Genomic DNA, 56,927 nt, shown 5'->3' on the forward strand with positions numbered 1-56,927 from the left:
CGGTCCCGCCCGGTGTGGTCCCGGGCGGGACCGCGGGCCCGGGGGCGGTGCCCGGCGGGTTCTCAGACGGGTTCTCCGGCGGGTACTCCGGCGGTCCGGCGGCCAGCGTGACGTCCGTCCCGGCGCGCGCGACCAGCAGCGGCGGCGGCACCGGCTCGCCGCCCGGGCCGACCGTGGTGATGCCGTCCGAGCCCGTCACCTCGGCCGCGCTGCGGTAGGTGCCGGGCGGCCGCCGGAGCACCGCCGCACACCGCACCGTCCGGCCGGGCCCGAGCGCCACCGGCGCCGCCGGGCCGTCGCCGCAGTCGATCCCGTCCGGCACCAGCACGTCCCGCAGCCGCAGGTCGTACAGCGGCCGGTCACCCAGGTCGGCCACCGTGTAGCGGAGGGCGGCGGTGCCGGATCCGGGCGCTCCGGGAGCGGCGTCGACCGCCAGGCCGAGCGCGCTGACCACGCCGGTGTAGCCGGACGGGGCGGTGGCCGCCACCTCCCTGTCGGGGTGTCCGGACCGGCCGCGCGCGGTGGCGGTGGTGTCGTGGACACCGGCCTCGGCGGTGAGCCGGAGCGTGCAGACGACGGTGGCGCCGACCGCCAGCGGTTCGGCTTCGGGGCAGGGCACCGGCCGGCCGGCGTCGGTCACCCGGATCCCCCGCAGGCCGGTCTCCCCGGCGTTGGTGAGCCGGTACTCCTTGACCACGGCCGTGCCGCCCCGGACGGCGGGGCCGGGCGGTCCGGTGACGGTCACGGTGTTCACCCGGACGGCGAGCGTCAGCCCGGCGCAGTCACCGTCCCCGGCAGGTGTCGCCGCCAGGTTCGGCAGTGCCAGCAGGAGGAGGAGCAGGAGCCGACCGCCGTGGCCACCCATCCGTGCCCCCTCGGTACCCGACGATCCGCCAACCCGTTCATCCTTGGGTCCGACCATCCTCGGAACCGGCCCGGAACACGCGGCCACCGTCCGACACGCCGCCCGATTCACCCACCCGGCGCTGCGGGGCACCCGGGACCGCTCCGCCCTCGGCCGGCCCGGCCACCGTCCGCCGCACGCCTGCACCGCCGCCCGCACGCCGCCGTGGACCGGAGGCGAGCGGGAGGGAGCGGACCCGGCCGGCGGCCGCGGGCCGTCCCGCCGGCTCTGCCCTCGGCGAATCTGCGGCGGGCAGAGAATCGCCCTGCGGGGATCCTCCGGGGGCAAGAGTGGGGTCGACGGCATCCCGCATCGACAAGGAGATTCCGATGACTCCCCTCACCACCGCCCCGCCCCGCGCGGACGAGGGCTCCCGGCCGCCCACCCGCTTCGACGACCACCTGGCGGCCCAACTGCTCGCCCAGCGGATCGTCCTCCTCGGCACGGAGGTCGACGACGTGTCGGCCAACCGGGTCTGCGCCCAGCTGCTGCTGCTGTCGGCGGAGGACCCGCGCACCGACATCTGCCTCTACATCAACAGCCCCGGCGGCTCGGTCACCGCGGGCCTCGCCATCTACGACACCATGCGGCTCATCCCGAACGACGTCTCCACCCTGGCGATGGGGTTCGCCGCCAGCATGGGCCAGTTCCTGCTCACCGTCGGGACGCCCGGCAAGCGGTTCGCGCTGCCGAACGCGCGGATCATGATGCACCAGCCCTCGGCGGGCATCGGCGGCACCGCCGCGGACATCGAGATCCAGGCGGAGAACCTCCAGTTCACCAAGAAGGCCATCGAACGGATCATCGCCGAGCACACCGGGCAGAGCGAGGAGACGATCACCCGGGACGGCGACCGGGACCGCTGGTTCACGGCCGAACAGGCCCGGGAGTACGGGATGGTGGACCGGGTCCTGGAGTCGCTCGCCGACGTCCGCCCGGCCTCCTCGCGGCCGCGGATGGGGCTCTGACATGGGGTCGTACACGGTTCCCTACGTCATCGAGCGCACCGCACAGGGCGAGCGGTCCTACGACGTCTTCAGCCGGCTGCTGAACGAGCGGATCATCTTCCTCGGCACCGAGATCGACGACGGCTTCGCCAACGTCGTCATCGCCCAACTCCTGCACCTGGAGTCGGAGAACCCGGAGCGCGAGATCTCGCTCTACCTCAACTCGCCGGGCGGGTCGTTCACTTCACTGATGGCGATCTACGACACGATGACCTTCGTGCAGGCGCCGATCTCCACGTTCTGCGTCGGGCAGGCCGCGTCGACGGCGGCGGTGCTGCTGGCCGGCGGAGACCCCGGACGGCGGTTCGTGCTCCAGCACGCACGGGTCCTGCTCGGCCAGCCTGCCAGCGGCGGCCGGCAGGGGACCGTCTCCGACCTCAGCCTCGCGGCCAAGGAGATGGTCCGCATCCGCTCCCAGGTCGAGGAGGTCCTCGCCCGGCACACGCGTCACGACGTGGCGACGCTGCGGGCGGACATGGACCGGGACAAGGTGCTCAGCGCCGAGGAGGCCGTCTCCTACGGGCTCGCCGACGAGGTGCTGAGCCGGCGGAACGCGCTCGTCTGACCCCGCCCGGGGCCGTGGGCGCGGGCCGGTCGGACGGCGAGCGCACGGCGGCCGGCCCGGCGGCGAGTGCCGCCGGGCCGGTCCGCGGGACGCGCGGTCGCGGTCAGGCCGCGAGGCAGAGGCCGTCGTGGCGCGCCGGGGGCGACACCCGCCCCCGCCCCAGCGAGCCGTGACTCACCGAGCCGTGCGCCACGGAGCCGTGCGCCACCCGGCCGCGCCCGCCCCGGGCCAGCTCGCCCCGGGCCAGCTCGTCCTGGGCGAGCGAGAGCAGGTCGGCGAGGCCGAGGCCCAGGGAGCGGGCGGCGGCCGCGAGCACCTCGGAGGAGGCCTCCTTCCGTCCGCGCTCCAGCTCCGACAGGTACGGCACCGAGATCCGGGCCGCCTCCGCGACGTCCTTCAACGTCCGCTCCTGGGCCAGCCGCTCGCGCCGCAGCGCGTCGCCGACGAGGTCGCGCCACAGGGGTTCCCGGGGCGCGGGGGTCGGGGGGACCCCCGCCGGCCGCTGCGGGGGGCGGGCGGCCGCACCGGGGCCGGGTGAGATCGGCGGGCGCAGCGGGATGACGCGGGCTTCGTTCGGCGTAGGAGTGCTCACACCTTCAGCCTAGGGATCCCGGGCGCCGTGGGAAGGGCGCGCCGTTCTGCCCTGGGTGAAGCCGCGGGGGAACGCGACCGGGCCGCGGCTCCCGCCCGTTGTCCGGGGCGTGTTCGATCGGCCGTCGACCGCTGAGGCGCCGCGCCGGCACGGCGGGCCGCCCCGGCGCCGGACCTGTCGGCGGGTCAGCTCCTCGGGGGTGCGTCCGGTCCGCCGTGGCGGCCGGCCCGGCTCCGGGTCGGGGCCGCGTCAGTCGACGACGACGACCATCTTCCCCAGGGCCTGCCCCGCCTCCATCACCCGATGGGCCTCGACGATCTCGCCGAAGCTGAAGACCCGGGTCGGGCGGGCCTTCAGGACGCCCGCCTCGACCTCGGCGCAGATCGCCTCCAGGGGCACGTCGGCGAGCGGGAACGCCGGTGTGCCCAGGACGAAGGCGCTGCCGAAGAAGCTGAGCCCGACCGCACCGGGCAGGTCGGCCATCGGGTCGAAGTCGGCCACCGGTGCGAAGCCGCCGAGGAAGCCGACCTGGCAGACCCGGCCCCGTGGGCGGACCGCGGCCAGCGAATCGCGCAGCACGCTGTTGCCGACGATGTCGAGCAGGGCGTCGACGACGAGGCCCCGGCGGCCGACCTCCGCGGCCAGGTGCCCGTCGTCGATGAGCACGTCGACGGCCCCGAGGTCCTTGAGCAGGGGCCCGTGATCCGGGTTGCGCGTGGTGGCCAGCACGTCGGCGCCGTGCCGGACGGCGAGGTTGACGGCGGCCTGCCCGAGCGAGGAGGTCGCGCCCCGGACCAGCAGCGTCTCCCCCGGCCGCAGGGCGAGGTTGCCGTGCAGGGCGCTGTGGGCCGTGGCGTACACCTCGGGCACGGCGGCCAGATCGGCCCAGGAGAGCCCGGACTCCACGGCCACCACATGGGTGGCCGGGACGGTCACCAGTTCGGCGTAGCTGCCGTTGCGGGTCCGCCCCATCCCGCCGAGGATCGCCACCACCCGGGTGCCGACGGGGAGTTCGCCCGAGGGGTCGGCCTCGACGAGGCCGGCGCACTCGATCCCGGGGACGGCCGCCACCGGGCCCCAGGCCCCGCTGCGCATGTACGCCTCGGCGTGGTTGAGACCGAACGCCTTGACCCGGACGAGGACCTCGCCGTCGGCGGGTACCGGGTCGGGCAGTTCGGTGACGGCGAGCACCTCGGGGCCGCCGTGGGCGGAGATGACGATGGCCTTCATGTCCGAACCTCATTCTTGAGTAGTCATTCAACTATGGGGCCGAAAAGAGGGCCACCGCGTACGGTGGCCCGGGAACGCCGCGCCCGTCAGGAGAGCGCGACGAAGGCGTTGTCGACGACGGCCCGCAGGACCGCCGCGTCGGGGTTGGCCTTGCCGACGACCATCAGCCCCTGGCAGGTCGCCACCAGCAGCTTGGCGCTGCCGGCCGCGTCGAGCGAGCTCCTGACCTCGCCCCGGCGGACGGCGTTCTCCAGGGCGTGGGTCATGCAGCGCTCCAGGCGCGCCAGGTGGCCGCGCACGACGGCCGCCGCCTCGTCGTCCTCCGCGGCCTTCTCGATGGCGGTGTTGACCAGGAGGCAGCCCTGCCGCCCCTCGGGGCTGAGCAGGTCGCGGACCAGCCCGTCGAAGTAGCCGCGCACCTGCGCCACCGAGGCGCCCGGCGCCTCCAGCTCCCCGAGCTTCTGCGGGACGACCAGCTTCGAGTAGCGCTCCAGCGACTTCACGAAGAGCGCGTGCTTGCCCCCGGGGAACGCGCTGTAGATGCTGCCGGGCTTGACCCCGGTCGCCTTCACCAGATCCTCGATGGAGGTCGCCCGGTAGCCGCGCTCCCAGAACCGCCGCATCGCCTGGTCGAGGACGGCGTCGGGGTCGAACTCACGTGGCCTGGGCATGGGGAGAACATACCTGAGCGTTCATTCAAGAACAAGCCCCGCCCCACCCGCCGCGCGCGCGGTGGCCCCGCGGCGCGGCAGGGCCGAACCCGGTAATTCCGTGGTTCCCGACAAACCGTCACCTATCGTGTCAGCGCAGGGCAGTGCCCGGGGCAGCAGCGGGCGAACCGTCGTCGGTCCGCCTCGCGAGGACGCCCGGCGCAGCCCTCGTCCACGTCGTCTCGGCCCGCGGCCACGGTGCCCGGTTCCGGCTCGACCGCAGACGCGGGGCCTCCCGCGAGACGTCGCTCCCGATCCGCAAGGAGGCAGTACACCGTGCAGAGAACCACGCGTCTCGCCCTGGCCGTCGCGACCGCGCTCGCGACGGCCGTCGTCGGTGCCCCGTCCGTCGCCGCCTCGACCCCCGAGGCCGACCCGCACACCCGCGGCGGCCACCACGCCGTCTTCGTCCAGACCGACGACCCGGCGGGCAACCGGATCATCGCCTACCGGCGCGCGGACGACGGCCGGCTGACCCCGGCGGGCAGCTACGACACCCAGGGCCTCGGCGGCGTGCTGGACGGGTCGGTCGCCGACCACCTCGCCTCGCAGGGGTCCCTCACCTACGACCCGGAGCACGCCCTGCTGTACGCCGTGAACGCGGGGAGCGACACCGTCTCGGTCTTCTCCGTGGACGGCGACCGCCTCGCGCTGCGGCAGGTGGTCAGCTCCGGCGGCCGCTTCCCGGTGAGCGTCGCCGTGCACGACGACGCGGTGTTCGTGCTGAACGCCCTGGACGGCGGCTCGGTCCAGGGCTACACCGTCCACGACGGCCGCCTGCACGAGCGGGCCGACTGGAACCGCTGCCTGGGGCTCGACCCCAACGCCGCGCCGCAGTTCACCAACACCCCCGGCCAGGTGGGCTTCACCGGCGAGGGCGACCAGCTGGTGGTCACCACCAAGGCCAACGGCAGCAACCTGCTGGTGTTCGGCCTCGACCGTTCCGGCACCCCGGCCGACTCCCCCGTGGTGACGCACCTGCCCGGCGCCGTGCCCTTCGCCTTCGTCCCCGACGGCCGGCACGGCCTCTACCTGGCCGAGGCGGGCACCAACGCCGTGGCGACCTTCGCCGTCCACCCGGACGGCACCGCCTCGCAGCAGGCCTTCGCGGCTACCGGCCAGTCGGCGACCTGCTGGATCGTCGCCGTCCGCGACCTGCTGTTCGCCTCGAACGCGGGCAGCTCGACCCTCAGCGGCTTCCGGACGGCCGACCACGGGCGGCAGCTGACCGCCCTGGGCGACACGCCCACCCACCCCGGCACCGTCGACGCGGCGGTGTCCTCGGACGGGCGCTACCTCTACGCCCAGACCGGGGTCGACGGCGTCGTGGACGAGTTCGCGGTCAACCCTGACGGCTCGCTCACCGCGCTGGGCTCGCAGACCGTGCCCCAGGGGGTCGGCGGCGAGGGCATCGTCGCCTTCTGACGGGGGCGCCCGCGGCTCCCGGAACGCCTGTGCTCCGTCGCCCGGTGGGCGGCGGAGCACAGGGCTGTCGGGCGGGACCGGACGCGGGATCAGAAGGTGAGGTTCCAGGCGTCGATCGTGCCGGTGTCGCCGGAGGCGCCGTCCTTGACCCGGAGCTTCCAGGTGCCGTTCGCCGCGCTCGCGGAGGCGTTCACGGTGTACGTCTTGGCGACGTCGTCGGCGCTGTCGCCGTTCGCGAAGTCCTCCAGCAGGTAGACCGTGCCGTTCGGGGCGACCAGGGAGATCACCAGGTCACCGCGGTAGGTGTGCTTGATGTCCACGCCGACCTTGAGGGTCGCGGGGGCGTTGCCGGTCACGCCGGTGACGGCGATCGGGCTGTCCACCGTGGCGTTGTCGGTGATCGCCGCGTCGGTCAGGTTCTCGAAGTACTTGCCGGTCGGTGGCGTGGTGGTGCCGCCGACCGCCTTCAGCGCGTCGACCTGGCCCTCGCCGAAGAAGGCGTTGTTCGCGGTGGTGCCGGTGCAGCGGCCGTCCGAGCCGGGGCAGGCCACGTCGTTGGCCTGGGTGGCGAGGCGGGCCCGGATGCCGGCCGGGGTGAGCGTCGGGTCGGCACTGGCGATCAGCGCGGCCACGCCGGTGACGTGCGGGGACGCCATCGAGGTGCCGCTCTTGGTCCCGTACTTGCCGCCGGGCAGGGTCGAGTAGACGCCGTTGGCGCCGTCGCCGCCGGGGGCCGCGACGTCGATGACGCCCTTGCCGAAGTTGGAGTAGGAGGCCTTGGCGCTGCCGCTGCCCATGGCGGCGACGGTGACCACGCCGGGGAGCTCGGTCGGGATGTCCAGGCAGGCGTTGCTGATGGTCCGGGTGACCGGCGTCGAGTCGTTCGGGCTCTCGCTGTCGGTCGTCTTGTCGGCCAGGTCGTAGTCGGAGTTGCCGGCCGCGGCGACCTGGAGCGAGCCCTTGCCCTCGGCGTACTCCTGGGCGCGCTTGACGCCCTCGATGATGGCCGCCTGGTCGACGTTGTCCGGGCAGTTGAACTGCCACGGGTCGGTGTAGTAGCTGTTGTTGGTCACCTTGAAGCCGTGGTCACCGGCCCAGACGAAGCCGCAGACGGTGTTCTCGGCGTAGAAGAGGGTGCTGGTCGGTTCGGCTATCCGGACCGAGGCTATCTTCACGCCCGGGGCGACGCCGACGACGCCCTTGCCGTTCTTGGCCGCCGCTATGGTGCCCGCGACGTGGGTGCCGTGGGTGTCGACGTCCCGCCAGGCGCCGGTGCGGGTGTCCGCCTTGCCGTAGGCGCAGGAGGCCGAGTCGGCGGCGTCGAAGTTCGGCGCGAGGTCCTGGTGCTGGTCGTCCACCCCGGTGTCGAGGACGCCGACCTTGACGGTGGAGGAGCCGGTGCTGACGGCCCACGCCTGGTCGGCCTTGATCTGGGTCATGTCCCAGCGGTTCGACTCGGTGAGGGTGGTGGCCGCCTGGGCCGGGTTGGCGGGCAGCGCGGGGTTGTACGCGTCGGCCGGCACGTCGGAGGTGCGGGTCGCGCCGACCTGCTGGACACCGGCCGCGCCGCGCACCGCGGTCGCGAAACCGGCCGAGGTGGAGTGGGCGACGATCACGCCGATCGCGTCGTAGCTCGCGAAGACCGTGCCGCCGTTGGCGGTGACGGCGCTCCTGGCGGCGGCGGTGTCGGCGGGTGCGCTGATCACCAGGTAGGCGCGCGTCCCGGCGGCCCAGCCTGCGGCGACCTGCGGGGCGGTGGCGGCGGCGGCGGACGCACCGGCGGCCGTGGGGGCGGCGGCCGCGAGGGGGGCGGCGGTGGCCGTCATGCCGGGGACGGCCAGCGCCAGGGCCGAGAGGACGGCGAGGGCGGCGGCCGGGCGACCGAGCCGCCGGGATATCAGGGGTGACACGTGTGTCCTCCGATCGGCCCGTGCGTGAGGGGTTCGCACGGAGTTTGAACGCAACATGCCAGATCAGTGAGCACTTGGGGAAGGCTTTACGCGTGACGGCTTGTCACAAGCGTGTCAACTTTTGATGTCGCCCCGGGGCCGCCGCCCGCGCCCGCGTCGCCCGGCGCCGCCGGCGCCGGGCTCGTTCGTGCACGAGCCCGACTCCCCCCGCCCCCACGGCCGTTCACCCCCGGAGCCGCGCGGTCACCACCCCCAGCACCGCGTCCCGCTGTTCGGCCAAGTAGAAGTGGCCGCCCGGGAACACCTCCAGCTCGAAGGCGCCGGTGGTGTGGCGGGCCCAGCCGCCGGCCTCGTCCAGCGAGACCCGCGGATCCGCGTCCCCGGTCAGCGCGGTCACCGGCTGCGACACCACGGCGTCCGGCGCGCACCGGTACGTCTCGATCGCGGTGTAGTCGCTGCGCAGCGCCGGCAGGATGACGGCCCGCAGCTCCGGGTCGGCGAGGACCCGTGCGTCGGTGCCGCCGAGCTCGGACACCTCGGCGAGCAGCTCGTCGTCCGGGAGCCGGTACACCGCCGACTCCCGGGGCCGGGAGGGCGCGCGACTGCCGGAGACGAACAGCCGGGCCGGACCGGCCCCGCCGTCCGCCTCGAAGCGGCGCGCCACCTCGAAGCAGACGGCCGCGCCCATGCTGTGCCCGAAGAAGGTCAGCGGCAGGTCGGTCCAGGGCAGCAGTGCCTCGTACACCCGGTCGGCGAGACCGGTGACGGAGTCGATCCCGGGCTCGCCGAAGCGGTCCTGCCGGCCGGGGTACTGGACGGCGAGCACGTCGGCGTACGGCGCGAGGGCGGTCGCGTAGTCGAGGAAGTAGCTCGCCGACCCGCCCGCGTGCGGGAAGCAGACGACCCGGGCGGGCGCCGTGTCGTGGGAGTGGAACCGGCGGAACCACGGGCTCTCGGTGGCGGTACTGCGGGCCATGGGGGACGACCTCCCTGAAGACGGGTCAGCTGCTGCGCTACCTCCCCAGTGTCCCCTGCCGCCCCACCGCGCACCACGGGCCACCCGGCACCGCGACCGGCCCGCCGCCGCGGCGGAGCCGCGCTACCGGGCCGGCTCGGGCGGGCCGAAGCGGACGGCCGCGGCGCGTTCCCGGGAGACCCGGTCCAGCAGCAGCACCGAGGCGGCCTCCGGGGTGGGCGTGCCGGCCGCGCCCGCGGCGTGCCGGGTGAACGCCGCCAGCAGCCGGTCGAGGCCCCGGCGGTGGCGGGCGAAGGCCCGGCGCGGGGCCCAGCGCCCGCGCTCCCGCTGACCGGCGAGCGCGGTGACGGCGCCGACGTCCAGCAGGACGAGGTGCAGTTCACGGCCCTGGCGGGCGGCGGCGCCGGACAGCCAGCGGCGCATCCAGGCCCGGCTGCCGCAGTCGTGCACCAGCAGCGGACCGCCCCGGCGGACGGAGGCCCGCAGCAGGCGGAAGTGCTCGATCCGGGCCCACGGCCGGTAGACCGCGTACGGCAGGGCGGCCGGCATCACCGCCGCGCAGGCCTCGTGCACGGCCCGGGGGTCGACGGTGGCGGCCGCCCGGCTCCGGGCCGACCAGCGGCGCAGCAGGGTGCTCTTGCCGCTGCCGGGGAGTCCGGAGACCACCACGACCGCGCCCGGCGGGTAGCGGACGGTGAAGGACTCACCGGCCGCGCCCCTGAGGTCGACCAGGCCCCGCGGTTCCATCGCTGTCTGCGCCCCCTGCCGTACTGCGGTCCGCCCGCCCGGCGTGGTCGGCCTGTCCATGGTGCTCACTCATCCCCGTCGGTGCCCGGCCTGGAACGATAACAACACCGACCGCCCTCCGGACCGCACGGTCCCCGGCCCGGCCCCCGGGACCGCTCCCCCGGCCCGCTCCCCCGGCCCGGCCGCCGGACGGCGGGGTGATGTGATGGACTGTCAGACCGGACGCGGGTATCGGGAGTCGGGAGACGGCGCGTGACGAGGACGCGGACGGCGGGGCCGGCGGGGCCGGCGGCGGTCACCGGGACGGCCACGCACACCGGGCTGGTCCTCGACGGGCTGGCCCGCGATCCGGCCCGGGTCGCGCTGCGGTACGGGGAGTCGTCGCTGACGGCGCAGGAGTGCCTGGACGACGTGCACCGGTTCGCCCACGCGCTGGCCGGCGCCGGTCTCGGGCGCGGCGACGGCGTCACCGTGCTGGCCGGGAACCGGCCGGAGGCGGTGCTGGTGCGCCTGGCGGCGAACCTGATCGGCTGCCGGGTCGCGATGCTGCCCACCGACAGGTCGGTGGCGGACCAGGTCGCGATGGCCGAGGAGGCGCGGACCGCCGCCTTCGTCTTCGCCCCGGAGCGGTTCACCGCGGCCGCGCGCCAGCTCGCCGGGGCGCTCCCCGCCGCGCTGCCGCTGGCCCTCGGCCCCACCCCGGTCGGGGCGGACCTCACCGCCCTGGCCGCGCCGCTCCCGCCCGTCCCGCCGGCACCCCGCTGGCGGCCGGACGACGTGATGGCGATCCGGTTCACCGGCGGCTCGACCGGGCGGCCGAAGGGGGTGCTGCGCCGCTTCGCCCGGCCGCCCCGGCCGGAGCTGGTGGCGGCGTCCACCTTCCTGCTCTGCACGGCCCTGTGCCACGGCGGCGGCACCACGGCCGACCTGGCCCTCGCGGCGGGCGGCACGGTGGTGCTCCAGGACGGCTTCGAGGCCGAGGCGGTCCTGGCGGCCGTCGAGCGGTACCGGGTGTCTCGGGTGTACCTGCCGCCGCACCTGCTCTACCGGGTGCTCGACCACCCCGCACTCGCCCGGACCGACACCGGCAGCCTGCGCCGGGTGACGTACACCGGGTCCCCGGCCGCCCCGGAACGGCTGGCGGAGGCGACCCGCCGGATCGGCCGGGTGCTGCACCAGACGTACAGCCTGACGGAGTGCGGACCGGTCACCCGACTCACCCCGGACGAGCACCTGGATCCGAGGCTGCTGACCACCGCCGGGCGGCCGCTCCCGGACACCGAGGTCCGGGTCGTGGACGAGGCGGGCGCGCCGCTGCCGGTCGGCCGGACCGGGGAGATCTGCGTGCGGACGCCGACGGTGATGTCCGGCTACTGGCGCGATCCGGCCCTGACGGCCCGGGTGCTGCGCGGCGGCTGGCTGCACACCGGGGACCTGGGCAGCCTGGACGCGGCCGGGTACCTGACGGTGGCCGGGCGGCGGGGGCCGATGGCGATCGTGGACGCGCACAACGTCTTCCCGCGCGATGTCGAGCGGCCGCTGCTGGCGCATCCGGCGGTGCGGGAGGCGGTGATGTTCGCGACCACCGGTCCGGACCGGCTGGAGCGGGTGCACGCCGCGGTCACCACCCGGCCCGGGGCCGGGGTGACGGCGCGGCAGCTGCACCGGTGGGTGCGCGAGCGCGGCGGCCCGCTCGGTGCTCCGTCGACGATCCTGGTGCTGCCGGAGCTTCCGCTGAGCGCGACCGGGAAGCCGGACTTCGACGCCCTGCGGACCCTGCTGGCGCAGGCGGGACCGGAGGAGGGACGGGAGGCCCCGGGGGCGGACGGCGGGGTCTCGGGCGGCGGGGCCACGGACGGCTGACGGGATCGCGGGGCGGGGGCACGGGCGGCGGGGGCGCGGGCGGCCGACGGGGGCGCGCAAAGGCTCCGGGGGCGCGTGCCGAGGAGCACCGCGCGCCACCGACGCTTCGAGTGCCCGCGCGTGCTCCCGGTGCTGCGGCGGATGTCCCACGGAACCGCCCGTGGACACTCGATCCTACGGCGCGTCCTGCCGATATCCCCGGCACAACTCCCGTCGCACCGCACACCGGAGGCATCTGCCGTGACCTGGCTCCGCGTCCTCACCGCGCTCGGCATCCTCACCGTGGCGGCCAGCGCCGTACTCGTCTTCGCGCTCTGCACCGCCGCCGCCCGGGGCGACCGCGGCAGGCGTGGCGAGCCGGAGCGGGACCTCCGCTCCGAGGCCGAGCGCAGCGGGCTGATCCGACGCATCGGCGATGACGGCTGAGCCTGCCCCGGAAGCCCCAACGCCTCTGATCAGCAGGGCTGTTGCCGGGAAGCGGGGGTAGTAGGTGGCGGGCGGCGGGTAGCGGCTTCGGGCCCACCCGTCGCGGCACGCTATCGACGCCATGACACAAGGTGTCCTAAGGTGAACGACGTGTCCTTGCCCGTCGCTCCCGGCGGGCGGCACCGCGGCCACGCCTGCCCAACGGCCCCGCCGCGCCCGGGCGTTCCCCTACGAAGGAGAAGCACAGCCGATGGCAGAGACCCTCACCGCCACCAAGGCGGAGCTGGTGGACCTCGCCCACCGCAGAATGCAGAGCGCCATCCCCGACAACGGCTGGACCACCCGGCAGAAGCTCGCGCTCACCTGCCGGATCCTGTTCGACGCCGGACACGACTCCGGCCTGGCCGGCCAGATCACCGCCCGCGCCGAGGAACCCGGCGCCTACTACACCCAGCGGCTCGGCCTGGGCTTCGACGAGATCACCGAGTCCAATCTGCTGCTGGTGGACGAGGACCTCAACGTCCTGGCGGGCGAGGGGATGGCCAACCCCGCCAACCGCTTCCACAGCTGGGTCTACCGGGCCCGCCCGGACGTCGAGTGCATCATCCACACCCACCCGCTGCACATCTCCGCGCTGTCGATGCTGGAGAAGCCGCTGATCGTCTCGCACATGGACCTCTGCCCGCTCTACGACGACTGCGCGTTCCTGGAGAAGTGGCCCGGCATCCCGGTCGGCAACGAGGAGGGCGAGATCATCACGGCCGCGCTCGGCGACAAGCGCGCCCTGCTGCTCGCCCACCACGGACAGCTGGTGGCCACCGGCACCGTCGAGGAGTCCTGCGTCCTCGCGGTGCTGTTCGAGCGGGCCGCCCGGCTCCAGCTGCTGGCCTCGGCCGCCGGACGGATCCAGGAGATCCCCGAGCTGCTGGCCCGCGAGGCGCACGACTGGATCTCCACCCCCAAGCGCGGCCAGGCGTCCTTCGCCTACTACGCCCGCCGCGCCCTGCGCGCCGGCCACGGCGACGCACTCGACTCCCTCGCCCCGGAAGGCGGTCGCTGACATGGCCGGTCCGACCCTGGAAGGGATCATCGCCTACCCGGTGACCCCGTTCTCCCCCACCGACGGCGGTCTCGACACCGTACGCCTGGGCACCCTGATCGACCGGCTGGTCGAGGCCGGCTGCCACGCCGTCGCTCCGCTCGGCTCGACCGGGGAGAGCGCCTACCTCGACGACCAGGAGTGGTTCACCGCCGCCGAGGCCTCGGTGGCGGCGGTGGCCGGGCGGGTGCCCACCGTGGTGGGCATCGCCGACCTCACCACCCGCAAGGCCGTCCGCCGGGCCCGGTTCGCCGAACAGGTCGGCGCCGACGCCGTGATGGTCCTGCCGCTGTCGTACTGGAAGCTGGACGAACGCGAGATCGTCCGCCACTTCACCGAGGTCGCGGGCGCCGTATCCGTCCCCGTGATGATCTACAACAACCCGGCCACCAGCGGCGTCGACCTCTCCCCCGAGCTGATGGTCTCGCTGGTCGAACGGGTCGAGAACATCACCATGGTGAAGGAGAGCAGCGGCGACGTGCAGCGGATGCACCGGCTCAGCCAGCTCACCGGCGGCGAGCTGCCGTTCTTCAACGGCAGCAACCCGCTGGCCCTGGAGGCGTTCGCCGCCGGGGCCGCCGGCTGGTGCACCGCCGCGCCCTGCCTGATACCCGAGGCGGTGCTGGAACTCCACCGGGCGGTGCGGGTCGGCGACCTGGACGCCGCCCGGCAGTCCTTCTACCGCCAGCTGCCGCTCCTGCAGTTCATCCTGCGGGGCGGTCTGCCCACCACCGTGAAGGCCGGCCTGGCCCTGCGCGGGCTGGACGTCGGCGAGCCGCGCCAACCGCTGCTGCCGCTGGACGACGAACGCACCCGCGGCCTGGCCGAGTTGCTCGCAGCACTGGACTGACGAAGCGTCAGGGCAGGCTGGGCACCCGCTCCGACGGGCCGGCCGGATCGTCGTGGATCACCACGAGGATCGCGGCCGGCTCCGGACCGGTGCTCCGGCAGCGGTGCGGCAGCGCCGAGTTGAAGTAGACGCTGTCCCCCGGGGCGAGCCGGACCGTCCGCTCGGGGAACTCCAGCTCGACCGTCCCGGCGTGAACGAAGAAGAACTCCTCACCCGCGTGCGACTTGAAGGGCGAGTCGCCCAGCTCCAGCGGCGGGTACATCATGAACGGCACCATCCGCTTGCCGCTGAGACCGGTCGCGATGCCCTCGTAGTGCGGGGCGCCGGGGCCCGTGCCGTCGGCCATCGGCGTCCGCTCGCCGGCCCGGACCACCGTGATCAGCTCGGGCTCCACGTCCTCCGCGAACAGGCGGCCGACGTCGACCTTCAGCGCGTGCGCCAGCTTGAGCGCGGTCGAGATGGAGGGGTCGCTGAGCCCCCGCTCCACCTTGGAGAGGTAGCTCTTGGTCACCCCGACCTGGGCCGCCAGCGCCTCCAGGCTCAGCCGGTTCTGCTTCCTCAGCACTCTCAGGCGGCTGCTCATGCGGTACCTCTCGCCCCGGAACGTCCGGTCCAGTATCCCATCGCGCCCGGCCCCGCCGCCCCGGGGCCGGGCGGCGGGTGCGGCCGGGCGGACGCGTCAGTGGCCCGCGATGTCGTCCGGGCGGACGGCGATGTGGTCGGCGCCCAGGTCCACCGCGACCCGGTGCTCCATCCCCAGCGCCTCCAGGAACTTGACCGGCAGCTGCACCCGGCCGGTCCGGTCCAGCATCACGTACTCGGTCTCGTTCACCGACTCCTCGCCGTACTCGTCGGTCACCGTCCGCCGCAGCACCTCACTGCTGGTACGGCCGTCCCGGATCGCGACCGTACGGCGCACCTCACCGGCGACCATCGGGTCGTGGGTGACGATGACGACGGTGGCACCCAGCTCGCGGTTGACCGTGCGGAAGGTCTCGAAGATCCCCGCCGCGGTCTCGGAGTCGAGCTCACCGGTCGGCTCGTCGGCGAGCAGGACGGGCGGGTTGTTGGCCATGCCGACGGCGATCGCCACCCGCTGCTGCTGGCCGCCGGAGAGCTCACCCGGGCGCCGGTGCGCGAGGTCGCCCAGGTCCATCGCCTCCAGGAGCTCGGCGACCCGGGCCGCCTGCTGGCGGGAGCGGGCCGCGCCGCCGCCGCGGCCCCGCAGCTGCATCGGCAGCGCGATGTTCTCCGCCGCGGTGAGGAACGGCAGCAGGTTGCGGGCGGTCTGCTGCCAGATGAACCCCACCACCTCGCGCCGGTACCGCAGCCGCACCCGCGCCGACATCTCCAGCAGGTCGCAGCCCGCCACGGTGGCCGTCCCCGCGGTCGGCACGTCCAGCCCCGCCAGGATCGTCAGCAGCGTCGACTTCCCGCTGCCCGACGCGCCCACCAAGGCCACCAGGTCGCCCTGACGGATCGTCAGCTCAAGCCCTTGGAGCGCCTGCACCTCCACGCCCTCGGCGCTGAAGATCCGCACCAGGCGCTCGCAGACGATCGCCGCGTCCCCCGCGACCGCCCGCGGCGCCGAGGCCGCCAGCGCCCGCTCCCGCAACTCGTCGAGCGTCGGGCCCTCGACGACCGCCCCGCCCTCGGACACACTGCTCACCACTGATCTCCTGTCGCCGCTGCGCCTGGGTGCGCTCCTGGTCGCGATTGCCACGCGTTGGTTCCCCTGCCGAACGCCCGGCCGGGGGCCCCGCCAGCGCCGGACGCCCCGCTGCCGAACGCCCCGCCGCCGGCCGGTGGCCGCGCGGGCCGGGTGCCGGTCATCGCTGGTCCCCCGCCCGCAGTTCGGTGCTGATCTGGCGCCGGCCGGAGATCAGCGCCTCGGCCAGCACACCCGCGGTGACCAGCGCCGCCAGACCGAGGACCTGGAACAGCACCGGCAGCAGCGCCGGCCGCAGCCCGGTCGGAACCGGGGCCCCGACCAACGCGGACAGGTCGATCGCCGGACCGAGCAGGGCGACCGCGATCCACGCCACCACGCCGCCGCCGACGGCCGCGGCCAGGGTCTGCGGCAGCGTCTCGGCCACGATCAACGCCAGCCCCTGCCGGGGCCGCAGCCCCATGGTGCGCAGCCGTGCCAGCACGGCCGCCCGCTCCGGAGCCGCCCGGAGCAGCGTCAGCAGGACGGCGAGCAGCGCGAACCCGGCAGCGCCGATCACCGCCGCCCAGAACAGCCGGGCCGCCGAGTGCTGCAACGGGTCGTTCGCCAGCTCGGCGGAGCGGGCGGCACTGGTGCGGACCAGGTACCCGGTCGGCACCGCGTCGGCGTCGGACTCGGCCGGTGCCTGGGCCGCCGGGGCGGTCCCGGACGGCGAAGGCGCCGCGGCCGGCCCGGGCGTCGACCCCGAGGCCGAGGCCGACACCGCGGCGCCCTCCGGGGAGCCGTCGCGCAGCTGCACCGGTGCCAGCTCGCGCATCAGCCCCTTCAGCTGCCGCTCGTCGATGTCGCCGGTGGCGAACCACAGGTTGGCACGCTTGAGTTCGGGAAAGCGCGCGGTCGAGGGGCCGGCCGGGAGCACCACGAAGCGTCGGGTGGAGCTCTCCAGTGCCGGGGTGCCGTCGAGGGTACCGGCCGACCTGGCGAGCAGCTCCCACCCGTTGGGCATCCGCAGCCGGTAGCCCCCGTCACCGATCCTCCGCGCGAGTTCGGTGCTGAACAGGGCCGGTACGGGGGTGTCGATCCCGCCGTCGTCACCCGCGAGGGCGGCCGGGTCGAAGGCGCCGCGACCGACGGCCCGGGACAGCTCGGCGTACGTCCGCGGGTCCACGACCAGGGTGCTGACCCGGATCGGCCCGGCGTCGCTGCCCAGCAGGAACACGTCGTTGTCCCACCACACGGCGGTGGCCGTCCGCACCCCGGGCAGCGCGCCGGCCGCCGTGAGGAAGCCGGGCGGGAGCACGGCGCCGGTCGGTGCCCCGACAACCGCGTCGCCACCGACCGCGCTCCGGACGGCCTGCGCCCGGCCGCGGTCGACGGCGTCCAGCACGGTGGCGCCGAAGCCGGCCGTCGTGACCGCCAGCATCAGCGCGAACACCGGCAGCACCGACGGGCGCGGCCGGCCGCCCGATCCCCGCGCGGCCCGCGCCAGGCCCAGGAAGCCGACCACCCCCGGACCCCGGCCCGCCGCCCGCGCCAACAGGCCCACCAGCACGGGCTGCACCCGGGCCAGCACCAGCCCACCCGTCAGCGCCAACAGCAACGGCGCCGCCACCAGCAACGGGTCCAGCCCGTCGCCGGGCGGCACCACACCCCGGCGCCGGACCTCCAGCACCGCCGCGACCGTCACCGCCCCGACCACCAGCTCACCCACCAGCCGGCGCCAGCCACCCGGCGCACGCCGCGCCGACCACAGCAGCGCCGCCCGGACCGGCAGACCCAGCGCCGCGAGCAGCAGCACCACCAGCGCCGCGACCATCGATCCCCACCACCGGGGGGTCGGCAGCCACCACCACACCAGTCCGGTCGCCACGACCGCGGCCGGCACCACGGTCACCGCGCCCTCGCCGAGCAACCGCCGTACCACCCCGCCCCGCGAACCGCCGCGGGCCTGCAGCAGCGCCAGCTCACCGTGCCGCCGGTCCCCGGCCAGCCCCGCCGCCAGGCAGAGCACCACCACGGCCACCCCGGCCAGCCCGGCCGGACCGACCGCCGCCAACGGCGCCGCCGCGTCCCGGCGGGCCACCGCCTGCCCGAACAGCTCGGGCAGCTCCGAGCCGACCCGCAGGTCCTCGCGGCCGGTCAGCGTGGTGAGGCGCAGCGCCGTGGAGCCGGCGAGGTAGGAGGAGATCTCCTCCTTGGTCCGGTCCAGCTGGTCGGCGCGCAGGGCGGCGGTGTCGACCGGCAGCCGCCAGAAGTCCGTCGCGCCGCCGCCCCACGGGGCGATCCGGTCCGTCGCGTCGGGGGAGACCACACCACCGGTGCGCCATTTGACCTTGGCGGTGGCCTCCCGACAGGCCCGCTCGGGGCACGGCAGGCCCACCCAGTACGGGTCGTCGGGGTCGTTGGCCACGTAGACGCCGACCACCTCGGCCCGGACCGGCTCGCCGGTGAGCGAGGATCCGGCGTCGACGAGGTCGCCGAGGTGCATGCCGATGGTGTCGGCGGCGGCCTTGCTGATCGCGATCGGCACCGGGCCGCCGCCACCGCCGGCGCCGGGCCACTGGCCGGCCACCAGGGCGACCCGGTCGGTGAGGCCGTGCAGCGAGACCAGGTCGAGCTGGGGCGGCACCTCGTCGGGGCGTGCGTACCCGGTGTTGAGCATCGGGCGCGACTTGTTGCTGCGCGTTCCGTAGACCGGGCCGCTCGCCACGAACCGGAAGGTCTCGTTCGGGTAGGAGGCGAGCTTCGCCGCCACCCTGTCCAGGTCGGCGGCGTCGTACTGGTGGCGCCCGGTGGCCAGCAGGCTGGTCCAGGACGGGCCTCGGTCGTGCAGGAACTCGCGCAGCGCGTCGTCGGTGCCCCGGTCGACGGCGCGCGGGAAGGCGGCGGCCAGCAGGACGGTGACGAAGGCCAGCGCGGCCATCAGCGCGGCGGCCAGCGGCGCCGTCCGCAGCCTGGTCCGGACCCAGGGCGCGGGGCGGTGCTCCGGCCTCGGCGCGGGGCGGGGGGTACCGGTGTCGGCCGGGGTGGTCACATCTCCTCCACGTACCGCAGCCGGGCGGCCACGTCTCGACGGCGGCGGCGCCCGCTCAGGGAGGCCGACAGCAGGGCAACGGCCGTGATCGCGGCCGCGAGCAGCAGGGCCTGGCCCAACGGCAGGTCGACCAGCACCTCGGGCACCGGCCGGTGGGCGGACGGGGTGAGCACCACCAGCGGCACCACCAGGTGGACGGTCAGGGCGCCCAGGGCCAGCCCGACCAGGCTGCCCAGCGTGACCAGCACGCCCTGCTCGGCGGCGACCGTCCGGCTCAGCCGGCGCCGCGGGGTGCCGAGCGCGAGCAGCACGGTGAACTCCCCCGCGCGTTCGCGGGCCGAGGCCGCCGCCGCGGCGGCGAAGCCGATCGCCGCCAGCACGGCGCTGACCAGGGCGATCGCGGCGAGCGCGTTCTGCGGCGCGGCACCGATCGGGTCCGCGAGCAGCTCAGCCGCCACCTCGTCGCGGACCACCAGCTGCTGGCCCCCCGGTTCGGCGCGCAGCTTCGCGGCGGCCGCGGCCGGCACCCCGTCCCCCGGCCCGGTGGCGGGCAGCCACCACTCGGAGACGGCCGGCAGCTGCCGGCCGCCCGCGCCGATCTGCCGCGCGACGGTGGCCAGGTCGACGACGACCGCCCGGTCCCCGACCACCGGCAGCGACTCGACCACGCCCGTCACCTCGACCTGCAGCGTGACGCTCGCGAACGGCACCTGGACGAGGTCGCCGACCGCCGCTCCCACCGCGGTCAGATAGGCGCGGGTGGCGACCCCGGAGATCCCCTTCGGAGCCGGGGCGCCGGCGGGGGCGACGATCGCCTCCGCGCTGTTCCTGCCGCCGTGCCCCTTCTCGTAGTGGAGCTTGAGCAGCTGCCGCTCGCCCTCGCCCTCCGCCACCGGTAGGACCGCGGAGGAGGACAGCTCGTCGTCCGACGCGGCGACGGTGGTCCAGGCGAGGCCGGCCGGGGCGGCGACGGGGGTGGCCGGTCCGGTGGCGCTGTCGGCGAGGCCGATCCGCCCGACGGTCAGCGTGCCGCTGAGCGGGACGACGCGGTCCGAGCCGAACACCACGACCAGCCCGGCCATCGTGAGCGGCGCGGCGGCGGAGCCGACCGGCGCGCCGGTCAGCGCCGAGAGGTCGGCGGTGGCCACCGCGCCGCCCTGCTCGGGGACCCCGGCCAGCGGGGCCCGGAAGGTGGCGCCGAACCGGTCGCGCAGCATCAACCAGACCTCGGGGCGCGCGTCGGCCGGCGCGGCCGGCACATTGGTGAGCTCGACGTCGATGCGCCGGGGGCTGCCCGGCAGCGGGAGCCCGGCCTGCGCCCCGGTCGGGGCCGGCCCGGCCAGCGGCGCGAACACCTCCCGGGCGCTCTGCCCGCCCAGCAGGTCCGCCCGCACCGGCACCCGGTCCGCGAACCCGGCGGCGTCCAGCGCCAGCAGCTGACCCGCCGCACCGCCCGGCAGCGAACTCTCCTGCCGGACCACCGGAACCAGCCGCTCGCCGCCCGGCAGCGCCCCGTACCGGCCGCCCTGCCCCATCGACGCCGTCGCCGACCCGAAGATCCGCAGACCGCCCGCAGACACGAAGTCCGCCTGGTCCCGCTGCGATCCCGACCAGCTGGCATGCTGACCCAGCGCCAGCACCCCCGTCGACACCGCCAGCACCAGCAGCAGCACCGGCCCCGCGGCGCGCCCGGGCCGGCGTGCCAGCTGCCACCCCGCCAGGGCCGGCGCCAGGCCCCGGCCCCGCGCCGCCAGCCTGCCGCCCAGCCGGGCGGCGAACGGCAGCAGCCGCAGCACCAGCAGGGTGCCGGCGCACAGCAGCAGCGTCGGAGCGGCCACCAGCACCGGGTCCAGGCCCAGCTTGCCGTCGGAATCCGCCGACAGCCCGCCGCTGTAACGCGCCAGCTGGAAGTAGGCCAGCACCGCCAGCGCCACCACCGCGAGGTCGGCACCCGAGCGCACCGCGCCCGCCACCAGCGCCTGCCGGCGCCCCGCCCGGCGCAGCACCGCGCCACCGGCGCCGCGGAACACCGCCGGAGCCGCCGTCAGCACCACACAGGCCAGCGCGCACACACCCGCGACCGGCCACAAGGTCCAGCTCAGACCGGTGTCCAGCGGTACCCGGGACAACGCGCCGAACCGGGTCAGCGCCCGCAGCAGCACCGGGACCAGCAACGGCGCCAGCACCGCCGCCGGCAGCGCCAGCAGCACCGACTCCGCCGCCGAGAACGCGCCCAGCCGCACACCCGAGGCACCGCGCGCGGCGAGCAGGGCGTTCTCCCCCACCTGCCGGGCCGCCATCAGGTGCACCACCAGTAGCAGCACCGCGGCGGCGAGCACCACCAGTTGCAGCGCGCCGATCAGCAGGGTGGAGCGGGCGACCAGCGCGCTGGAGTCCAGTTCCTGGAGGAACAGCGGCAGTTCGGTCGAGACCTGGAGGCCGGCCGAGGTGCCGAGCTCCGCGGCGAGGCCGGCGGCGCGGTCCCGGACCGCGGCGGCGTCGGCGGCGCGGACGGTGGAGAAGTCGGCGCCGAGCAGCCAGCTCCGGCCGTTCTGCGGAACGCCGGCGGCGGTGAAGGCGCTGTCGTCGACCAGCAGCGGCCCGTAGGTGGTGAAGCCGCCGACCAGGATCTCGCGGCCGCCCACCGGGTCCAACCGCCAGTACGGGTCGGCGAGGTCGGTGGCGCGGTAGACGCCCGTGAGCCGGACGGTGAGCGGCGCGCCGCTCAGGCGGTCGTCCAGCCGGACCTCGGCGGGCAGCGCCCCGGCGCTCAGGCCCAGCCTCGCGAGCGCCGCCTGTGGCACGGCCGCCTGGACCGGCCCGGCCCCGGCCGCGGCCGCCGCCGGCCACGCGCCCGCCACCAGGGTGACCCGGTCGTGGTCGAGCGTGGCGAGCAGGGTGAGATCGGTCTGCTTCGCGGCGGCCTGGCCGGCGGCGGGAGCGGTGGCGGCGGCCGGAAGGCCGTAGGAGCGGCTGCGGGTCAGGCTCTCGTGGTGCACGGGCAGTCCGCCGAAGAGCCGGCCGGCGTAGCCGGCGACCGCCGCGTCGTCGGCGGCCCGCTTGTCCTGGCCGTGCTCGGCCTTGACCAGAACGGTGGTCCGGGCGGCCTGGCCGGGTGCCTGGAGCGCCTGCCGCAGCCCCGCCTCCCCCACGGTGCGGTTGAAGGCCACCAGCGCGGTGAGCACCGCCGTGGTGATCAGCACCGTGAGCAGGACGGCGCCGGCCAACGGCAACCGCCCGCGCAGACGGCGCACGACGAAGCCGAGCATCCTGTTGCCTCCCCCGGAACATCCCGGTCGCGCCCGGCGCCGCCGTCCGGGCACTCTCCAGCCACGGGATGGACGCCTGTTACGCACCGCTACGGTGATCACCGGCGCTTGATCACCGGATAGCGGACGATGCTGTCAGATTCGCTCTTCAAACGGAAGGGACTTGCGCGAATCATGTAACTAGTGAGCAAATTCTCCGCGTTGGCAGTACATCGGACCCCCACCCGGCAAGACAGGAACAACGGGCCGGCCGTGGCACGCGGTTCAGCGTTCGATCAGAATGCCATGCACACCTCAGCTTGAACGCCCGTCATCAGTACTTCACTTCAGTCGAGGAACACCCAGGGGGACGCCCAATGACGCAGCAACCGGCCGCCACCGTCACCACCGACATGGTCACCGTCACCGACCTCACCCACAGCTTCGGCACCGGCGACCGCACCGTCCACGCCCTGCGCGGCGTCTCCTTCACCGCCCGACGCGGCGAACTCACCGCCCTCAAGGGCCGTTCCGGCTCCGGGAAGACCACCCTCCTGAACCTGGTCGGCGGCCTCGACACCCCCACCGGCGGCACCATCACCCTCGACGGCACCGATCTCGCCGGCCTCGACGAGAACCAGCGGCTCGCCCTGCGCCGCGACCGCATCGGCTTCGTGTTCCAGTCCTTCGGCCTCCTCCCCGTCCTCACCGCGAGCGAGAACGTCGGGATCCCGATGCGCCTGCGCAACGTCCCGACCCCCCAGCGCGAGGAGCGCGCCCGCACCCTCCTCGCCCTCGTCGGCCTGAGCGCCCACGCCAACCAGCGCCCCGCCGAACTCTCCGGCGGACAGCAGCAACGCGTCGCCATCGCCCGGGCCCTGGCCAACCAGCCCGACCTCATCATCGCCGACGAACCCACCGGCCAACTCGACTCCGAGACCGGCCGCGCCATCATGGAACTGCTGCGCGCCGTCGTCCGCAGCGAAGGCGTCACCGCCCTCGTCGCCACCCACGACCCCACCCTCATGGAACTCGCCGACCACGTGATCGAACTCCACGACGGCCGGATCACCGAACCCACCCCCTGACCCCGTGGGTCGGCCCTTTCCGGGCAGCGGACCGTGCCCGGAGAGGCATGGCCCGCTGCCCCGAAAGGGCCGACCCGCCCGCTCAGAGCACCCTGAGCGCGGACTCGCAGGCGCGGCACCGACGGGTCCGCTGGGACGGCGGGTACCAGGGCTGCCCCGGCCCGGACGGCCGGTAGTTCTCGCGCTCCAGGTCGCCCGTGCCGATCCCGCAGAACGTGACCGGCCCCGGGTCCTCCGGCACCTCCGGGTCGGCCGGGGCCGCGTGCACCCAGCGGATCCGGGCGCCCACGTCGACCTCTCCCGCGTCCAGCACCTCCGTGGACGGCTCCAGCTCGACCAGTACGATCACTCCGCTCATACCTCGACCCTGCCCCCGCCCCGCACCGGCCGCATCCCGACCGCCGGGGCGGCGCCCGGAATCCCCGCCGGACCGAATACCCGAATCCGGAGCCGGACCCGCCGGGATCCGCCCCGCACCGGAATTCCCGCGGGCCCGGACAAGCGGAGCGCATTCCGTAGCACGGCGGCTTGCAATTCCCGGCCCGCACCGCCGAGCAGCCGAAATCCCCCCGCCACCAGGGCCTCACCGCGGAACACCCGGTCCGTCGCCGGGAATCACCCCTGCCCCGCGAAAACGCTTCCCCGGACGGCAGCGCGGGGCGCCCGGGCGGCGGCGGACCGGGCATTCCTCAGGCGCGCTGCCGGTCGATCTCGGCCTGGGCCTGCCTGGCCGCGTCGGCGGGGATCTGCGCCGCGTCTCCCCCGCCGACGACCTTGACGGCGGCCGCCGCGAACAGCGTGTTCACCGTGCTGTTCCACAGGGCGGGGCTGTACCTGCCGCACTTGGCGGCCAGGTCGACGGCCTCCTGCGCCGTACCCCCGCGCAGTCCCTCCGAACGCGCGGCCACGGACAGGCGCGGCGGCACGTGGAAGCCGTAGCTCTCCGACCAGTCCTTCTGCGGTTCGGTCCGCTCCACCCGGAGCCAGCGGACGAACGTCTTCGCCGCGGCCACGTTCCGGCTCCTGGCGTTGACGCAGCTGGTCCAGCCGCCGACGCGCACCACCGGGCCGCCGCCGGGCCTGGAAGCGGGCCAGGGCAGCACGCCGAAGTCGTCGCCGAGCGCCGTCCTCAGGGCCGGCATCGCCCAGAGACCGCACCACTGCATCGGCACGACGCCCTGGGTGAACGCGGACGGGTACCACCAGTCAGGGACTGGTCTTCGCGCAGCCGCTTCAGGGCGCTCATCGCCTCGACGGCCTGCGGTGAGTCGAAGTCCGCCCTGCCGTCGGTGACCAGCGCACCGCCGCGGGAGAACACCGCGAGGGCCGGCGTGTCGCCGATGCCGTCGTTGCCGACGAACAGACCCGTGGTGCTGCTGGTGGTGAGCGCCCTGGCCGCGGCCGCCAGCGCGTCGAAGCTGCGGGGCGGGGCGATCCCGGCCTTGGCGAGCAACCGGCCTCCCCGTAGGCGTGGGACCAGACGTTCAACGTGGTCGTGACGCCGCTCGCGCCGGACCCGCCGGTCGGGCCGGTGCTGCAGCCGACGACCATACCGGCCACCGCCAGCAGGGATCCGCCCAGGAAGCCTCTTCGGCCGGGCTCGGCTCGCCGTGCACGCATGTCGCATCCTCAAAGCTGGGTGGCGGGGCAGGGCCCGTCGTCCGACGTTCGGTACCGGCGCCGTCGCCGCATCGGTGCTCGGCGGGGGCGCCGCCATGACAACGTTGTCTCCAGTGACGGACGAGCCGGCCGCCCACGCCCCGCGCCCGGGCGACGACACGTCACGCCGATCCGGAAGCACGGATGCAATGCAGCGTCGAACTAATAACGTCGTTCAGTATTGATGGTGGAAACCGCGACCCTTACCGCTGGGGAACCGCCGTGACGGACACCGTCCACGCCGGCCGCGGGCGCCCGCGCACCGGCCGGGACAGCGGGTTCAGCCGTTCAGCCGTTCAGCCGTTCAGCCGGGTGACGCTCGCTCGGCGGCGGCGTCACCGCTCCGGGATGCGGCCGCACATCACGTTTCCGGGCTCCGCCGGGTCGGCGCTGATCCAGAACTGCGCCCACAGGAGCGCGAATTCGGCCCGGCTGAGGTACCCGTCACCGTCCAGGTCGAGCAGCTCGAAGACGTCGTCGGTCGCCACGCTCCGGCCGTGCCAGATGTCGACCAGACGGCGGTGCTCGGCGCGCGAGATGCGGCCGTCCCCGTTCTCGTCCACGGCGTCGAAGACGGTGTCGGCCGTCGCCGTGACGACCTCGCGCAGGGCGGGGAGCCGGTCGACGAGCGCCAGGAACTCGTCCATGTCGACCGTGCCGTCGTGGTCGGTGTCGGCGACCGTGCGCAGGTGGTCCCACCAGCCCGTCATGAGCGCCTCGACCCTGGCCCTCAGCCCCGCGTCCCGCTGGACGGCCGGCAGCCGGCTCCACCGTTCCGCCAGGGCCCCAAAGTCGCTCTGCCGCAGGCAGCCGTCCCCGTCCGTGTCGAACGCGGCGAAGACGTTGCGGAGCTTGCGCTGCTGGAACTCGCTGGCCATCGACGGGCCTCCCCTGTGCCGAACCGCGGCCGTACCGGACCGCTGCTGTACTGGCCTCCTGCGCCACCACGCGTGGCGACAGTATGGTGACGATAGGTCACCAACGCCGGCCCCCGCCGAATAACGGGAGTCTTCCGGCAGATCCACCGCCACCTGTGCTAAAAGCCGCCCCGCCCGGGGAGTTGAGCGACCCTGCGGCCGGGGTACGTGCCGGGGACGGCGCTCGGCCGGGCGGGGAAGGAGCAGACTGTGTCAGAGCAGCGGCGGTCCGTCCTGCGGTACACCTGGCGCGGGAGCGAACGGGTGGCGACCGAGGTCGTCGCCTACGGCGTCGAGGGCGAGCCGCTGCCCGGCCGCCCGGGGGTGCCCCCGTGGGAGGCCGTCGGGGGGCGCACCACCGACCGGGTGCGCCTGACGGTGACGGACGACGAGGTGCGCCGCTGGCAGGACGCGCTCGCCGCCTACGTCCGCGCGGTCGATTCGGCCTCCGCCCGGCTCAGGGAGGTCTGGGCGAAGGTTTCCCGCCGGGGCGCGCTCAGGAGGGTTCCGGGAGCCCGTCGGCGCGGGGCGGTGCGCCTGGGCCGCGCCGAGGAGGTGTACACCGCCGACCTGGCGGCGGCCACCCTGGCCTACCGTCCGGTGCGTCAGGAGGTCGAGGCACGCGTCGCGGTGGCGCGGGAGGAGGAGCGAGCGGTCCGCGCTCGCGAGCGGGACCGCGCGGAGGCCGCACGGCTGGCCCACATCGCCGCCCTGCGGCAGTGGAAGCAGCGGTGGATCGACCTCGCCCGGGCGGCGGACCTCCGGACGTGGACCTGGCGCTACGAGGGGCAGGCCCTCCTCGTCCTTCCCCAGGACGCCGGCCGGCCCGGGCAACCGGCGCTGACCGCGCGCGAGGTGGCGAAGCTCCTCGTCGTACTGGCCGGACGCGGGTGCACCCGGGTGGAGTGGGAGCGGGAGGCCCGCCGCTCGGTGGAGGAGATCGTCGGCCTCGGGCAGTTCCCCGCATGGTGGCGGGACGTGCTGAGCGCGACGGTGAACACCCGGACCCGGGAGGCGGCGGAGCAGGAGATCACGTCCACGGCCGAACGGCTGGGCGCCGCCCTCGACACGGCCGGCCGACCCGGCATGCGGGTCTTCACCGTGGGCAGCCAGCAGTCGGTGTCCGGCTGGCACCTCGCCCTCGACCGGCCGCCGCGCCTCGCCCGGCCGGGCGTCGGGCTGCCGGTCGTCCCCTCGGAGCCCGCCAATCGCGGCTGGAGACTCCGGAACTACGACGGCAGGGTCCTCCCCTACGACACGCTGACCCTGACGCTCGACCGGTCGCGCCGCGATCCGGTCGGCTTCGCCGAGGTGAGGAAGGAGACCGTCTACAGCACCTTCACGCGCTCGGTGTGGTACCGCCGGACCCCGGCGCAGTTCGCCCGGTCGTTCCTCGACGACGAAGCCAGGCACTACAGCCCCTGGCACGAGAACGACCTGAGCTTCCGCCTCGCCGACCACGCGGACGCCCGCGAGTTCGTGCCCTACGTCATGGCGCTCGCAGGCATGGTGACGTCCGCCCTCCTCGCCGTCGCCCAGCACCACGGTGTGGCACTCTGACCGGCTTCAGGCCGGCGGACTCCACGAAGGCCACGGCGCCGGCGCCGACCGCCGGGACCGGCGTGGCCGGCGTGGCCGGCCGTCGGTCGGGGCCCGCCAGGCGGCGCGGAGTCACGCGCCGACGGCATGCCGGCGGGTCTGCGGGTACCTGGCGTGATCACCTGCCGGCCAGTCCTTCAAGTCGTCCGCGCAGGCCGACAGCGCCCGGTGGGCGTCCGGGGTGAGCTGGCCGGGCAGTTCCGGCGGTTCCTCCCGTACGGGCCGGTCGAAGCAGGCCGGCCGGGCGTTCATCAGGTCGCCGACGTGGTCGACCACGCTTTGCGGTGAACAGCGCAGGAAGTGCTGGAACACCGGAACGGCGTTGTTGCCGTCGCGTTCGACCTCGCTCTCTTGCGGTGGGAGTGGAGGCGTTGCGCAGGTCCCCGTTGTCCGCGAAGGCGTCGACGAGTTCCTGCACGGTGGGCTGGCCGGGCAGTTCCGCCGGGAGGCCCCGCCCGTGGGCGTAGCGGGGCAGGATCGTGGAGAGCGAGGTCCCGGCGGTTCGGCGGCGCGTCCCGAGGTACTCCACCGGGTCGGGGACCCGGCCGTGGGGGGGTGTTCGACGGCGGTAGGCCGTCAGCGGTCCGCGGGTGTCTTCGGTTCAGACCGTGCGGGCCGGGGAGCCGATCGCCACCTGGCGCAGGAGTTCGTCGTTGCCGCCGGTCCGCTTCAGCCGGTCCAGGAGCAGTTCGGCGGCCTGCTGGACGTCGAGAGCGCTCAGCGCCCGGCGCAGGGTCCACGCCGCGGGTGTGCGGGCGGGGCCGAGGAGGAGCTCCTCGCGGCGGGTGCCGGAGGCCTTGACGTCGACTGCCGGGAAGACGCGCTTGTCGGCGAGCCGGCGGTCGAGTCGGAGTTCCATGTTCCCGGTGCTCTTGAACTCCTCGAAGATCAGGTCGTCCATCCGGGAGCCGGTCTCGACCAGGGCGGTGGCCAGGATGGTGAGCGAGCCGCCGTTCTCGGTGTTGCGGGCCGCGCCGAAGAGCTTCTTCGGGAGCTGGAGGGCCGCGGCGTCGATGCCGCCGGTGAGGGTGCGGCCGTTGGCGGGGGCGGCGGAGTTGTGGGCGCGGGCGAGACGGGTGAGGGAGTCGAGCAGCACGACGACGTCGTGGCCGAGTTCGACCAGCCGCTTGGCGCGCTCGACGGCGAGTTCGGCGAGCGCGATGTGCTCGCGGGCGGGCCGGTCGAAGGTCGAGGCGATGACCTCGCCCCGGACCGAGCGCCGCATGTCGGTGACCTCCTCCGGACGCTCGTCGACCAGGACGACCATCAGGTGCGCCTCGGGGTGGTTCCGGGCGATCGCCGCCGCGATCGACTGCACGACCATCGTCTTGCCGGCCTTCGGAGGTGCCACGATCAGACCGCGCTGGCCCTTGCCGATCGGGGCCACCAGGTCGACGGCCCGGCCGATCAGCTCCCGCGGACCGGTCTCCAGGCGCAGCTGCTCCTGCGGGTACAGCGGCGTCAGTTCGTGGAACGCGGGCCGGTGCCGGGCCCCGTCGACGGTGCGGCCGTTGACGGTGTCGATGCGGGTCGACGCCGGGCGGACGGTGCCGCCCCCGCGCGGGGCGGGCGTGCGCGGGGCGGTCGCGCCGGTCAGCACGTCGCCGGTCCGCAGGCCGAGTGCGCGGACCTGGTTGGCGGGCAGGTGCACGTCGGTGGGCCCGGGGAGGTAGCCGGAGGTGCGCAGGACGGCTTTCCCCTCGCGGATGTCCAGCACGCCGGCGACCGGTAGGAGGTCGCTGTCCGCGGCGGCGGCCGGCTCGGTGGGCCGGCTGCCCCGGCGTTCCGTCACCGCGGGCCGGGAACCGGCCGCCGGCGCCGGTGGCCGGCTGGGAGAGCGCTTGGCGATGATCGCCTCGACGAGTTCGTCCTTGCGCAGCCGGGCGGCGCCCGGAACGCCCAGGGCGGAGGCGAGTTGGTGGAGGTCGGTCTTCAGCAGGCCGTCCAGCGGCGCGAGGGTCGACGGTTGGGTGGTGGTCGTCACGAGAAGGTACTCCTGTGCTGTCGGATGATGGCGAAGGGTGAGGGCGCCGGGCGGCCCCGGTGGGGCGGCAGGAACCGGCGACGAGAGCTGTACGGCCCGGCGGGGCGCCCGGAGCGGGCTGCGCCGGCGCTCGGGCGGGACACGCGGCCCCGGCGCGGCCACGAAGGGGCCGGGCACACGAAGGGGCTGGGCAGCGGAAGTTGGCTGCCTGCCGGGCGGGCACCAGTCGGGTGCCGGCGATGCGTCGGGCAGGAGACCGCCGGAAGAAGCGGTTGGTACGGCGGGATCCGGGCCGCTACGGCGGGGATTCCGGTGTGCAGTGGCGCCTGGTTCCCGCACCCTGGGGGTGGGCTTCCAGCATCGCCATAGGCAGGGTAACACCTGGGGGCCTCGGCGTGACGCGGTATTTCCGTGCCACCCGGCCACGGTGCCGGAACCGGAGTACCCGCTGCCGCCCGCTCCTGCCCGGGATACCAGCTGCCCCCGCCCCTGCGCGGACGGGTCCGGTGAGCGGGGCGCCCCGGAGTGCCCCCACCCCTCGCCCCTCTGTCGACCGACCCATGATCACTCTTAATGATCATGGGCAGTACAGTGACCCCCTGTATCGATGTATCGACAGAGGGGGATACAGATGAAGGTCCGTACGACGGCGGGGCTGGCGGCGCTGGTCGTGGGCGCGTCGCTGCTCGGGGCGCCGATGGCAGCGGCCGAGGACACGCCGGTGGCGCTCACCACCACGTTCAACAACCCCGCGGGACCGGCCGCCTCCCAGGACGCCATCCGCAACCAGCTGATCTCCCTGATCAAGCGCACGCCGGCCGGAGCCGAGATCAACGGCTCGATGTACCTGTTCACCGACGGCGGTGTCAGCGCCGCGCTGATCGCGGCCAAGCAGCGCGGCGTGAAGGTCAGGCTCGTCGTGGACGGGGACGCCGTGCCGGCCTACGAGCCCGGCAGCAACCCGCCCAAGGCCACCGGGTCCGAGTACGCGACGCTCGCCGCGCCGACCGGCCTGGGCACCGACCAGAACGCCGACTCCTGGGTGCTGGCCTGTCCGGACACCCGCGGTTGCATCGGCAACCGGGCGCTGAACGACGACGACGACGGCGCGATCAACCACAACAAGTTCTTCCTGTTCTCCAAGGTCGGCAGCACCGAGAACGTGGTGTTCCAGACCTCTGCGAACCTCACCACCAGCCAGCGCAAGAACCTCTTCAACAACGCCGTCACCATCCCCGACGCCGGCTCCGGCCTCTACGCCGCCTACCGGACGTACTGGCAGGACCTCGTGACGTACGGCTCCTCCGGCAACGGCCTGGCGTCGAACTACCTGAGCCAGCAGGCCGGCCCGTACAAGACGTACTTCTTCCCCCGCCAGGAGAGCGCGGGGACGGCCTACAACGACGACGCGTCCACCGACACCGTCGTCTCCCTGCTCGGCAACACGGACTGCGCGGGCGGCGCCACCCGGATCCGGATCGCCATGTACGCCTTCACCCGGGTCCAGGTCGCCGACAAGCTGGTCGAGCTGAAGAAGGCCGGCTGCCAGGTGGAGCTGCTGCACAACGGGGAGAGCGGCAACCTCGGCACCACCGTGAAGACCGCGCTGGCCGGCAAGCTCGACCTGGCCGCCCGCTGCTGGGGCACCGCGCCGAACGGCGACGGCACCACCCGGTCGATCGGCATCCACTCCAAGTACCTGCTGATCGAGGGCACCTACCTGGGCGCCGCCAACCGCAAGCTGGTGTTCACCGGGAGCCACAACTACACCTACCCGAACCTGCGGTCCCACGACGAGACCCTGCTGAAGATCGACGACCCGGCCGTCCACGACGCCTTCAAGGCGAACTTCGAGGCGATCAGGACGAGCGGAGCCTGCACCGCCTGGTGACCTGCCGCCGCACCGGCCGGCCGCGGGCAGCCAGGAGCGGCCGGGCCGGCCGGTGCGGCCGGGTCTGCTGAACGGTCGGCAGGCCCCGGCCGCACCCGCGAAGGCGGCCCCCGATACGTCCGACCTGGATCGACCGCGAACCCCGGTGCTCGGCGAAGAGCTCCACCGAGGCTGGACAGCCCACGCACGGACGGCTCCGGCCAGGGTGATGCCAGGACCCCTGCGACCGCGCTCACCCCGCTCCTTCCGCCCCCACCGCCCGCCGCTGATAATCCGTCACTTGTACGCTGTCGGCACCGGAAATCAACGGAGGGGGCAATGATGACCAATCTGCCGACCACGGTCGACGGACTCGGAGGTCTTGCCGAGGAGGGCGCCATCGTTCTCGCCGGTGCCCTGGCCACGGGTGCGTTCGGTGTGGCCCGCGCGAGGATCGCCGCGATGTTCGGACGGCTGGGCCCGAACCACGAGGCGGGCGTGGAGACACAGTTGGACGCCGACCAGGAGCTCGTCCGCGACGCGGCCCCGGAGGAGCAGGACGAGGTCCGCCAGGACATCGCGCCCGTCTGGCGGCGCAGGCTCGCCCGTCTGCTCAGGGACTGCCCCGAGGTCGAGCCGGAGCTGCGCGACCTGCTCGCCGCGCTCCGCGAGGCGCTGCCCGAGGAGCGCCGGGGCTGGGTGCAGACGATCGTGGCCCGCGACAACGCCACGGTCTACGGCGCGCAGGGCGGGAACGTCATCCACTACCAGGGCGCCCACGCCCGTGAGGTGCCACCCCCGGACGGCGCTGCCGCGGACGGCGGGCAGGCCGAGGCGTGAGCGACGCCCGTACGGGACGCGCCGACGGGACCCCGCCCGACCGACAACAGGCCACACCGCCCGTGCCGGCCCCACAGGCCCCACCCGCCCAGCGGGTCCAGGGGGCCCGGCACGTCCAACACGTCCGTGCCGAGGGCGGCTTCGCCTACGGTGCCGCGGGCGCCGACATCCACGTGTTCGGTGACGGTACGCCGGTCTACTTGCTGCTGCGTCACCGGCGCCCGGCCGGTCCCGACCCGGCCTGGCTCAGGTCACAGCCCAGCCGACTGCTGGACGCGCGGGCCGAGGTCGTCGACTTCACCGGCCGCGACACCGAGATGGCGGAGCTGCTGGCCTGGCGTGACGCGGAACCGAGGTTCGCGGTGCGGTGGCTGCACGGGGAAGGCGGCCAGGGCAAGACCCGGCTGGCCGGGCGGCTGGCCGAGGAGTCCGAGCGGGCCGGCTGGGTGGTCGCGGACGCCGTCCACGGGACGGACACCCATCCGCCGGCCGACGGCAGCCAGGATCTGCGTCTCGACGGGAGCGCCGGGGTGCTGGTGCTGGTCGACTACGCCGACCGGTGGCCGCTGTCCGACCTGAGCTGGCTGTTCCACAACATGGTGCTCCGGCAGCCGGTCCCCGCGCGGGTGCTGCTCATCGGCCGGTCGGCGGGCCAGTGGCCCGCGCTACGGGGCAAGCTGGACCGGCTGCGGGAGAGCATCCACACCTCCGACCAGCTGCTGCGGCCGCTCGCCGACGACGGACAGCTCCGGGGCGCGATGTTCGACGCGGCCCGGGACTGCTTCGTCCGCCACTACCCCGAACTCGGCGCCCCGGCCCCGATCCGGCCGCCCCGGGACGTGCGTCACGCCGACTTCGGGCTGACGCTGGCCCTGCACATGGCCGCCCTCGTCGCGGTGGACGCGGCGGCCTGCGGCCGCACGCCACCGACGGACATGATCGGCCTCACCACCTACCTGCTGGACCGCGAGCGCGAGAACTGGAGCCAGCTCCAGGAGAACAGCGGGCGGGGCCTGGACTACGGCACGCCCGACGAGGTGATGGCGCGGACGGTGTTCACGGCGATCCTCTCCGGGCCGGTCGCCCGCACGCGAGCCGTGACCGTCCTGGAGCGGGTCCTGCCCGGCGTGCCCGTCGACCGGGCCCTGGCCGACCACGCCGTCTGCTACCCGCCCTCCGACCGCGGCACCGCGCTGGAGCCGCTGTTACCCGACCGGCTGGCCGAGGACTTCCTCGCCCTGCTCCTGCCGGGCCACCCGGTCACCGGCTTTCCCACGGACGCCTGGGCCACCGCTGTCCCCGCACGGCTGCTCACCGACGAACGCACGGCCTTCTGCGCGCCCCGCGCCGTCGCCTTCCTGGCCGCCGCGGCCGACCGGTGGCCGCATGTGGGCGGCACCGTGCTCTACCCCGTGCTGCGGGACCGGCCCGACCTCGCGCTCCGAGCGGGCAGCGCCGCCCTGAGCGGCCTCTCCGCCATCGGCGCCGACAGCGCCGACAGCGCCCAAGGCCGCCCGATCGACCCGGAGCTGCTCACGGTGCTGGAGCACGTGGAGCCGCTGCTGCCCGAGGGCGAGCACATCGACCTGGACGCCGGCGCCCTGGCCGTGGTCGAGCGGCTGACCGCGCACCGCCTGGACGGCAGCACGGACCCGGCCGAACGGGCCGGGCTGTACGGGACGCTGGGCAGGCGCCGGACCAACGCCGGCAAGTGGGGGCCCGCCCTGGCGGCGGCGGAGGAGGCCGCCAGGCTCAACCGGTGGCAGGCCGGGAACGACCCCCGGCACCGGGCCCGGCTGGCGGGCTCGCTGACCGAACTCGGCAACGCCCTCGCCCGGCACGGGCGCTGGAGCGAGGCGCTCGCCCAGTCCCAGGGCGCCACCGCCCTCCTGCGCGAGCTGGCCGAGCACGACCCGGGCCACCGCCCCGCCCTGGCCCGGTCGTTGACGGACCTCGGTGGACGGCTCGCCGACTGCGGCCGGGCTCGCGAAGCCCTCGACGTCGCCGAGGAGGCGACGGCCCTGCGCCGGCAGCTCGCGGCCGAGGACCCCGACCGACAGTCGGCCCAGCTGGCCCGGGCCCTCAGCGGCCTGGGCGCCCTGCGCCTGCGACAGGGCCACCGGGACGAGGCCGTGGGGGCGGCGGAGGAGGCGGTCGCCGTGCTGCGCGGGCTGGCCGCGGTCCGGCCGGGCGACCACCTCGGGGATCTGGCACGGGCGCTGGGCAGCCTGGGGCGGGTGCGGCTGGAAGCCGGACGCCGCGAGCAGGCCGTCGAGGCGGCGCAGGAGGCGGTCGGCCTGTTCCGGCGCCTGGCCGAGGCCAATCCGGCCGTGCACCGGCCGCACCTGGTGACCTCCCTGGTCCACCTGAGCGCGACGCTCCCCCGCCGGACCGAGGCCGGCGACCGGACCTCCGGGCCTGCCCTGACCGCGGCCGAGGAGGCGGTGGCCCTGGCGAGGGCACTCGCCGAGGTCGATCCCGCGATCCACCGGCGCGGCCTGGGCCGGGCCCTGGAGGCGCACGGCGACCGGCTGGCCGAGCTCGGCCGGCGGGACGAGGCCGTCACGGTGCTGCGCGAAGCCGCCGACCTCTATCAGGCCCTGGGCTCCGGCGGCAGCACGGCTCCCTGGGAACTCACCGGCCTGCTGCGGCGGTTGGCGGCCCTGTACGGCGAGTCCGGGGCGCCCGGCGACAAGGCGCACATGCTGCTCAACCTGAGCGCCCTGCCCTTCGGCGCGCCCGAGGAGCGCGTCGAGGCGGCCCGGCAGGCCGTCGAGCTGTACGCCGGGACGGACGAACGCGCGGTCGAGGCCGCCGCGCTGCTCAACCTGGGCACGGCGCTGGCCCGGGCCCGGCAGTACGAGGAGGCCGTGTCCGTCGGCCGGCGCGCCCTCGGGATCTCCCGCGAGCTGGGCTTCCGGGAGTTCGAGGCCGTGTCGCTCAGCAACCTGGCGGACCACCTGCGGCGCGCCGGGCGGTACGGGGAGGCGGTCGAGGCCGCCGACGCCGCCTGCGCCCTCGACGAGGAGCTCGGCCGGGAGCACGGCCACCCCTTCTACACCCGCGGTGAGGCCCTCCTCCAACTGGGCCGGAACGAGGAGGCGGTGGTCGCCCTGGAGCGGGCCGCCGACCTCTACGAGCGCACGGGCAGGCGGGAGTACGAGGACAGCGGCGATCCCCTGGAAGAGGTCGACGCCCGGCACAGCCTCGGGACGGCGCTGTCGCGGAGCGGGCGACTCGCCGAGGCGACCACCGCGCTGCGACGTGCGGTGGCGCTCTACGAGGCCGCCGGAGAGTCCCGCCGGGCCAGGCAGGCCTCGCTCACCCTCTGCGCCAACCTGGTCGGTTCGGGGCAACTGGACCAGGCCCTCCCCCTCGCCGAGCGACTGCTCGCCCGCTGCCGGGCGGCGGGCGACCGGGAGCAGGAGGCCGTGGCGCTCTCCCAGTACGGCGCCGTCCTCCTGGAAGCGGGCCGGGTCGACGAAGCCCTCCCGCTGTGCCGCGAGGCGGCGGCGGCGCTGAACGGCCCGACCAGGCCGGACGACCCCCGCCACCCGGCGGCGGCCTGGCACAACCTGGGCCGGGCCCTGGAGCGCTCCGGGCGGCCGTCGGAGGCCGTCGCACCGTGGCGCGAGGCCGCGCGGATGTGGGCGGAACTCGGCGACCGCCGGTACGAGCGGGACGCCTGCTACGGGCTCGGCGTCGCCTGCTTCGCCCTCCACGACAACGCGGAGGCCGTCGACGCCTTCGAGCGGGCCGTGCGGCTGAGCCGGCGGACGGCCGACCGGTCGAGCGAGGCCGGGGCCCTGCTCGGCCTCACCGGCGCGCTGGTGGACGCGGAGGAGTTCGCCGAAGCGGTCGACGCCGGGCGCCTTGCCGTCGAACTGCTGAGGGAGTTGGGCCAACACGGCAGCGAAGGACTGGCGCTCGGTCAGCTGCACGACGCACTCACCCGGCTCGGCCGACCGGACGAGGCCGCCGCCGCCCTGGAGCAGGCGGCCGCCGCCCACCGCGCCGATCGCGACGCACGTGGCGAGGCCGCGGCACTCGTGCGGCTGAGCAACAGCCGGATTCGGGCGGGGCGTCCCGACGAGGCGATCAGCGGTGCCCGGCGCGCCGTCGATCTCTACGCGGCGGCCGGCGACCGGCTGGGCGAGGGGTCGGCGCTCTACAGTCTCGGCACCGCACTGTCGGACGGCCGGCGCTTCGAGGAGGCCGCGGCGGTCAACGGTCGCTGCGCCGACCTGATGCGGGACCTCGGTGAGCTCTGGCGTGAGGGGTCGGCCCTGCTCAATCAGTGCTCCGCGCTCCAGGAGACGCAGCGGTTCGACGCCGTGGCCGACGTGGCGGACCGGGCTGCGGCCGTCCATCGGACGATCGGCGACCGGCCCGGGGAGGTCAAGGCGCTGATCCTGCTGGCCATGGCGTCGCGGGAGACCGGCCGGGCCGAGGAGCGCCTCGCCGCCGCCGGGCGGGCCACGACGGTGCCGCTGGAGCTCGGCGACCCGCTCCGGGCGATGGCCTGGTTCGAGTTCGGCGCGGCGCTCCACCAGGCCGGGCAGCAGGAGCGGGCGGCCGGAGCCTTCACCGAGGCCGCCGCGTCGTACCGGGCCTCGGGCAACCCGCGCTCGGCCGCGACGGCGTGGCTGAACGCGGGCGAGATGCACCTCCGGATCGAGCAGTGGCCCCGGGCGGTCGAACCGTGCCGACAGGCCGCCACCCTCTTCGCGGCTCCCCCCGCGGATCACGGGAACGAACTCACCGCCCAGGTCTCGCTCGGCAAAGCCCTGCTGGGAGCCGGTCACTACGTCGAGTCGACCCCGGTGTGGCGGCGGGCGGTCGATCTCGCTCGGGCCCTGGGAGCGCGCGAGACCGAGGGCACCGCCCTGTTCATGCTGGGCGCGGTCCTGGTCGACCTCGGAGAACTGCAGGAGGGCATCACCGTCAGCCGCGAGGCCGCGGCGCTCCTCCAGGCCTGCGGTCTGCGCTCCCAGGCCGAAGGGGCGATCCGCAACATGCGGGTGGGACTCGGAAAGCTGCGCGGCGGGTGACCGGATCAGCCGGCCGCGGCGTGCGGGCCCGGCGGTGTGCAGGCCCGGCGGCGTGCGGGCCCCGCGGCGTGCGGGCCCGGCGGTGTCGGGGAGCCGCAGCGTTTAGTCCCCGCGGTGTCGGGGAGCCGCACGCCGCCGGAGGAACGGCAGGGGAACCCTGCGACGCGGCGGGGCTCACGCCGGTCGGCGGTCGCCTCGTCGGCCGGCACCGTTGGACGTCAGGTCCGGGTCTGCCGACAGGTGGGCGCGGACGTAGGGGATGGCGACAGTCTCCACGGGCCGGTCGGGGTTGAAGGCAGGATGGACGTTCACTTCGAAGACGACACCGCCGCTCTGCGCGGCGAGGTCGACGCCGGCGAAGGGCAGTCCGACGGACGCGGTGGCGGCCACCGCGAGTTCGGCGAGCCTCGGGGGAAGCCGGTCGGGACCCAACACGGTGGTGCGGGCCCCCTGGGAGACGTTGCAGGGCCGGTCCGGGTCACTCTGGTGGCGTTCGAAGGCGTGGACGACCTTTCCGTTCAGCACGATCACACGGTGCTGGTTGCGGCGGCCGTCGGCCGTGAAGTTCCCCGCATCGCGGGAGATGAGCCAGCCCTGCCCGGTGCTCCGGTAGAAGGCAGCGGCGGCCTCCAGCTGCTCGGTGCCGGTGACGTGGAAGACGTCCGCTCCGCCCATGCCGAGTACGGGCCGCGCCCACACGTCCCGGCCCAGGCGGCGGAACGCGCTCAGCATGTCGTGCCAGGAGCCGTTCATTCGCAGAGTCTCCATCTGCGCGACGGAGTCCCGGCTGAACCGTTCGACCATCAGGGACTTGTCCGTCGCGACCCGCCACGCCTCGGGATCCGCCGCGAGCGTCCGCGCTCCGAAGCGGCGCAGCAGGTCCTGGAAGCCTTCGAGGTGGCGTCTGCGGTGGGGCGGTATCTCGAAGACCACGACCACCGGTTCGACGGCCACCGGGGCGCGGCCCGCCCGGCGGACCGTGAGGAGGCCTCCGGCCCGCTCGAGGCTTGCCGTCACGGGCCCGTCGTCGTACAGGAGCCGCGCGTCCAGCCGCACCGGACCCTGGCCCGTCACCCGGGCGATGGCGTCGGCGAGGATCTCGCGGCTGCCCTCCTCGGACCCGTGGTCGGTCACCAACAACAACGGCATCATCGTCTCAGTCAACACCATCGCGGCGCCAATTCCGAGTGAGAGAGCACGAATTGGACGGCGATCAGGTCCTGGTGGCATCCCTGTCCGGGTCTTCTGCCCGAGGCGTTCGTCGTTCGCGGACCGCCGGGGACCGCGATCCGCCCGGAGGCCGGTGAGAGCGGGTACCCGGTGTCCCGAGTACCCGCTCTCCCAGGCGGCTCGACGGTCGCCGATGGTCCCGGCGGCGCCCTGGCCGGGCACCGGTGCCGGACGGTCAGGAGGTCACGCGGTCACGCGGTCACGCGGTCACGCGGTCAGGAGGCCGTCGTCGAGCCGGACGTCGTGGAGCCTGAGCCAGGCGTCCAGCCGGACCGGGGGCTCGGTGTACACCGATCGCTGCATCATGGAGTAGGCGTTCTCGACCGGCGCGGCGAGGTGGGACCGGACGGCGTCGAGGTTCAGCAGCGGCCGCGCCGGGGCGTCCCGGTCGCCGGCGATCCGGGCGAGTTCGCGGTTGATGGCCCGGTCGTAGCCGAGGTCCTGGGTCGAGGGGTAGGGGGCCTTCCGGCGCTGTGCGATCGACCGCGGCAGCAGGTCCTTGGTGGCGTGGCGCAGCAGGCTCTTCTCCCGCCCGTCGAAGGTCTTGAACGCCCACGGCGTGTTGTAGACGTACTCGACGAGCCGGTGGTCGCAGAACGGCACCCGGACCTCCAGGCCGGTCGCCATGCTCATCCGGTCCTTGCGGTCGAGCATCATCTGGAGGAAGCGGGTGATGTTGAGGTGGCTGGCGAGGCGCATCCGGCGTTCGAGGTCGCTGTCCCCGGGCAGGTGGGTGACCTGGCCGACGGCGGTGCGGTACTCGTCGGCGACGTACTCGGCCAGGTTGAGGGACTTGACCAGGCCGGGGTCGAGGAAGCTGGTCGCCTGCTCGCTCACCGGGACCCGGTTGATCGCGTGCCACGGGAAGGTGTCGGCCTGCGAGGCCACCGGGTCGTGGAACCAGAGGTACCCGCCGAAGACCTCGTCGGCCGACTCGCCGGAGAGGGCGACGGTCGAGCTCTCCCGGACCGCCTTGAACAGCAGGTAGAGCGAGGGGTCGTGGTCGCCGATGCCGTAGGGCAGGTCCCAGGCCCGCAGCACGGTGTCGCGGACGCCGGGGTCGACGAGCTGGGCGGTGTCGAGGAGGATCTCGCGGTGCTCGGTGCCGACGTGGCGGACGAGTTCGGCGGCGAACGGGGCGTCCGGCGCGTCCCGGAACTGCTCGGGCTTGAACTCCCCGGCCAGTCCGGCGAAGTCGACGGAGAAGGTCCGGACCCGGCTGCCGTCCTTGGCGTCGAGCGAGCGCTGGGCCAGCGCGGTGAGGGCGCTGGAGTCGAGGCCGCCGGAGAGCAGCGCGCAGAGCGGTACGTCGGAGACCATCTGCCGGCTCACCGCGTCCTCGATGAGCTCGCGGACGGTGGCGACGGTGGTGTCGAGGTCGTCGGTGTGCGGGCGGGTCTCCAGCGACCAGTAGCGCTCCTCGCGCAGCCCGTCGCGGCCGACCCGCAGGATGTGGCCCGGCCGTACCTCGTAGAGGTTCTTCAACGGGGTCCGGCCGGGCACCCGGGCGAGGGCGAGGGCATCGCGCAGCCCGTCCAGGTCGAGCGTCGCGGTGCTCCGCGGGTTGGCGAGGATGGCCTTGGGCTCGGACCCGAAGAGCACGCCGCCGTCGATCGGGTAGTAGAAGAGCGGCTTGACGCCGAGGCGGTCGCGGACCAGGAGCAGCTCCTGCGTCCTCGTGTCCCAGAGCGCCAGGCCGAACATGCCGTTGAAGCGGTGGACGAACTCGCTCCCCCACTGGAGGTACGAGCGCAGCACCACCTCGGTGTCGCTCCTGGTGAGGAAGCGGTGGCCGAGCAGGACCAGTTCCTCGCGGATCTCCTGGAAGTTGTAGACCTCGCCGCTGTAGCTCAGGACCACGAGCGGCCGGCCGTCCGGACCGGTCTCCGGGGTGGTCATCGGCTGGGCGCCGCCCTCGATGTCGATCACCGCGAGCCTGCGGTGGCCGAGCATCGCGTGCGGGGCGGTCCAGACGCCTTCGGCGTCGGGCCCCCGGCAGGCCATGGTGTCCGTCATGGCCTGCGCGGTCGCTCCCTCCCTGGTCAGGTCGCGACCGAAGTCCACCCAGCCGACTATTCCACACATCTCGGACATCCCTTTCGTCGAGTGATCGAGCGCGTTTCAGTGGTACGAATCGACCTTCGACGGCTCCGCCGCCGGGGTGCGCGAGGACAACCGGTGCGCCAGCTCGGACAGGCCGAGGGCGGCCACGGCCAGCCCCGCTCCGATGAAGCTGATCCGGTCCGCGCCGATCGAGCTCATGCCGACCGCCCCGATGACGCCGGAGAAGGCGATGGCGAGGTAGAGGAAGGCCGCGTTGAGCGAGATCAGCAGGGGCGCGGACTCGGGTTCGAGGGTGATCAGACGGGTCTGCTGGGGGGCCGTGATGGCCCAGGCCGCGACACCGTACGCCACGATGACGACCAGCGCGGCCGGGTAGGAGCCCGTGGTCAGCGGGAGGACGACGAGGCTGAGGGCCAGCAGCACGATGGCGCCGCCCACCACCGGCCGGGCACCGATCCGGTCGACCAGCGCGCCGGCGTAGAAGTTGCCGACCGTCCCGGTCAGGCCGAAGGCGAACATCAGGACCGCCAGCCTGGTGCCGCTGCCGCCGGTCGCGTCGGAGAACACCTCGGCCATGTAGGTGTAGACGATGTAGGCGGCGGTGAAGGCGACCAGCGTGGTCGCGAGCACGGTGACCACCCGGCGGTCGCCGAGCGGGGCGAGCCGCTGGCGCAGCCCGCCGGGGGCCGGCACGGACACCCGGGGCACCAGGGCCAGCACCCCGATCAGGCCCAGCGCCGTCAGCGCCGTGATGAACCACATCGTCGCCCGCCAGCCGAGGACGCTGCCGACCACGGTGCCGATCGGCGCGCCCAGGGCCGTCGCCGCCGTCAGCCCGGTGGTCACCGCGGCGATGGCCCGGCCCCGGCGTTCGGGTTCGACCAGACTGGCGGCCGTGACGCTGGCCGCGGGGATGTAGAGGCCGGCGCCCGCCGCGGCGATCATCTGCGCGACCAGGACGACCGCGAAGGACGGGGCGAGCCCGGTCGCGATCACGCCCGCCATGTAGAGCAGGACGGCGAGCTTGAGCACCCGGTGGCGGGGCCAGCCGGCGGTCAGGGTGCCGAGGACCGGCGACATCACGGCGCAGGTCAGCGCGAACACCGTGACGGTCTGGCCGGCGGTGGCGATCGAGACGTCCAGGGACTCGCTGAACTCGGGCAGCACCCCGGCGAGCACGAACTCGTCGGTACCGAGCGCGAAGGTGCCGAAGCCGAGCATCAGGACGGCTCGCCACGCACTCCTCGCCGATACCGCCTCAGGGTCGTCCTCGGCCATCAGCGCTGTTCCCGTGCCGGAATCGGTCAGCCGGGCCATGGGCCCTCCTTCATTCGGTACCGATCGGTTCTGTTTATGAGGACGGTACCGCTCGGTGCCGTTTGGGGTCAAGATCCGCTACCGTGGACCCATGGCGACCCATGCACGCGACCGCCTCCTCCAGACCGCGGAGGAGCTCTTCTACGCCGAGGGGATCCACGCCGTCGGCGTGGAGAGACTGCTGGCCGTCTCCGGGGTCGGCCGGGCGTCCTTCTACCGGCACTTCACCGGCAAGGACGCCCTGGTGGCGGCCGTCCTGACCCGTCGGGACGAGAGCTGGCGCGCCTGGCTCGAAGACGCCGTGGACGCCCGCGGGGGCGGACCGCTCGCGGTCTTCGACGCCCTCGCGGAGGGGGCGGCGGACGTCAACTTCCACGGCTGCGCGTTCATCAACGCGATGGCGGAGGTGTCCGACCCCGCCAGCGAGGTGTACCGGCTGGCGGCAGCGCACAAACAGGCGGTGACCGACTTCCTCGACCGCTTGCTCGAAGCCGCCGGGCACAGCCGGCACTCCGAACTCGCGCCGCAGTTCGCCCTGCTGATGGACGGCGCCATCGTCACCGCGATGCGCGAGCGCAACGCCGCACCGGCCCTGCTGGCCCGCCGGATGGCGGAGCGGCTCCTCGACTGAGCCCCGCCCCCGCCCCGGGAGGACCGGCGCGGCCCCGGCGGCCCCCGCGTCGGTCGGGCGGGCGGCGGCCCGGCCCGGGGCGGGCGGCGTCTGCGGCGGCGGTGGCACGGGCTCTCCCCTCTCTCGACTGTCCGGTTCGCCGGTCAGGGCCGGTGCCCGGACCGGGCCACCGGCGGTGCGTCCGCCGCGGCCCTGCCCGCTGTCCCGACGGCGGCGGCGATGACCAGACCCCGCTTGTGCGTGATCGAGACCCCGATGGCCGCGATGCCGCGCTCCCGGGCCCTCAGCGCGGCCTCGCCGCCGAGCCGGACCACCGGCGCCCCGCCGTCGGCGCGCAGGACGCTCACCTGCCGGGGGGTCACTCCCCCGCCGAAGCCCGTGCCGATCACCTTCAGCACGGCCTCCTTGGCGGCGAACCGACCGGTGAGGAACTCCCGGGCCCGCTCCGCCCCGTAGGAGTCCGCGATCTCCAGCTCCGCCGGCGCGTAGGCGTACACCCGGAACCAGGGCCGGCCGAGCAGCGCCGCCAGCTCGCCCTCCTGGAGGACGTCGACACCGATCCACACGGTCAGCGCACCCCCCGCCGAGGCGGCCGGACGACGCCCGCCCGGACGGCGGGCACGGCGCGGACGGCGGGCACAGCGCGGACGGCGGGCACGGCGCGGACGGCGGGCACGGCGCGGACGGCGGGCACGGCGCGGACCGGGCTCACCGGAGGAACGTGCCCTTGAGCACGCCCTGGAAGACGGCCAGCCGCTGGATGTGCCCGGTGCCCTCCATGAACTCGAAGGCCCGCGCGTCCCGGTACAGCTTGTCGAGCAGCGGATCCGCCAGCAGGGCGCCCGGGCCCAGCAGCTCGGCGGCGGCCAGGGTGCTGCGCTCGGCGAGCTCGGCGGCACGCGTCTTGACCCCGGCGATCCGGTCCGCTCCCGTCCGGCCCGCGTCGATCGCGGCGGCCACCTCGTAGTTCCGGTGCCGCAGCGCGGCGAGGGCGTCCACCAGCTCCTCCAGCCGCAGCCGGTCCGTACCGGTGAGCCCCGGGCGCTCCTCCCGCACGTGGTCCAGCACCGCGCGGACCAGCCCCAGCGCCGTCCCGGCGAGCACCGGACGGAACCGCTGCAAGGTCCGGATGGCGCCGACCAGCCCGCGCCGGCTGGGCTTGAGCGTCTCGTAGCCGAGGATCTGCTCGCGCTCCACCCGGACGTCCTCGAACCGGATCGCGGAGATCCGCGCGCCGCGCAGGCCGACGGTCGGGATCAGCTCGGCCCGCAGGCCGGGCGCCGTGGTATCCAGCAGCACCGCCTCGATGCCGAGCGGTCCCGGTGCCCGGCGGCAGAACACCACGCCCAGCTGGGCGAAGGCGGCGTTGCCCACGTAGCGCTTGGCGCCGTTCAGCCGGAAGCCGTCCCCGTCCGGGGTGAGCGCCGTCTCCAGTTCGGCGGCGGCGGACCCCTTCTCGGGCTCGGTCAGTCCGAAGAAGGTCCAGGTCGACCCGGGGGCCGCCACGCGCTCGTAGTAGGCCTGCCGCTGCTTGTCGTCACCCAGCGCGGCGACCGCCACGCCGGACATCAGCGGGCCGGGGCAGGCGAGCATGAAGCCCGCGTCTCCATAGCTCAACTCCTCGATGGCAATCGAGTGTTCGAGACAGGAGCTCATGTCGTAGGTGTGTCCGTCGATGCGCAGCGGCCGCTCCAGGTACTCCACCGGGACGGTGGCCTTGCGCATGATGTCCACCACGGGGAGGTGCAGCCAGCGGTCGATCGCCTCCGGGTCGCGGTCGATCTCCAGACCGATCCCGCGCAGCTCTCCCGCGGACTCGCGGATGTGGGACCTGAGCGCGGCTGTCCGGTGCGGGTCCGGCTCACTCATTCCCGTCCTCGTCTCGTTCTCGGCGGTCCGGCAGGAGGTAGGTGTTGCCCAGCAGTTCGGCGAGGTACAGCAGCCGGCCGGGGCCGTCGGCCACGAAGCCGCTCGCGCCGTACAGCTTGATCGCGACGCGGCCCGCGTCCACCAGCCCGCGGTGGATCCGGTGGCGGCGCGCGGCGGTGCGGTCGGGGATCGCCAGCAGGTCGGCCGCCTCGGTGAGGGTCAGCGCGACGTCGGCCACCGCGCTCCGCACCAGCTGACGGTTGAGCAGGGTGGCGCCCTCCGAGGTGCGGTCGTTGAGCCGGACCACGACGGCGTCGAGCAGCCCGCGGAGCAGCTCCCGGTGGAGCCGGAGCAGCCCGTCGGCGAACAGCTCCCGGGCCCGGTCCGGCGACGGCGCCCCGGGGCCGGTCACGGCGAGCGCGTCGAAGCCGCCCGGCACCGGGGCGCCCTCCGGCAGGCGCCCGGCCGAGGCGACGGCCCAGCCGACGGCCGAGCTGACCAGCGCGCCCGGGCCTGCCAGCTCGTGGCAGGCGTCGAGCGCGGCGGCGAAGTTCCGCAGGGCCGCCGCGGCCCCGGCGCTACCGGTGCCGGCGCCGCCGGGCGCCGTCCAGGGCGGGGTGTCGACCGGCGGCATCAGAGCGCTCCCTCGCCGGAGGCCGCGGTCCCGGCGGAGTCCGAGGCCAGCACGGCCAGGTGGCTCTCGCCGGAGCGCGGGTCGGTGTCGCAGAGGAGCACCGTGGCGTACCGGTGCTGCCAGGAGCGCCAGTTCCGGGCCAGTGCCAGCCAGACGCTGGTGCAGTAGCTGCCGGGCTCCACCCGGTGCCGGGGGCCGTCCTGGTCCAGCCCCCGCCGGTCGAACCAGGGCCCGGTGACCACCAGCGTGCCCGCCGGGTCCTTGGCGGCGAGCTCCCCGAGGCGGTCGAGGGGCGACTCGGTGGCGGGGATGGTCTCGACCCCCGCCACCCGGGGTCCGCCGGTGGTGCCGAGGACCAGCACCACCCCGGAGTCGACCAGGCCGTTGTCGTGGACCAGGGGGAACCGGGTCGGCAGGGTGGTCTGTTCGAGGACGGCGAGCACCGCCGTGCGGCTCCGGCCGGCCCGCTGGAAGGCGGAGACGACCCGCAGCGCGGTGAACGGTGCGGCCAGGCCCTGCTGGCCGATGCCGAGGTTGTTGGCGGACCCGCCGCCGAGCAGCCGGTCGAGGTAGGGCGCGATGGCGACGAACGGCGTCACGTCCGGCAGTGCCTGCGCCACGATCACCAGGTCGGGCGCGCTGTCCCGGACGCCCTCGATCGCCGCGAGCCGGTCGACCAGGTCGCGGTGGGTGACGTTCGGCGCGGCGCGCAGCAGGTCCGGCGCCACCTCCAGGCCGAAGGGCTCGACCAGGTCGCGGTAGTAGGAGAGCGTCGCCGGGTCCTCGTCGTATGGCCGGCGCGGCGGGGAGACCACCGCGCCGGCGCCCTGGAGGGTCGTGGACATCGCGGTCTCCCTCATGCCCCGTCGGCCTGGGCCAGGACGTAGTCGGTGAGGGTGCCCACCGACTTGAAGTCGTCCATGTCCAGGGCTTCCGGGTCCACCGAGATCTCGACCGTGTCCTCCAGGACCATCAGCAGTTCCAGGACGGAGGTGGAGTCCAGGTGCAGGTCCTCGAAGAGCCGGGCGTCCTCGGTGATACCGGTGACGGCCCGCTCCAGGACCTCGCTGAGAGCGGCCTCCACCGCGGACACCACGTTCTGACGTTCCATCTTCCGGTTCACTCCTCTGTGCCGGGGCTGTCGGGGTCTGTCGGGGCTGTCGGGTTGTCGGTGGCTCTGCCACGGTCGCGCGGTCGGGGACTTCGCGGCTGCCGGGGCTGCCGGGAACGGCCGCCGACCGGTCAGTCGAAGTCGACGAGGTGCTGCTTGGCGAGGATCTCCTCGTGGCGGTCCCGCTCCCGGACCAGGTGCGCGGCACCGTTGTGGACCAGGACCTCGGCGGGGAATCCGTGGCTGAGGAAGAGCCCGGGGGAGGCGGTCGGCCCGTAGGCGCCGGAGCGCTCGACGCCCAGCAGGTCGCCGGCCTCGACCGGCGGCAGGGCGACCTTCTTGCCGATGACGTCGTTGGGCGTGCAGAGCGGCCCGGTGACGGTGTACGTGTCGCTGGGCTCGTCCCGGTACCTGGTGAGCGAGCGGATCGGGAAGTTGCGCTTGACGAAGCTGCCGACGCCGACCGCCGCCATGTGGTGGTTGGTGCCGCCGTCGGCGACCACGAAGCGTTCGCCGAGGGACTCCTTCACGTACAGCGCGCGCACCACGTACGTACCGGCGTGCGCGGTCAGGTAGCGGCCGAGCTCGTTGATCAGCCGGCAACCGGGGTGTGCCCGGACGAAGGGCTCGACGACCTCGTTGATGCCGGCGAGGACGGCCCCCAGGTCGAGGTCCTTCTCGTTGTCGAAGTAGGCGACGCCGAAGCCGCCGCCGAAGTCGACGGTCTCCAGCGGGATGCCGAGCGTCTGCGACAGCTCCTCGGCGGTCGCCAGGATCTGCCGGGTGTTGTGCACCAGGTCGTCGGCGTTCAGGAACCGGGTGCCCATGTAGGCGTGGAAGCCGCGGACCCGGACCCGGCGCAGTGCGTCGATCACCGGGCGGGAGCGGCGCAGCAGTTCCGCGTCGATGCCGAACTGGCGCGGTTTGCCGCTCATGGCGAGGCCCGAGCCCTTGGTGTGGAAGTCGGGGTTGACCCGGAGCAGGACCGGCACCTCCGCCCGCCCGGCCTGTTCGGCGATCTCCTCCAGGAGGCGCAGCTCGTCCAGCGACTCGCAGACGATGGCGTGCAGGTTCGCCGCGACGCACGCCTCCAGCTCGGCGCGGGTCTTGCCCGGCCCCAGGAAGATCACGTTCTCCGGCGCGATGCCGGCCCGCTGGACGGTCATCAGCTCGACCAGGGAGGAGATCTCGGCGCCGGCGCCGAGCGAGCCGAGGTAGCCGCAGACGGCGACGTTGGGGTTGGCCTTGAGCGAGAGGAAGACGTCCACCGCGGGGTGGAGCCCCTCGCGCAGCGACTGGTAGACGGTGCGCAGCACCTCGGCGTCGTAGACGAACAGCGGGGTGCCGAACTGCTCGGCGATCCGCGAGACCGGTACCCCCTGCACCCTCAGTTCGCTGGTGTTCATGGCGTCCTTTCGGTGGTGCCGAGACGGTGGAGCGCCTCGGTGGTCCGGCGGTCGAGGTCGCCGAGGCCGTGCCGGTCGGCGGCGAAGAGCAGGGTGTAGAGCCGGCCGTCGAACGGGAGGGAGGTGCCGGCCTGCGCGTTGACCGTGCCGAAGCAGGTGACGACCAGCCCGGTGCCGTCGACGGGCGGCCGGGCGAGGTCCCCGAGGGCGTCGGCCACCTCGTCGAAGGAGACCGGGGCGGAGATCCGCAGCGGGTAGTGCTTCGCCAGCGCGGCCCCGCCCGGGGCGAGGAAGCGCTCGGTGACCTGCCCCTGGTAACTGGACATGTTCAGACGGGCGTTGATCTCCAGGACGGGGTACACCAGATCGTCCTGCCCGAGCAGCGCGTCCACGCCGACCACGCCGAAGAAGCCGTCCTCGAAGAGCCGGGCGCCCAGCCGCTCGGCGGCGGCGACGAGGCCCTCGTACTGGACGGGCGAGAGCGCGGCGGGCATGACGTGCCCGAGGTGGACGCCGCCGGAGGTCAGGGCCTCCTTCGCGAAGTCGAACCTCACCCGCCCGTCCCGGGCTATGGTGAACTGGTAGTTGAGATCGAACCGCTTGGGCAGGAACCGCTCGACGACGACGTGGATCGCGTCGTCCCCGCTGCTCCGCGCGCGGCGGTCGACCATGCGCAGCAGCCGGTCGGCCTTCTTGCGGCTGTCGAGCACGATCAGGCCCTTGCCGGAGACGCCGTAGGCGTCCTTGACGATCACCGGCCCGCCGTCGCCCAGCGAGTCGTCGAGCGCCCGGTGGAGCTCGCCCACCGTCTCGCAGGTGAAGCCGGGGATCGCCCGCAGGCCGAGCTCCTCGGTCAGCCGGCGGCTGTAGATCTTGCTGTTGACCCGCGCCGAGGTCTCCGGACCGGGCACCGCGGGGCGCAGCCCGGTCCGCCGGCAGATCTCCTGCTCCAGGGGGGAGTTGCCCATCGGCATCAGATAGGCGCCGCCGCCCGCGAGCACCCGCAGCCGGTCCAGCAGCTCCGGGGAGTCGAGGACGGCCCCGCTGGTGCCGTCCTCGCCGGCCGGCGCCCGGGTGATCAGTTCGGTGGGCGCGCCGAGCCCGGTCTTCTCCGCGTACGCGCGGTAGCCGGGATCGAGCGGGCGGTCGAGCAGCAGGTGGTCGGTCGGCTCGGCGAGCAGGGCGCCGAGCTCCTCCATCCGCTGCACGGTCGCGGCGGTGGTGGTGATCCGCGCCGCCGGGAGCCCGGTGTGGCCGCGCGCCCACTGGTTCTCCACCTCGAAGTTGCAGAGCCAGACGAACCGCGCTTCGCGGTCGCCGGTCAGCGCCTCCTTGAGGTCCGCCGTGTAGGCGGTGCCGGTCATCGGGTGCCTCCCTCGCGGTGGGTGATGACCATGGCGCCGAAGGTGGCGCCCAGGCCGACCGAGACCAGGACGTAGTGGCCGCCGTCGACCAGCCGGCCCCGCTCGCGCAGGGTGGTGTAGTTGAGGAACACGTCCGAGGCGAAGCAGTGGCTGTAGAGCGGGATGTTGTCCAGGAAGAAGCGGTCCGGGTCGGCGCCCATCCGCTGGATGGTGTGGCGCCAGGACACCGCGTTGACGTTGTGCGGGATGACCAGGTCGATCTCGTCGAAGCTCAGGCCGGCCCGGCGGACGGACTCCTCGATGACCTCGCCGAGCACGGTGGCGTAGTCCTGGCCGAAGGCGCTGATCTCCTGCGGGGTCATCTCCAGGCCCGCCGCGTAGGCGCCGAGGGTGCGGGTCAGGTACGAGCGCACCTCGTCGCCGGGGCCGCCGACGGTCAGCAGGCAGGCGGAGGCCGCGTCCGCCATCACCGCGCTGTTCGGGATCAGCTGGACCTTCGGGGAGTACGCCCGCTCCCCCGTGACCATCAGCGCGTACGCGCCCTCGGGTGCCTCGGCCCGCAGCAGCTCGCCGGCCAGGTCGATGGCGCCGAGGCTGCTGACGCACGCCTGCTGGGTGAGGGCGAAGGCCTCGGCGTCGTGCAGCCCCAGCTTCGCCCGGATGACCCGGGCTGCGTCGATGTGCGGCGGGGCGAGCGTCTGCATGGTGTGCGCGTAGATGACGTAGTCGACCCGCCGTCCTTCGGGAAGCGCCGCCAGGGCACGGCGGGCCGCGGGAAGCACCAGGTCGAAGAGGCCGGTGCCGGGATCGAACCGCAGCCGGTCGAGGCCGTAGATCTTCCGGAACACGCCCACCTCGGCGCGGCGCAGCCCCAGGCTCTCGGCGAGGTCGTCGATCCGCACGCTCCGTTCGGGGAGGAACGACTCGATCCGCTCCAGTGTGGTCACGCCACCCATCCGGGAACTCCCCTCATCCGCCCGCTCCTCATCCGCCCGCTCCTCCTCCGCTCCCTCCTCATCCGCCCGCTCCTCAGCGGCCGGCGAACTCGGCGCGGACCAGCCAGCTGCGCGCCACGCCCCGGCGGTCGCGGGGCTGCACCTCGTACGGCCAGCGCCCCTGGCCCGCGCCGGGCTCGCCGGGCTCGCGCAGCTCGCGGACCTTCCAGCCGGCACCGGCCAGGAACTCCTCCGGCTCGTCGGTGCCGAAGAGCCAGGGCGTGCCGTCCTCGCGCAGGCCGGCCAGGAAGGCCCTGGAGAAGGGGCTGCGCAGCAGCGCCCGGCTGGCGAAGTCGACGGCCAGCCGGCTGCCGGGGGCCGAGACCGAGCCGAGCACGCCGAGCAGGTGGGAGGCCTGCTCCTCGGTGAGGAAGAACATCAGCCCTTCCGCGACCCAGAGCGTGGGCAGTTCCGGGTCGAAGCCGGCGCGGTGCAGCGCGGGCAACCACTCCGTGGCGAGGTCGGCCGACACCTCGCGGCGCTCCACCGTGGGCTCGGCCCCGAGCGCGGCCAGCCGGGCACGCTTCTCGTCGATGAGGCCGCCGTGGTCGACCTCGTACACCGTGCTGCCGGGCGGCCAGGCCAGCCGGAACGCCCGGGTGTCCATCCCCGCGGCGACCAGGACCACCTGCCGGATGCCGCTGTCCGCCAGCAGCGCCTCGATGCTGTCGTCCAGGTACTTGGTGCGGATCGCGATGAACGGGATCAGGCCGCCGCCGCCGTACTTGTCGAGGAGCTCGAAGCCGCGCGGGGCCGCGAGATCGCGCGCGAACCTGTCCTGGAACATGGCGTCACCGGGGCGCTCGGACTCGACGGCGCGGGCCGCGGCGGTCCACTGGGCCGTGTACGAGACAGCTTCCATGGGGATGGCCTCCTACGGGAGTCGGGCCGGGGTGAAGAAGGCCTTCTCGATCGACGAGAGGGTCTGGAGGTCCTGCATGTCGATGCTGTCGAAGTCGATCTCGACGCCGCTGGCGCTCTCGATCGTGTAGACCAGCTCCACGAAGGAGAGCGAGTCGACGAGGCGGCTCTCGATGAGGTTCTCGTCGGGCTCGATGGATTCCCGGTCCGGGTGCCTGGCCAGGATCCACTCGCGGACCTGGTCGATTCCTGCCGAAGCCATTGCCACTCCTCGGGTGTTGGGGCGATAGGGCGATAGGGCGATCCGGGCATGCTCGGGCCGTGCCGGATGCGCTCGGGCCGTGCGGGATGCGCTCGGGACGTACGGGATCCAGGCGGCCGTGCGGGATCCACTCGGGCCGGTGCGGGATCCACGCGGCCCGGTGCGGGATCCACGCGGAGGCTCCGCGGCTCAGGCGAGCTGCCGGGCCGCGGTCCGCACCGCGTCCAGGGCCTCGACCGCGTCGCCGTGGTGCAGGTCGACCAGGACCGAGAGCCACCGCTCCAGGCCGAACGCCACGCAGCTGGTGAAGACGAACTCGTTCGCCGGCCCGCGGATGTCGCAGCGCTCGCCGAAGAAGTTGCGGTGCGTGTTGACGGAGGAGACGGCCAGGTCGCCGACCTGGAACTCGTACTTGACCGGGCTGAGCTTCTGGAGCAGGGCGCGGGCGCCGTCGGCCCGGAAGAACGGGTCGAAGGCGGGCACCTTCTCCAGCCGCAGGGACAGCGCGTCGGCGAACGCGGCGATCCGCTCGGCGAAGGACCCGAGGACCTGCTGCGTGTGCTCGTACGAGCCGAGTGCGACGACCTCGCGCATCTGGAAGCTGAGCAGCCGCCGCAGGCCCTCGTACCGCTCCTCGTTGCGGAAGCAGCGGTTGACCAGGGTGATCAGCGCGTCCGCCGCCACGACGGAGTTCTCGTAGTACAGGAAGGCGCTGTAGCAGGTCGCGTGGGGCAGGCCGACCTGTGCGCCGCGCAGTGCGGCGGGCGCGAACCGGCCGTCGACGGGCTTGTTCTCGCCGCTCTCCAGGTCGAGTCCGGCACCGACGAGGGCGAGGTGCGGGAAGTTGACGTAGACGTCGAACTTCTCCAGGTCCGACACCGGGTACAGCGGCGGCGGGAGGATCTCGCGGGCTCCGGCGGAGCGGCCCCAGCCGGCGAACGTCCGGTCGAGTTCGAGGAGCAGGTCGGTCTGGTCCGGGTCGAGGATGACCAGTCCGCCGGTGGGGCCGGTGGTTCGGGGGGCGGTGCCGGCCATCAGATGAGCCCCGTCTTCTCTAGGTACTTGGCGGTCTTGCGGTAGACGCTCTGCTCGAACTCGGCGCGCTGCGGGGATTCGAGGAGCTGCCGGCGCAGGCCGTGCGGGTCCTTGATGCCCGCGTCCCGGTACACCTGCGGGCTGTAGAGCGTCTCGAAGCTGTAGGTCATGTAGCGCCGGATGTAGCCGGCGATGTCCCGCATCTCCTCCTCGGTGGAGGTCTGCCGGACGTCGGCGGCCAGCGCGGTGACCAGTTCACGGCCGAAGGCGATGTGCCGCGACTCGTCCTGGTGGTGGATCCGGTTGATCCCGCGGATCGTCTCGTGCAGGCGGTCGTCCAGCGCCATCCGGGAGTTGAAGTGGTCCACCAGCTCCTCGAAGATCAGGATCCGGGCGAAGACCAGCAGGCTCTCCACGTTCGAGCGGGGGATCTCGACGTTCGCACCGACCGGCTGCCGGTAGATCTTCCTGCCGTAGCGCAGGCAGAACTCGGCGAAGAACCACATGTGCTCGTTCTCCTCACCGATGAAGTGGTGGAAGAAGTCCGAGGGCGTCTCGAAGCCGGTGGTGTGAATCCGCTTGGTGACCTCGATGAGAAGTTCCCGGATTCCGTGCACATTGAGGCTGTAGAAGTTGATGCTCTCGTACCGCGACAGTGCGTGGAGCTCCTTTTCGGTGAGCCGCCGGGCGGCCTCGGTACCGTGGGTGGTGGTGAGTTCGGGGCTCATCCACCACATCTCCTCGGGCAGGCTGTCCGGCCATTCGAAGAGTTTGTAGGGGTTGTAGTAGTCATCGATCGACTTCGTGGTCAGACGGTCGAGTATTTCCAGGAACCGGCCGTCCTGGTCGATCAGTTTGCTGACCATGCTGGCGTTGACCTCCGAGTTTCCCCGGCCGCCTCGTGGTGACCGGCGGCTCCAATGCCGTGCCGTTTTCCGGCACTCTTCGAAGGTAGGGAAGTCCCGGCGGGCGCCGCAATGACCTGATGTGGTGTGGCCACATACGGCCATATCGAAGCGGCGACGCCCGCCGGGACCGACGGCACCGGGCCGGTCAGCCGGCGGCGCCCCGGACCGGCAGGAGTCCGGCCTGGACGGCGGCCGCGCCCGCCTGGAACCGGCTCTCGGCGTTCAACTCGTCCATGATGGTGGCGAGGTGACGGCGGAAGGTCCGCGAGGACATGCCGATGCGCCGGGCCACCACCTCGTCCTTGAGCCCCGAGGCGAGCAGTTCCAGGATGGCGCAGCGGACCTCGTCCAGGGTCTCGCCGTACCTGACCACGTTCGAGTCGATGTCCGTCCCGGACGCCCAGGCGTGCTCGTAGGAGCGCACCAGCCGGGCGACGATGGCCTGCTCGTAGACGACGGTGACGCCCGCGTCGTCGCCCCCGGGGTCGGCCAGGAAGGCCACCTCGCCACCCACGATGACCAGGCGCTCGAAGGCCTGGGTCGAGGTGCGGACCCGCGCGCTCGCCTCGGCCAGCGTCCGCAGGCTGCCGCGTGAGGCCAGGCTGCTGCGGGCGGTGTGCGGGTACAGGACCTGAATCGGGACCCCGGGCGGCAGCGCCGACAGGCCCAGCACGTGCGAGTCCTGCCCCTGGACCGGGGCGAACGGCTCCATGACGAGGATCTCGGACGGGCGGTCGCGCAGGGCGTCCGCCATCCGCAACCCGGTCTGCTCCCGGTCCAGCCCGCTGAGCACCGGCTCCCTCCGCAGCCGGGTGCGCTGGAGGCTGCTGTAGGTGTCGGCGAACGAGCCCAGCGTGTCCTGGAAGTCCGTCAGTTCACGGCGCTTCTCGCGGATCGCCTGCTCCAGCGGCATGAGCAGTTCCAGTTGGGCGATCTCGGGGCTACGCGCCACGAAGCGCCCCTGCTCCTGGCAGTACCTGACGAGCTTCAGGCAGCGCAGGGCGGCGAGCGCCTGTTCCGCCCGCTCGGCCGTGATGCCCAGGTCGGTGGCGAGCTCGGGGAGGGTCACCCCCTTGGCCACCAGCAGCCGCTCGTAGACCCGGACCGCCAGCTCCTCGTCGATCGAGCACAGTCCCCGCTTCACGCTCTGTCTCCGTCCGCTCGTCCGGTGGATCCGGCACCCAGATCCGCGGTGATCGTCGCGACCACCGCGGCCAACTGCTGATCGAGGAAGAAGTGGCCACCGGGGAAGGAGGTGAGCCGGAACTCCCCTGTGGTGTGGCCCTTCCAGCCGAGCGCCGCCGCCGGGTCGAGATACGGGTCGGCGTCCGCGAACAGGAAGGTGACCGGACAGGTCACGGTGGTGTCGGGCCGGGCGGTGTAACGGGAGTTGGCGCGGTAGTCGTTGCGGATGACGGTCAGGATCGACTCGCGGTACTTCGGGCGGTCCAGCAGCCTCGCCGGGATCCCGCCCAGCTCCCGGAGTTCGTCCAGGACCTCGTCGTCGCCCCGGGGGATGTTCAGGCCGAGCCCGGCGGACGGCGAGCGGCGGCCCGAGACGAACAGCCGCACCGGCGCCCGCCCGGCCGCCTCCAGCCGGCGGGTCACCTCGAAGGCGACGACCGAGCCCATGCTGTGGCCCAGCACGGCCAACGGCAGGTCGTCGAAGCCGTGCAGTTCGGCGCCGATCCGGTCGGCCAGCGCGCCGATGTCGTCGATCCCGGGCTCCCCGGAACGGCCACGCCGCCCGGGGTACTGGACCGACAGCGCCTCGACGCCGCCGGGAAGGGCGGCCGAGAGCCGGCGGTAGGTGCCCGCCGAGGCCCCGGCGTGCGGGCAACAGACCAGGCGCAGCCCGGCCTTCGGTGCGGGGTCGAATATCTGAATCCATCCCGTGTTATTGGTCAAGCCTTGTTCTTCCATCCCAGTTGTCCCGTCCTATCCGATCACTGGGCAGCGGAGACGCAAATGATTGACGCAGGCGTGGAAGTTCTTCGGTGAGGAGAGTCGGCAGAAGGCAGGTGCGGCGCTTTCCTCGGGCCGTGATCGCCGTCGGGGCGGAGTCGACGGCGGCAACTCGCGTTCTCCATGGTGAGGGCCGCAACACGGTTCGCGGCCACAGCAGTTGCCAGGACGTCAGCTTACCTTGCGCCACTTTCATGTCAACCAATCAGAGTCCGTGTGCGACGTGTTCTCCGTGGGACTGCTGGTGAGGATTGGAAGGCCACGAAGGAACACGCACCATCCTGCCCGGACGCACCCGGGAGGCGCCTCGACCACCTCTTTCGCGACCGCCCACCCCCGGGATCGCGGTCCGTACCGCAACGAAGCGGTGGCGAAGGCCATTCACCTCTATGACAGAGATATCTCGACGGTGCACATCGCCTATCCGCGGAACGGCCCCGCGAAAGTCCGCCCCTGCACCACCCGGAGGCCTGCACGGCCTTCTTCGGCGTCAAGCCCGCGTACTTCTTCGGTGACGAGGTCGCAAAGGAGGCCGATTCGGCGCCGTCGAGGTGGCTCCGCCGGTCGGCCCTGTCGGCGCTGTCGTCAGCGGCGGCAGCGGCAGCGCCGAGGCAGCAGCGGCCTCACTCCGAGGCCGAGGACACCGGCGCGGCAGGGGGCTCGGCGGGCGCCGTGCGGCCGTCCGCCCGGCCCGAGATCCAGGCGAGGCCGGCCGCCGACACGGCGAAGGCCGCCGCGACCGGGAGCAGGTGCCCGGCGGAGCCGAACGCCTGCAGACCGATCGCCCCGAGGACACTGGACAGCGAGACCGCCAGGTACAGCACGGCCGCGCTGAGCGAGACGACGAGGGACTCGGAGCCCGCCGGGGCGAGCGCGATGATCCGCTGCTGCTGCGGCGCGGTCAGCGACCAGGAGGCCACCCCGCAGAACGCCACCGACACCAGCGCGGCCGCGAACGAGCCCCGGGCTTCCAGCATCGCCAGGAAGACGGCCGCGAGCCCCAGGGTCGCGGTGATCACCACCTTGCGCGGCCCGTACCGGTCGGCGAGGTGCCCGGCCATCAGGTTCCCGGCGGTGCCGGCCACCCCGAAGACCAGCAGCAGCAGCGACACCCGCGCACCGTGTCCCCCGACGGCCGGCGCGAAGACGGAGCTGATGTACGTGTAGGGGAGGTAGACGCCGACGAAGGCCAGCAGGGTGCAGGCGAGCACGCCGGCCACCCGCCGATCGGTGAGCGGGGACAGGCGCCGGCGCAGCCCGGCCGCGGTGCCGAGCCTGATCTCGGGCAGTCGCAACGCGATCACGGCGGCGACCGGGACGGCCAGGGCGGTGACGAACCACATCGTCGCCCGCCAGCCGATCGCGTCGCCGAGGGCGGTGCCCAGCGGCGCGCCGAGGGCGAGCGAGGCGGTCAGGCCCACGGTCACGATGGCGATCGCCCGGCCGCGGTGGCGCTCACCGGCGAGCGCCGCCGCCGTGGCGCCCGCGTTCGGGGTGAACATCGCCGCACCGGCCGCCGCGATCACCCGCGAGGCCAGCACCAGCCCGTAGCCGGGGGCGACCGCCGTCACCACGTTGCCCACCCCGAACACCAGCAGCGCCGTGACCAGCACGGTACGCCGTGACCAGGTGCCGGTCAGCGCCGCCAGAACCGGGGAGAGCACCGCGTAGGCGAGGGCGAAGACACTGACCAGCTGGCCCGCCGCGGCGACCTCGACGTGCAGTGAGCCGGCGATGTCGGGGAGCAGGCCCGCGATGACGAAGGCGTCGGTGCCCACGGCGAAGGTACCGAGGGCCAGGAGCGTCGCGGCGGGTCCCCAGGGGGCCGCCGGGGGCGCGTCGGCGGGGTCGGTCACGGTGCGACTCCTGGTTCGATGATCGGCGTCTGTTACGACCGGCATCGTAACGGCAGGGGCCTCCCCCACTGGTGCCGACAGCGCGGCCGACCGTCGGGTTCCAGCCAAATGCCCGTCGGAGAAGTTCCGTTGAAGCCTTCAACGGCCGACGACCAC

The 56,927-nt window shown here is 74.0% G+C and carries 48 protein-coding genes and 2 pseudogenes; 13 read left to right on the top strand and 37 right to left on the bottom strand.

Annotated elements, in window-relative coordinates:
* A pseudogene (locus ABT263_RS26530) lies at window positions 1–865 on the bottom strand (hypothetical protein); the annotation flags it as partial.
* Window positions 866–1,233: 368 nt separating this feature from the next.
* Between ABT263_RS26530 and ABT263_RS26535 the strand changes: the two are divergent.
* Both ABT263_RS26535 and ABT263_RS26540 read left to right on the top strand, forming a co-directional pair.
* The gene (locus ABT263_RS26535; RefSeq protein ID WP_352294006.1) at window positions 1,234–1,872 is read left to right on the top strand and encodes a ClpP family protease; all 639 of its coding nucleotides are present in this window, start codon (window positions 1,234–1,236) and stop codon (window positions 1,870–1,872) included.
* A gap of 1 nt (window position 1,873) precedes the next feature.
* Window positions 1,874–2,476 (top strand): ClpP family protease, encoded by a 603-nt coding sequence (locus ABT263_RS26540; RefSeq protein WP_352294008.1) that lies wholly within the window; start codon window positions 1,874–1,876, stop codon window positions 2,474–2,476.
* A 103-nt stretch (window positions 2,477–2,579) separates the two neighbouring features.
* Here the strand turns inward: ABT263_RS26540 and ABT263_RS26545 are convergent, their stop codons facing one another.
* From ABT263_RS26545 to ABT263_RS26555, 3 genes are all read right to left on the bottom strand, one after another.
* The gene (locus tag ABT263_RS26545) at window positions 2,580–3,068 is read right to left on the bottom strand and encodes a helix-turn-helix domain-containing protein (RefSeq protein WP_352294010.1); all 489 of its coding nucleotides are present in this window, start codon (window positions 3,066–3,068) and stop codon (window positions 2,580–2,582) included.
* Window positions 3,069–3,317: 249 nt separating this feature from the next.
* On the bottom strand, window positions 3,318–4,298 hold the full coding sequence (locus ABT263_RS26550) for a zinc-binding dehydrogenase (RefSeq protein WP_352294012.1): 981 nt from the start codon (window positions 4,296–4,298) through the stop codon (window positions 3,318–3,320).
* 86 nt (window positions 4,299–4,384) lie between these two features.
* The gene (locus ABT263_RS26555) at window positions 4,385–4,969 is read right to left on the bottom strand and encodes a TetR/AcrR family transcriptional regulator (protein WP_352294014.1); all 585 of its coding nucleotides are present in this window, start codon (window positions 4,967–4,969) and stop codon (window positions 4,385–4,387) included.
* A 315-nt stretch (window positions 4,970–5,284) separates the two neighbouring features.
* Here ABT263_RS26555 and ABT263_RS26560 point away from each other — a divergent pair, with 315 nt between their 5' ends.
* Window positions 5,285–6,433 (top strand): lactonase family protein, encoded by a 1,149-nt coding sequence (locus ABT263_RS26560; protein ID WP_352294016.1) that lies wholly within the window; start codon window positions 5,285–5,287, stop codon window positions 6,431–6,433.
* Window positions 6,434–6,522: 89 nt separating this feature from the next.
* Here ABT263_RS26560 and ABT263_RS26565 read toward each other — a convergent pair whose 3' ends face one another.
* The 3 genes from ABT263_RS26565 to ABT263_RS26575 form a co-directional block, all read right to left on the bottom strand.
* The gene (locus ABT263_RS26565; protein WP_352294100.1) at window positions 6,523–8,259 is read right to left on the bottom strand and encodes a S8 family peptidase; all 1,737 of its coding nucleotides are present in this window, start codon (window positions 8,257–8,259) and stop codon (window positions 6,523–6,525) included.
* 307 nt (window positions 8,260–8,566) lie between these two features.
* Complete coding sequence (locus ABT263_RS26570; RefSeq protein ID WP_352294018.1) at window positions 8,567–9,319, bottom strand: thioesterase II family protein; 753 nt, start codon at window positions 9,317–9,319, stop codon at window positions 8,567–8,569.
* A gap of 123 nt (window positions 9,320–9,442) precedes the next feature.
* Entirely contained in the window at window positions 9,443–10,126 is a 684-nt protein-coding gene (locus tag ABT263_RS26575) for an AAA family ATPase (protein WP_352294020.1), read from the bottom strand.
* A gap of 192 nt (window positions 10,127–10,318) precedes the next feature.
* Here ABT263_RS26575 and ABT263_RS26580 point away from each other — a divergent pair, with 192 nt between their 5' ends.
* The 4 genes from ABT263_RS26580 (at window position 10,319) to ABT263_RS26595 (ending at window position 14,304) form a co-directional block, all read left to right on the top strand.
* Window positions 10,319–11,929, top strand: coding sequence for an AMP-binding protein (locus tag ABT263_RS26580; RefSeq protein WP_352294022.1), 1,611 nt, complete (start codon window positions 10,319–10,321; stop codon window positions 11,927–11,929).
* A 240-nt stretch (window positions 11,930–12,169) separates the two neighbouring features.
* The gene (locus ABT263_RS26585) at window positions 12,170–12,355 is read left to right on the top strand and encodes a hypothetical protein (protein ID WP_352294024.1); all 186 of its coding nucleotides are present in this window, start codon (window positions 12,170–12,172) and stop codon (window positions 12,353–12,355) included.
* Window positions 12,356–12,605: 250 nt separating this feature from the next.
* Window positions 12,606–13,415: an aldolase gene (locus ABT263_RS26590; RefSeq protein WP_352294026.1), complete on the top strand. Its 810-nt coding sequence runs from the start codon at window positions 12,606–12,608 to the stop codon at window positions 13,413–13,415.
* A 1-nt stretch (window position 13,416) separates the two neighbouring features.
* Window positions 13,417–14,304, top strand: coding sequence for a dihydrodipicolinate synthase family protein (locus ABT263_RS26595; RefSeq protein ID WP_352294028.1), 888 nt, complete (start codon window positions 13,417–13,419; stop codon window positions 14,302–14,304).
* A gap of 7 nt (window positions 14,305–14,311) precedes the next feature.
* Here the strand turns inward: ABT263_RS26595 and ABT263_RS26600 are convergent, their stop codons facing one another.
* From ABT263_RS26600 to ABT263_RS26615, 4 genes are all read right to left on the bottom strand, one after another.
* The gene (locus tag ABT263_RS26600) at window positions 14,312–14,887 is read right to left on the bottom strand and encodes a helix-turn-helix domain-containing protein (protein ID WP_352294030.1); all 576 of its coding nucleotides are present in this window, start codon (window positions 14,885–14,887) and stop codon (window positions 14,312–14,314) included.
* Between the two features lie 96 nt (window positions 14,888–14,983).
* Complete coding sequence (locus tag ABT263_RS26605; RefSeq protein ID WP_502885869.1) at window positions 14,984–15,973, bottom strand: ABC transporter ATP-binding protein; 990 nt, start codon at window positions 15,971–15,973, stop codon at window positions 14,984–14,986.
* 160 nt (window positions 15,974–16,133) lie between these two features.
* Window positions 16,134–19,007, bottom strand: a complete 2,874-nt coding sequence (locus tag ABT263_RS26610; protein WP_352294032.1) for a hypothetical protein — start codon at window positions 19,005–19,007, stop codon at window positions 16,134–16,136.
* Window positions 19,004–22,276 (bottom strand): FtsX-like permease family protein, encoded by a 3,273-nt coding sequence (locus tag ABT263_RS26615; protein WP_352294034.1) that lies wholly within the window; start codon window positions 22,274–22,276, stop codon window positions 19,004–19,006. Before ABT263_RS26615 ends, ABT263_RS26610 begins: the two co-directional genes overlap by 4 nt.
* Before the next feature lie 356 nt (window positions 22,277–22,632).
* Between ABT263_RS26615 and ABT263_RS26620 the strand changes: the two genes are divergently transcribed.
* Window positions 22,633–23,343 (top strand): ABC transporter ATP-binding protein, encoded by a 711-nt coding sequence (locus ABT263_RS26620; protein WP_352294036.1) that lies wholly within the window; start codon window positions 22,633–22,635, stop codon window positions 23,341–23,343.
* Between the two features lie 82 nt (window positions 23,344–23,425).
* Here the strand turns inward: ABT263_RS26620 and ABT263_RS26625 are convergent, their stop codons facing one another.
* The 4 genes from ABT263_RS26625 to ABT263_RS26640 all read right to left on the bottom strand — a co-directional run bounded on the left by ABT263_RS26625 (window position 23,426) and on the right by ABT263_RS26640 (window position 25,880).
* A complete protein-coding gene (locus ABT263_RS26625; protein ID WP_329485884.1) occupies window positions 23,426–23,701 on the bottom strand; it encodes a hypothetical protein in 276 nt (91 codons plus the stop codon).
* 331 nt (window positions 23,702–24,032) lie between these two features.
* Window positions 24,033–24,509 (bottom strand): extracellular solute-binding protein, encoded by a 477-nt coding sequence (locus tag ABT263_RS26630; RefSeq protein WP_352294104.1) that lies wholly within the window; start codon window positions 24,507–24,509, stop codon window positions 24,033–24,035.
* Entirely contained in the window at window positions 24,473–24,796 is a 324-nt protein-coding gene (locus tag ABT263_RS26635) for a hypothetical protein (protein WP_352294038.1), read from the bottom strand. Before ABT263_RS26635 ends, ABT263_RS26630 begins: the two co-directional genes overlap by 37 nt.
* A 541-nt stretch (window positions 24,797–25,337) precedes the next feature.
* Window positions 25,338–25,880, bottom strand: a complete 543-nt coding sequence (locus ABT263_RS26640; RefSeq protein ID WP_352294041.1) for an EF-hand domain-containing protein — start codon at window positions 25,878–25,880, stop codon at window positions 25,338–25,340.
* Window positions 25,881–26,129: 249 nt separating this feature from the next.
* Between ABT263_RS26640 and ABT263_RS26645 the strand changes: the two genes are divergently transcribed.
* Window positions 26,130–27,479: a hypothetical protein gene (locus tag ABT263_RS26645; protein ID WP_352294043.1), complete on the top strand. Its 1,350-nt coding sequence runs from the start codon at window positions 26,130–26,132 to the stop codon at window positions 27,477–27,479.
* Between the two features lie 111 nt (window positions 27,480–27,590).
* Here the strand turns inward: ABT263_RS26645 and ABT263_RS26650 are convergent, their stop codons facing one another.
* From ABT263_RS26650 to rho, 3 genes and pseudogenes are all read right to left on the bottom strand, one after another.
* Window positions 27,591–27,830, bottom strand: a complete 240-nt coding sequence (locus ABT263_RS26650) for a hypothetical protein (RefSeq protein WP_352294045.1) — start codon at window positions 27,828–27,830, stop codon at window positions 27,591–27,593.
* 70 nt (window positions 27,831–27,900) lie between these two features.
* A pseudogene (locus ABT263_RS26655) lies at window positions 27,901–28,098 on the bottom strand (terpene synthase family protein); the annotation flags it as partial.
* Window positions 28,099–28,119: 21 nt separating this feature from the next.
* Complete coding sequence (gene rho, locus ABT263_RS26660; protein ID WP_352294047.1) at window positions 28,120–29,928, bottom strand: transcription termination factor Rho; 1,809 nt, start codon at window positions 29,926–29,928, stop codon at window positions 28,120–28,122.
* 205 nt (window positions 29,929–30,133) lie between these two features.
* On the opposite strand from rho, the gene ABT263_RS26665 reads away from it, so the two are divergent.
* From ABT263_RS26665 to ABT263_RS26675, 3 genes are all read left to right on the top strand, one after another.
* Entirely contained in the window at window positions 30,134–31,393 is a 1,260-nt protein-coding gene (locus tag ABT263_RS26665; RefSeq protein ID WP_352294049.1) for a phospholipase D-like domain-containing protein, read from the top strand.
* A gap of 318 nt (window positions 31,394–31,711) precedes the next feature.
* Window positions 31,712–32,212: a hypothetical protein gene (locus ABT263_RS26670; RefSeq protein ID WP_352294051.1), complete on the top strand. Its 501-nt coding sequence runs from the start codon at window positions 31,712–31,714 to the stop codon at window positions 32,210–32,212.
* 62 nt (window positions 32,213–32,274) lie between these two features.
* On the top strand, window positions 32,275–37,263 hold the full coding sequence (locus ABT263_RS26675) for a tetratricopeptide repeat protein (RefSeq protein ID WP_352294053.1): 4,989 nt from the start codon (window positions 32,275–32,277) through the stop codon (window positions 37,261–37,263).
* 174 nt (window positions 37,264–37,437) lie between these two features.
* Here ABT263_RS26675 and ABT263_RS26680 read toward each other — a convergent pair whose 3' ends face one another.
* The 3 genes from ABT263_RS26680 to ABT263_RS26690 all read right to left on the bottom strand — a co-directional run bounded on the left by ABT263_RS26680 (window position 37,438) and on the right by ABT263_RS26690 (window position 41,874).
* Window positions 37,438–38,412 (bottom strand): ATP-grasp domain-containing protein, encoded by a 975-nt coding sequence (locus ABT263_RS26680; RefSeq protein ID WP_502885870.1) that lies wholly within the window; start codon window positions 38,410–38,412, stop codon window positions 37,438–37,440.
* 288 nt (window positions 38,413–38,700) lie between these two features.
* Window positions 38,701–40,578 (bottom strand): asparagine synthase (glutamine-hydrolyzing), encoded by a 1,878-nt coding sequence (asnB, locus tag ABT263_RS26685; RefSeq protein WP_352294055.1) that lies wholly within the window; start codon window positions 40,576–40,578, stop codon window positions 38,701–38,703.
* A 36-nt stretch (window positions 40,579–40,614) separates the two neighbouring features.
* Window positions 40,615–41,874, bottom strand: coding sequence for an MFS transporter (locus ABT263_RS26690; RefSeq protein WP_352294057.1), 1,260 nt, complete (start codon window positions 41,872–41,874; stop codon window positions 40,615–40,617).
* A gap of 91 nt (window positions 41,875–41,965) precedes the next feature.
* Between ABT263_RS26690 and ABT263_RS26695 the strand changes: the two genes are divergently transcribed.
* The gene (locus tag ABT263_RS26695; protein ID WP_352294059.1) at window positions 41,966–42,505 is read left to right on the top strand and encodes a TetR/AcrR family transcriptional regulator; all 540 of its coding nucleotides are present in this window, start codon (window positions 41,966–41,968) and stop codon (window positions 42,503–42,505) included.
* A gap of 143 nt (window positions 42,506–42,648) precedes the next feature.
* Here ABT263_RS26695 and ABT263_RS26700 read toward each other — a convergent pair whose 3' ends face one another.
* From ABT263_RS26700 to ABT263_RS26775, 16 genes are all read right to left on the bottom strand, one after another.
* Window positions 42,649–43,071 (bottom strand): holo-ACP synthase, encoded by a 423-nt coding sequence (locus ABT263_RS26700; RefSeq protein ID WP_352294061.1) that lies wholly within the window; start codon window positions 43,069–43,071, stop codon window positions 42,649–42,651.
* A gap of 2 nt (window positions 43,072–43,073) precedes the next feature.
* Entirely contained in the window at window positions 43,074–43,217 is a 144-nt protein-coding gene (locus ABT263_RS26705; RefSeq protein WP_352294063.1) for a hypothetical protein, read from the bottom strand.
* Window positions 43,214–44,374, bottom strand: coding sequence for an acyl-CoA dehydrogenase family protein (locus tag ABT263_RS26710; RefSeq protein ID WP_352294064.1), 1,161 nt, complete (start codon window positions 44,372–44,374; stop codon window positions 43,214–43,216). The genes ABT263_RS26705 and ABT263_RS26710 overlap by 4 nt, the downstream gene beginning before the upstream one ends.
* Window positions 44,367–45,008 (bottom strand): hypothetical protein, encoded by a 642-nt coding sequence (locus ABT263_RS26715; RefSeq protein WP_352294066.1) that lies wholly within the window; start codon window positions 45,006–45,008, stop codon window positions 44,367–44,369. The genes ABT263_RS26710 and ABT263_RS26715 overlap by 8 nt, the downstream gene beginning before the upstream one ends.
* The gene (locus tag ABT263_RS26720) at window positions 45,008–45,853 is read right to left on the bottom strand and encodes a hypothetical protein (RefSeq protein WP_352294068.1); all 846 of its coding nucleotides are present in this window, start codon (window positions 45,851–45,853) and stop codon (window positions 45,008–45,010) included. Before ABT263_RS26720 ends, ABT263_RS26715 begins: the two co-directional genes overlap by 1 nt.
* A gap of 11 nt (window positions 45,854–45,864) precedes the next feature.
* Window positions 45,865–46,119, bottom strand: coding sequence for an acyl carrier protein (locus ABT263_RS26725; protein ID WP_329485900.1), 255 nt, complete (start codon window positions 46,117–46,119; stop codon window positions 45,865–45,867).
* 131 nt (window positions 46,120–46,250) lie between these two features.
* Entirely contained in the window at window positions 46,251–47,525 is a 1,275-nt protein-coding gene (locus ABT263_RS26730; protein WP_352294070.1) for a type III PLP-dependent enzyme, read from the bottom strand.
* The gene (locus ABT263_RS26735) at window positions 47,522–48,889 is read right to left on the bottom strand and encodes a preATP grasp domain-containing protein (protein WP_352294072.1); all 1,368 of its coding nucleotides are present in this window, start codon (window positions 48,887–48,889) and stop codon (window positions 47,522–47,524) included. Before ABT263_RS26735 ends, ABT263_RS26730 begins: the two co-directional genes overlap by 4 nt.
* A complete protein-coding gene (locus ABT263_RS26740; RefSeq protein WP_352294074.1) occupies window positions 48,886–49,845 on the bottom strand; it encodes a 3-oxoacyl-[acyl-carrier-protein] synthase III C-terminal domain-containing protein in 960 nt (319 codons plus the stop codon). The genes ABT263_RS26735 and ABT263_RS26740 overlap by 4 nt, the downstream gene beginning before the upstream one ends.
* A gap of 73 nt (window positions 49,846–49,918) precedes the next feature.
* A complete protein-coding gene (locus ABT263_RS26745) occupies window positions 49,919–50,746 on the bottom strand; it encodes a class I SAM-dependent methyltransferase (protein WP_352294076.1) in 828 nt (275 codons plus the stop codon).
* Between the two features lie 12 nt (window positions 50,747–50,758).
* Window positions 50,759–51,007: a phosphopantetheine-binding protein gene (locus tag ABT263_RS26750; RefSeq protein WP_329485905.1), complete on the bottom strand. Its 249-nt coding sequence runs from the start codon at window positions 51,005–51,007 to the stop codon at window positions 50,759–50,761.
* Window positions 51,008–51,196: 189 nt separating this feature from the next.
* Window positions 51,197–52,042, bottom strand: a complete 846-nt coding sequence (locus ABT263_RS26755; protein WP_352294078.1) for a class-II aminoacyl-tRNA synthetase family protein — start codon at window positions 52,040–52,042, stop codon at window positions 51,197–51,199.
* On the bottom strand, window positions 52,042–52,908 hold the full coding sequence (locus ABT263_RS26760; RefSeq protein ID WP_352294080.1) for a diiron oxygenase: 867 nt from the start codon (window positions 52,906–52,908) through the stop codon (window positions 52,042–52,044). The genes ABT263_RS26755 and ABT263_RS26760 overlap by 1 nt, the downstream gene beginning before the upstream one ends.
* Before the next feature lie 187 nt (window positions 52,909–53,095).
* Window positions 53,096–54,094 (bottom strand): LuxR C-terminal-related transcriptional regulator, encoded by a 999-nt coding sequence (locus tag ABT263_RS26765; protein WP_352294082.1) that lies wholly within the window; start codon window positions 54,092–54,094, stop codon window positions 53,096–53,098.
* Window positions 54,091–54,858: a thioesterase II family protein gene (locus tag ABT263_RS26770; protein WP_352294084.1), complete on the bottom strand. Its 768-nt coding sequence runs from the start codon at window positions 54,856–54,858 to the stop codon at window positions 54,091–54,093. The genes ABT263_RS26765 and ABT263_RS26770 overlap by 4 nt, the downstream gene beginning before the upstream one ends.
* Before the next feature lie 680 nt (window positions 54,859–55,538).
* Entirely contained in the window at window positions 55,539–56,771 is a 1,233-nt protein-coding gene (locus ABT263_RS26775; RefSeq protein ID WP_352294086.1) for an MFS transporter, read from the bottom strand.
* Window positions 56,772–56,927 lie beyond the last annotated feature (156 nt).

Origin of the sequence: Kitasatospora sp. NPDC001603 (assembly GCF_040298365.1) — a bacterium.
Taxonomy (GTDB): Bacteria; Actinomycetota; Actinomycetes; order Streptomycetales; family Streptomycetaceae; genus Kitasatospora.

Excerpts from the sequence above, each read along its gene's own strand:
- ABT263_RS26695 (WP_352294059.1), top strand. The coding sequence starts at position 41,966 with ATGGCGACCCATGCACGCGACCGCCTCCTCCAGACCGCGGAGGAGCTC.
- ABT263_RS26565 (WP_352294100.1), bottom strand. The coding sequence starts at position 8,259 with ATGACGGCCACCGCCGCCCCCCTCGCGGCCGCCGCCCCCACGGCCGCC.
- ABT263_RS26575 (WP_352294020.1), bottom strand. The coding sequence starts at position 10,126 with ATGGACAGGCCGACCACGCCGGGCGGGCGGACCGCAGTACGGCAGGGG.
- ABT263_RS26625 (WP_329485884.1), bottom strand. The coding sequence starts at position 23,701 with ATGAGCGGAGTGATCGTACTGGTCGAGCTGGAGCCGTCCACGGAGGTG.
- ABT263_RS26535 (WP_352294006.1), top strand. The coding sequence starts at position 1,234 with ATGACTCCCCTCACCACCGCCCCGCCCCGCGCGGACGAGGGCTCCCGG.
- ABT263_RS26730 (WP_352294070.1), bottom strand. The coding sequence starts at position 47,525 with ATGAACACCAGCGAACTGAGGGTGCAGGGGGTACCGGTCTCGCGGATC.
- ABT263_RS26690 (WP_352294057.1), bottom strand. The coding sequence starts at position 41,874 with ATGGCCCGGCTGACCGATTCCGGCACGGGAACAGCGCTGATGGCCGAG.
- ABT263_RS26755 (WP_352294078.1), bottom strand. The coding sequence starts at position 52,042 with ATGGCCGGCACCGCCCCCCGAACCACCGGCCCCACCGGCGGACTGGTC.
- ABT263_RS26540 (WP_352294008.1), top strand. The coding sequence starts at position 1,874 with ATGGGGTCGTACACGGTTCCCTACGTCATCGAGCGCACCGCACAGGGC.
- ABT263_RS26570 (WP_352294018.1), bottom strand. The coding sequence starts at position 9,319 with ATGGCCCGCAGTACCGCCACCGAGAGCCCGTGGTTCCGCCGGTTCCAC.
- ABT263_RS26555 (WP_352294014.1), bottom strand. The coding sequence starts at position 4,969 with ATGCCCAGGCCACGTGAGTTCGACCCCGACGCCGTCCTCGACCAGGCG.
- ABT263_RS26640 (WP_352294041.1), bottom strand. The coding sequence starts at position 25,880 with ATGGCCAGCGAGTTCCAGCAGCGCAAGCTCCGCAACGTCTTCGCCGCG.
- ABT263_RS26760 (WP_352294080.1), bottom strand. The coding sequence starts at position 52,908 with ATGGTCAGCAAACTGATCGACCAGGACGGCCGGTTCCTGGAAATACTC.
- ABT263_RS26620 (WP_352294036.1), top strand. The coding sequence starts at position 22,633 with ATGACGCAGCAACCGGCCGCCACCGTCACCACCGACATGGTCACCGTC.
- asnB (WP_352294055.1), bottom strand. The coding sequence starts at position 40,578 with ATGTGTGGAATAGTCGGCTGGGTGGACTTCGGTCGCGACCTGACCAGG.
- ABT263_RS26550 (WP_352294012.1), bottom strand. The coding sequence starts at position 4,298 with ATGAAGGCCATCGTCATCTCCGCCCACGGCGGCCCCGAGGTGCTCGCC.
- ABT263_RS26720 (WP_352294068.1), bottom strand. The coding sequence starts at position 45,853 with ATGTCCACGACCCTCCAGGGCGCCGGCGCGGTGGTCTCCCCGCCGCGC.
- ABT263_RS26710 (WP_352294064.1), bottom strand. The coding sequence starts at position 44,374 with ATGAGTGAGCCGGACCCGCACCGGACAGCCGCGCTCAGGTCCCACATC.
- ABT263_RS26600 (WP_352294030.1), bottom strand. The coding sequence starts at position 14,887 with ATGAGCAGCCGCCTGAGAGTGCTGAGGAAGCAGAACCGGCTGAGCCTG.
- ABT263_RS26615 (WP_352294034.1), bottom strand. The coding sequence starts at position 22,276 with ATGCTCGGCTTCGTCGTGCGCCGTCTGCGCGGGCGGTTGCCGTTGGCC.
- ABT263_RS26725 (WP_329485900.1), bottom strand. The coding sequence starts at position 46,119 with ATGGAACGTCAGAACGTGGTGTCCGCGGTGGAGGCCGCTCTCAGCGAG.
- ABT263_RS26670 (WP_352294051.1), top strand. The coding sequence starts at position 31,712 with ATGATGACCAATCTGCCGACCACGGTCGACGGACTCGGAGGTCTTGCC.
- ABT263_RS26590 (WP_352294026.1), top strand. The coding sequence starts at position 12,606 with ATGGCAGAGACCCTCACCGCCACCAAGGCGGAGCTGGTGGACCTCGCC.
- ABT263_RS26735 (WP_352294072.1), bottom strand. The coding sequence starts at position 48,889 with ATGACCGGCACCGCCTACACGGCGGACCTCAAGGAGGCGCTGACCGGC.
- ABT263_RS26715 (WP_352294066.1), bottom strand. The coding sequence starts at position 45,008 with ATGCCGCCGGTCGACACCCCGCCCTGGACGGCGCCCGGCGGCGCCGGC.
- ABT263_RS26745 (WP_352294076.1), bottom strand. The coding sequence starts at position 50,746 with ATGGAAGCTGTCTCGTACACGGCCCAGTGGACCGCCGCGGCCCGCGCC.
- ABT263_RS26630 (WP_352294104.1), bottom strand. The coding sequence starts at position 24,509 with ATGCAGTGGTGCGGTCTCTGGGCGATGCCGGCCCTGAGGACGGCGCTC.
- ABT263_RS26740 (WP_352294074.1), bottom strand. The coding sequence starts at position 49,845 with ATGGGTGGCGTGACCACACTGGAGCGGATCGAGTCGTTCCTCCCCGAA.
- ABT263_RS26595 (WP_352294028.1), top strand. The coding sequence starts at position 13,417 with ATGGCCGGTCCGACCCTGGAAGGGATCATCGCCTACCCGGTGACCCCG.
- ABT263_RS26750 (WP_329485905.1), bottom strand. The coding sequence starts at position 51,007 with ATGGCTTCGGCAGGAATCGACCAGGTCCGCGAGTGGATCCTGGCCAGG.
- ABT263_RS26665 (WP_352294049.1), top strand. The coding sequence starts at position 30,134 with ATGAAGGTCCGTACGACGGCGGGGCTGGCGGCGCTGGTCGTGGGCGCG.
- ABT263_RS26680 (WP_502885870.1), bottom strand. The coding sequence starts at position 38,412 with ATGCCGTTGTTGTTGGTGACCGACCACGGGTCCGAGGAGGGCAGCCGC.